This is a genomic window from Pseudoalteromonas sp. P1-9 (genome assembly GCF_001399975.1).
Taxonomy (GTDB): Bacteria; Pseudomonadota; Gammaproteobacteria; order Enterobacterales; family Alteromonadaceae; genus Pseudoalteromonas.
The window spans coordinates 1-57,671 of sequence record NZ_LKBD01000001.1 but is presented as its reverse complement, the minus strand read 5'-3'; the positions used below and the strand labels follow the sequence as shown (position 1 = coordinate 57,671).

Annotated in this window: 55 protein-coding genes (1 of these 55 running past the window's edge); 9 read left to right on the top strand and 46 right to left on the bottom strand. The window is 40.9% G+C overall.

Annotated features, from left to right (window positions below):
* Both AN214_RS00275 and AN214_RS00270 read left to right on the top strand, forming a co-directional pair.
* A protein-coding gene (locus tag AN214_RS00275) for an FAD-dependent monooxygenase (RefSeq protein ID WP_054977898.1) crosses the window boundary here: on the top strand, window positions 1-214 show its 3' end. The gene continues 908 nt to the left of window position 1, outside the view; only the last 214 of its 1,122 coding nucleotides appear in the window; its start codon lies off the left edge, out of view; its stop codon occupies window positions 212-214.
* On the top strand, window positions 214-912 hold the full coding sequence (locus tag AN214_RS00270) for a hypothetical protein (RefSeq protein WP_054977897.1): 699 nt from the start codon (window positions 214-216) through the stop codon (window positions 910-912). Before AN214_RS00275 ends, AN214_RS00270 begins: the two co-directional genes overlap by 1 nt.
* Window positions 913-1,002: 90 nt before the next feature.
* Here the strand turns inward: AN214_RS00270 and AN214_RS00265 are convergent, their stop codons facing one another.
* The 4 genes from AN214_RS00265 to AN214_RS00255 form a co-directional block, all read right to left on the bottom strand.
* Window positions 1,003-1,194, bottom strand: a complete 192-nt coding sequence (locus tag AN214_RS00265; RefSeq protein ID WP_054977896.1) for a hypothetical protein — start codon at window positions 1,192-1,194, stop codon at window positions 1,003-1,005.
* A gap of 50 nt (window positions 1,195-1,244) precedes the next feature.
* Window positions 1,245-1,415, bottom strand: coding sequence for a DUF1328 domain-containing protein (locus tag AN214_RS22160; protein ID WP_082428442.1), 171 nt, complete (start codon window positions 1,413-1,415; stop codon window positions 1,245-1,247).
* A gap of 33 nt (window positions 1,416-1,448) precedes the next feature.
* Window positions 1,449-1,895 carry a PA2169 family four-helix-bundle protein gene (locus AN214_RS00260; protein ID WP_054977895.1) on the bottom strand — a complete coding sequence of 149 codons (447 nt, stop codon included), beginning with the start codon at window positions 1,893-1,895 and terminating at the stop codon, window positions 1,449-1,451.
* Window positions 1,896-2,034: 139 nt separating this feature from the next.
* A complete protein-coding gene (locus AN214_RS00255; RefSeq protein ID WP_235576684.1) occupies window positions 2,035-2,928 on the bottom strand; it encodes a mechanosensitive ion channel family protein in 894 nt (297 codons plus the stop codon).
* A 273-nt stretch (window positions 2,929-3,201) separates the two neighbouring features.
* On the opposite strand from AN214_RS00255, the gene AN214_RS00250 reads away from it, so the two are divergent.
* The 3 genes from AN214_RS00250 to AN214_RS00240 all read left to right on the top strand — a co-directional run bounded on the left by AN214_RS00250 (window position 3,202) and on the right by AN214_RS00240 (window position 5,706).
* The gene (locus tag AN214_RS00250; RefSeq protein WP_054977894.1) at window positions 3,202-3,771 is read left to right on the top strand and encodes a BON domain-containing protein; all 570 of its coding nucleotides are present in this window, start codon (window positions 3,202-3,204) and stop codon (window positions 3,769-3,771) included.
* A gap of 151 nt (window positions 3,772-3,922) precedes the next feature.
* Complete coding sequence (locus tag AN214_RS00245) at window positions 3,923-5,029, top strand: EAL domain-containing protein (protein ID WP_054977893.1); 1,107 nt, start codon at window positions 3,923-3,925, stop codon at window positions 5,027-5,029.
* A gap of 239 nt (window positions 5,030-5,268) precedes the next feature.
* Window positions 5,269-5,706: a GNAT family N-acetyltransferase gene (locus AN214_RS00240; RefSeq protein ID WP_054977892.1), complete on the top strand. Its 438-nt coding sequence runs from the start codon at window positions 5,269-5,271 to the stop codon at window positions 5,704-5,706.
* Between the two features lie 123 nt (window positions 5,707-5,829).
* Here the strand turns inward: AN214_RS00240 and AN214_RS00235 are convergent, their stop codons facing one another.
* Genes AN214_RS00235 through AN214_RS00210 form a run of 6 tightly spaced genes read right to left on the bottom strand, consistent with a single transcriptional unit; the run spans window position 5,830 to window position 12,982 of the window.
* Window positions 5,830-7,779: a response regulator gene (locus tag AN214_RS00235; RefSeq protein ID WP_054977891.1), complete on the bottom strand. Its 1,950-nt coding sequence runs from the start codon at window positions 7,777-7,779 to the stop codon at window positions 5,830-5,832.
* A gap of 8 nt (window positions 7,780-7,787) precedes the next feature.
* The gene (locus AN214_RS00230; protein WP_054977890.1) at window positions 7,788-8,234 is read right to left on the bottom strand and encodes a response regulator; all 447 of its coding nucleotides are present in this window, start codon (window positions 8,232-8,234) and stop codon (window positions 7,788-7,790) included.
* A complete protein-coding gene (locus AN214_RS00225; protein WP_054977889.1) occupies window positions 8,221-9,717 on the bottom strand; it encodes an ATP-binding protein in 1,497 nt (498 codons plus the stop codon). Before AN214_RS00225 ends, AN214_RS00230 begins: the two co-directional genes overlap by 14 nt.
* A gap of 5 nt (window positions 9,718-9,722) precedes the next feature.
* Window positions 9,723-9,929: a hypothetical protein gene (locus AN214_RS00220; RefSeq protein WP_010558585.1), complete on the bottom strand. Its 207-nt coding sequence runs from the start codon at window positions 9,927-9,929 to the stop codon at window positions 9,723-9,725.
* 20 nt (window positions 9,930-9,949) lie between these two features.
* Window positions 9,950-11,332 carry a sigma-54 dependent transcriptional regulator gene (locus AN214_RS00215; RefSeq protein ID WP_054977888.1) on the bottom strand — a complete coding sequence of 461 codons (1,383 nt, stop codon included), beginning with the start codon at window positions 11,330-11,332 and terminating at the stop codon, window positions 9,950-9,952.
* 36 nt (window positions 11,333-11,368) lie between these two features.
* A complete protein-coding gene (locus AN214_RS00210; RefSeq protein WP_054977887.1) occupies window positions 11,369-12,982 on the bottom strand; it encodes a diacylglycerol kinase family protein in 1,614 nt (537 codons plus the stop codon).
* 215 nt (window positions 12,983-13,197) lie between these two features.
* Between AN214_RS00210 and AN214_RS00205 the strand changes: the two genes are divergently transcribed.
* Window positions 13,198-13,917, top strand: a complete 720-nt coding sequence (locus tag AN214_RS00205) for a hypothetical protein (RefSeq protein WP_054977886.1) — start codon at window positions 13,198-13,200, stop codon at window positions 13,915-13,917.
* 120 nt (window positions 13,918-14,037) lie between these two features.
* Here AN214_RS00205 and AN214_RS00200 read toward each other — a convergent pair whose 3' ends face one another.
* The 10 genes from AN214_RS00200 to AN214_RS00155 all read right to left on the bottom strand — a co-directional run bounded on the left by AN214_RS00200 (window position 14,038) and on the right by AN214_RS00155 (window position 23,018).
* Complete coding sequence (locus tag AN214_RS00200) at window positions 14,038-16,221, bottom strand: OsmC domain/YcaO domain-containing protein (RefSeq protein WP_054977885.1); 2,184 nt, start codon at window positions 16,219-16,221, stop codon at window positions 14,038-14,040.
* A 285-nt stretch (window positions 16,222-16,506) separates the two neighbouring features.
* The gene (locus AN214_RS00195; RefSeq protein ID WP_054977884.1) at window positions 16,507-17,124 is read right to left on the bottom strand and encodes a class I SAM-dependent methyltransferase; all 618 of its coding nucleotides are present in this window, start codon (window positions 17,122-17,124) and stop codon (window positions 16,507-16,509) included.
* Between the two features lie 119 nt (window positions 17,125-17,243).
* Entirely contained in the window at window positions 17,244-17,522 is a 279-nt protein-coding gene (locus AN214_RS00190; RefSeq protein ID WP_054977883.1) for a hypothetical protein, read from the bottom strand.
* A 475-nt stretch (window positions 17,523-17,997) separates the two neighbouring features.
* Entirely contained in the window at window positions 17,998-18,456 is a 459-nt protein-coding gene (locus tag AN214_RS00185; RefSeq protein WP_054977882.1) for a hypothetical protein, read from the bottom strand.
* A gap of 111 nt (window positions 18,457-18,567) precedes the next feature.
* Entirely contained in the window at window positions 18,568-18,900 is a 333-nt protein-coding gene (locus AN214_RS00180) for a hypothetical protein (protein ID WP_054977881.1), read from the bottom strand.
* Window positions 18,901-18,978: 78 nt separating this feature from the next.
* Complete coding sequence (locus AN214_RS00175) at window positions 18,979-19,410, bottom strand: RDD family protein (RefSeq protein WP_054977880.1); 432 nt, start codon at window positions 19,408-19,410, stop codon at window positions 18,979-18,981.
* A 157-nt stretch (window positions 19,411-19,567) separates the two neighbouring features.
* Window positions 19,568-21,004 (bottom strand): ankyrin repeat domain-containing protein, encoded by a 1,437-nt coding sequence (locus AN214_RS00170; RefSeq protein WP_082428441.1) that lies wholly within the window; start codon window positions 21,002-21,004, stop codon window positions 19,568-19,570.
* Window positions 21,005-21,069: 65 nt separating this feature from the next.
* Window positions 21,070-21,495 carry a VOC family protein gene (locus AN214_RS00165; protein ID WP_054977878.1) on the bottom strand — a complete coding sequence of 142 codons (426 nt, stop codon included), beginning with the start codon at window positions 21,493-21,495 and terminating at the stop codon, window positions 21,070-21,072.
* A 454-nt stretch (window positions 21,496-21,949) separates the two neighbouring features.
* The gene (locus AN214_RS00160; protein ID WP_054977877.1) at window positions 21,950-22,408 is read right to left on the bottom strand and encodes a GNAT family N-acetyltransferase; all 459 of its coding nucleotides are present in this window, start codon (window positions 22,406-22,408) and stop codon (window positions 21,950-21,952) included.
* Between the two features lie 22 nt (window positions 22,409-22,430).
* Window positions 22,431-23,018, bottom strand: coding sequence for a MarR family winged helix-turn-helix transcriptional regulator (locus AN214_RS00155; RefSeq protein WP_054977876.1), 588 nt, complete (start codon window positions 23,016-23,018; stop codon window positions 22,431-22,433).
* 196 nt (window positions 23,019-23,214) lie between these two features.
* Between AN214_RS00155 and AN214_RS00150 the strand changes: the two genes are divergently transcribed.
* Window positions 23,215-24,420 (top strand): hypothetical protein, encoded by a 1,206-nt coding sequence (locus tag AN214_RS00150; RefSeq protein WP_054977875.1) that lies wholly within the window; start codon window positions 23,215-23,217, stop codon window positions 24,418-24,420.
* 46 nt (window positions 24,421-24,466) lie between these two features.
* Here AN214_RS00150 and AN214_RS00145 read toward each other — a convergent pair whose 3' ends face one another.
* The gene (locus AN214_RS00145) at window positions 24,467-26,101 is read right to left on the bottom strand and encodes a trypsin-like serine protease (RefSeq protein WP_054977874.1); all 1,635 of its coding nucleotides are present in this window, start codon (window positions 26,099-26,101) and stop codon (window positions 24,467-24,469) included.
* A gap of 396 nt (window positions 26,102-26,497) precedes the next feature.
* Here AN214_RS00145 and AN214_RS00140 point away from each other — a divergent pair, with 396 nt between their 5' ends.
* Window positions 26,498-27,088: a carboxymuconolactone decarboxylase family protein gene (locus AN214_RS00140; RefSeq protein ID WP_054977873.1), complete on the top strand. Its 591-nt coding sequence runs from the start codon at window positions 26,498-26,500 to the stop codon at window positions 27,086-27,088.
* Between the two features lie 36 nt (window positions 27,089-27,124).
* Here the strand turns inward: AN214_RS00140 and AN214_RS00135 are convergent, their stop codons facing one another.
* The 13 genes from AN214_RS00135 to AN214_RS00070 form a co-directional block, all read right to left on the bottom strand.
* The gene (locus AN214_RS00135) at window positions 27,125-27,820 is read right to left on the bottom strand and encodes an aspartate/glutamate racemase family protein (RefSeq protein ID WP_054977872.1); all 696 of its coding nucleotides are present in this window, start codon (window positions 27,818-27,820) and stop codon (window positions 27,125-27,127) included.
* A gap of 3 nt (window positions 27,821-27,823) precedes the next feature.
* Complete coding sequence (locus AN214_RS00130) at window positions 27,824-28,366, bottom strand: GNAT family N-acetyltransferase (RefSeq protein ID WP_054977871.1); 543 nt, start codon at window positions 28,364-28,366, stop codon at window positions 27,824-27,826.
* 1 nt (window position 28,367) lies between these two features.
* A complete protein-coding gene (locus AN214_RS00125; RefSeq protein ID WP_054977870.1) occupies window positions 28,368-28,841 on the bottom strand; it encodes a hypothetical protein in 474 nt (157 codons plus the stop codon).
* Between the two features lie 27 nt (window positions 28,842-28,868).
* Complete coding sequence (locus AN214_RS00120) at window positions 28,869-29,990, bottom strand: alkene reductase (protein ID WP_054977869.1); 1,122 nt, start codon at window positions 29,988-29,990, stop codon at window positions 28,869-28,871.
* Entirely contained in the window at window positions 29,987-30,421 is a 435-nt protein-coding gene (locus AN214_RS00115) for a YtoQ family protein (protein ID WP_054977868.1), read from the bottom strand. Before AN214_RS00115 ends, AN214_RS00120 begins: the two co-directional genes overlap by 4 nt.
* 70 nt (window positions 30,422-30,491) lie before the next feature.
* Window positions 30,492-30,953 (bottom strand): hypothetical protein, encoded by a 462-nt coding sequence (locus AN214_RS00110; RefSeq protein WP_054977867.1) that lies wholly within the window; start codon window positions 30,951-30,953, stop codon window positions 30,492-30,494.
* A gap of 1 nt (window position 30,954) precedes the next feature.
* Entirely contained in the window at window positions 30,955-33,651 is a 2,697-nt protein-coding gene (locus AN214_RS00105; RefSeq protein WP_082428439.1) for an Ig-like domain-containing protein, read from the bottom strand.
* Window positions 33,652-33,771: 120 nt separating this feature from the next.
* The gene (locus AN214_RS00100; RefSeq protein WP_054977866.1) at window positions 33,772-33,999 is read right to left on the bottom strand and encodes a DUF2798 domain-containing protein; all 228 of its coding nucleotides are present in this window, start codon (window positions 33,997-33,999) and stop codon (window positions 33,772-33,774) included.
* 118 nt (window positions 34,000-34,117) lie between these two features.
* Window positions 34,118-34,657, bottom strand: a complete 540-nt coding sequence (locus AN214_RS00095) for an isochorismatase family protein (protein WP_054977865.1) — start codon at window positions 34,655-34,657, stop codon at window positions 34,118-34,120.
* A gap of 29 nt (window positions 34,658-34,686) precedes the next feature.
* The gene (locus AN214_RS00090; protein ID WP_054977864.1) at window positions 34,687-35,088 is read right to left on the bottom strand and encodes a hypothetical protein; all 402 of its coding nucleotides are present in this window, start codon (window positions 35,086-35,088) and stop codon (window positions 34,687-34,689) included.
* A 469-nt stretch (window positions 35,089-35,557) separates the two neighbouring features.
* Entirely contained in the window at window positions 35,558-36,286 is a 729-nt protein-coding gene (locus AN214_RS00080) for an SIMPL domain-containing protein (RefSeq protein ID WP_054977862.1), read from the bottom strand.
* A 79-nt stretch (window positions 36,287-36,365) separates the two neighbouring features.
* Window positions 36,366-37,886, bottom strand: coding sequence for a carotenoid oxygenase family protein (locus AN214_RS00075; RefSeq protein WP_054977861.1), 1,521 nt, complete (start codon window positions 37,884-37,886; stop codon window positions 36,366-36,368).
* A gap of 11 nt (window positions 37,887-37,897) precedes the next feature.
* Entirely contained in the window at window positions 37,898-38,317 is a 420-nt protein-coding gene (locus AN214_RS00070; protein WP_054977860.1) for a DUF2141 domain-containing protein, read from the bottom strand.
* Window positions 38,318-38,462: 145 nt separating this feature from the next.
* Here AN214_RS00070 and AN214_RS00065 point away from each other — a divergent pair, with 145 nt between their 5' ends.
* Window positions 38,463-39,308 carry a LytTR family DNA-binding domain-containing protein gene (locus AN214_RS00065; protein ID WP_152960677.1) on the top strand — a complete coding sequence of 282 codons (846 nt, stop codon included), beginning with the start codon at window positions 38,463-38,465 and terminating at the stop codon, window positions 39,306-39,308.
* A 1-nt stretch (window position 39,309) separates the two neighbouring features.
* Here AN214_RS00065 and AN214_RS00060 read toward each other — a convergent pair whose 3' ends face one another.
* From AN214_RS00060 to AN214_RS22620, 12 genes are all read right to left on the bottom strand, one after another.
* Window positions 39,310-40,401 carry a heparan-alpha-glucosaminide N-acetyltransferase domain-containing protein gene (locus tag AN214_RS00060; protein WP_054977858.1) on the bottom strand — a complete coding sequence of 364 codons (1,092 nt, stop codon included), beginning with the start codon at window positions 40,399-40,401 and terminating at the stop codon, window positions 39,310-39,312.
* A complete protein-coding gene (locus AN214_RS00055; protein WP_054977857.1) occupies window positions 40,391-41,089 on the bottom strand; it encodes a hypothetical protein in 699 nt (232 codons plus the stop codon). The genes AN214_RS00060 and AN214_RS00055 overlap by 11 nt, the downstream gene beginning before the upstream one ends.
* On the bottom strand, window positions 41,090-43,477 hold the full coding sequence (locus AN214_RS00050; protein WP_054977856.1) for a GNAT family N-acetyltransferase: 2,388 nt from the start codon (window positions 43,475-43,477) through the stop codon (window positions 41,090-41,092). It abuts the gene before it with no gap.
* 1 nt (window position 43,478) lies between these two features.
* Complete coding sequence (locus tag AN214_RS00045; RefSeq protein WP_152960676.1) at window positions 43,479-44,699, bottom strand: MFS transporter; 1,221 nt, start codon at window positions 44,697-44,699, stop codon at window positions 43,479-43,481.
* The gene (locus tag AN214_RS00040; protein ID WP_054977855.1) at window positions 44,699-45,994 is read right to left on the bottom strand and encodes a lysine N(6)-hydroxylase/L-ornithine N(5)-oxygenase family protein; all 1,296 of its coding nucleotides are present in this window, start codon (window positions 45,992-45,994) and stop codon (window positions 44,699-44,701) included. Before AN214_RS00040 ends, AN214_RS00045 begins: the two co-directional genes overlap by 1 nt.
* Before the next feature lie 4 nt (window positions 45,995-45,998).
* On the bottom strand, window positions 45,999-47,540 hold the full coding sequence (locus tag AN214_RS00035) for an aspartate aminotransferase family protein (protein ID WP_161805642.1): 1,542 nt from the start codon (window positions 47,538-47,540) through the stop codon (window positions 45,999-46,001).
* Between the two features lie 248 nt (window positions 47,541-47,788).
* Entirely contained in the window at window positions 47,789-49,054 is a 1,266-nt protein-coding gene (locus tag AN214_RS00030) for a PAS domain-containing sensor histidine kinase (RefSeq protein WP_054977854.1), read from the bottom strand.
* Window positions 49,054-50,379, bottom strand: a complete 1,326-nt coding sequence (locus AN214_RS00025; RefSeq protein ID WP_054977853.1) for a sigma-54 dependent transcriptional regulator — start codon at window positions 50,377-50,379, stop codon at window positions 49,054-49,056. The genes AN214_RS00030 and AN214_RS00025 overlap by 1 nt, the downstream gene beginning before the upstream one ends.
* 246 nt (window positions 50,380-50,625) lie before the next feature.
* Window positions 50,626-53,058 carry an ABC transporter permease gene (locus AN214_RS00020; protein ID WP_054977852.1) on the bottom strand — a complete coding sequence of 811 codons (2,433 nt, stop codon included), beginning with the start codon at window positions 53,056-53,058 and terminating at the stop codon, window positions 50,626-50,628.
* Window positions 53,055-53,795: an ABC transporter ATP-binding protein gene (locus tag AN214_RS00015; protein WP_054977851.1), complete on the bottom strand. Its 741-nt coding sequence runs from the start codon at window positions 53,793-53,795 to the stop codon at window positions 53,055-53,057. Before AN214_RS00015 ends, AN214_RS00020 begins: the two co-directional genes overlap by 4 nt.
* Window positions 53,796-53,805: 10 nt before the next feature.
* A complete protein-coding gene (locus tag AN214_RS00010; RefSeq protein WP_054977850.1) occupies window positions 53,806-55,062 on the bottom strand; it encodes an efflux RND transporter periplasmic adaptor subunit in 1,257 nt (418 codons plus the stop codon).
* A 260-nt stretch (window positions 55,063-55,322) separates the two neighbouring features.
* On the bottom strand, window positions 55,323-57,671 hold a 2,349-nt coding region (locus AN214_RS22620), incomplete at its 5' end, for a hypothetical protein (RefSeq protein ID WP_161805641.1).

The window sequence follows — 57,671 nt, the reverse complement described above, 5'->3', positions numbered from 1 at the left end:
TGCTTACAGCATCGATATGGCATTAGCTGACTTTAAATCGATAAGGCTTAAAGAAGTAAGTTGGATAGTCAATGAGTCCAACAAAATAATTCGATTAGCACAACTAGGCAGTTCACGCTTTGGGCGTTTTATTCGCAATGTATTGATTCGCTTGCAAGGTCCACAAAATGTGAGAGCCTGGCGTAAATTAATGGCAGACCAAGAGGTAAAGTAATGCAGCTTCAAACTATGCTAAACACGTATCAGGGTGAATTGCTAAGTTCGCATGATCTGTCTTTTTACGAACGCTGGGCAATGGATTATTTCCATGATGACCAACATGTAAGTGATCCCTACTTGTCTATTACACTTGATTTACCGCTGGGCGCGGCTCGTGATAATTATCAAAATCATTATCAAAGTGCTGAAGGTGCATCATTTCAAGGCTTTTTGATTTGGTGTTTAGCGCGGGCGCTTAAGAGTGAGTGGATTTTTTCGACCCGTAACATTAACGGCAAATGGTATCGATTTGATAACCTTCCTATTTTTTGTCCAATTGCGGTAGGGGGAGATCTGCGTTTTAAAGATGTGATCTTAGAAAATGTTACGGCACTTTCTTGGCCAAAGTTTGCGGAGTATTATCGCAAATCTGTGGATTGTAATGACGCAAAACTAGAAGTATTGCCACAGGAAGTGTGGGCGCTGTGTCCGTTTATTGGCAATTTACCTAATATGGCATTTTCGTCATTTCAAATACATCGCAATAAATTAAAAACAGGACGCCCCTTATTTTATTTTGGTCAGCGCAAAACAATTAATGGAGAACCGAGCGTTCCTCTGAGTATTAGTTTTGACCACGCTAATAGTGATCCGTTTGTGTTGGATAAATTGCTTGCCACGTTTAATGAGCTAACCACTCAAAGCGCGGATTAAAAAAAGCGACTATCTGGGGATATTGATAGTCGCTTAGGCCTACTCGTTGGGGTTTAAATCAGATTAATAAACTCTGTGGTTGCAAAGCTATTAGCAGTTTTGTTCTTCAGTGCCAATCTCTTCTTTCGCTTTTTCACACAGATCTTCTGCTTTGTTTTGCGCGTCAGTGATGGCTTCGTCAATACGCTCGCCGGCATCTTCTGCTGGGCCTTCAGAACAACCCGTTAATGTAAATACGGCACCAAGTGCAATTACTTTTGTCATTGTCATTAATGTTTTCATGATATTTTTCCTTATAAAATTAATTGAGTAATAGCGGTTTTACGGCCCGCTTAGGCCTTGGGCGCCCTTATTTTGGGTAAAATCAGCGACAGTACCAATAGAGCGACAAATACAAAGAACAAAATCTTCGCGATACTCGCTGCGGCGCCTGCAATGCCACCAAATCCTAAAAGAGCGGCAACAATGGCTAAAACAATAAATGTTAGTGACCAACCAAGCATACATCCTCCTTAATTATCGGTTTCGGTTAACTATTAAGCGGTTACTTCTTGCAATGCTTTCATCTCGTCGTGACACGCTTGCATGCTGTTTTGAATCAGCTTAAGCGTACTGAAGTAAGGCGCTGGCAATGGCTCTTCAAGCGCTGCTTCAATTTTATCAAGTACGCGGTCTTCAACTTCTTCAAGTTGGGCAATGTAAGTATGCTCTTTATCAGTACTTACTACCGACAACACCTTAGTGTATGTTTCGCGCATTGATACAACTAAGTCGCTGTCCGTTTCGACTTCACCTTCATCAAGCACTACTAAAGGTTGTAATTCAGCCGCGGCACGCTCTTTCTCAGAAATCATGCGCTCGAAGATGATTTCAAGACTTTGGCTAGAAACTTTTGATTTGGCTTCTTTATAAAATTCGATACCGCCATTTAAAACTTTCACAAGCTCTTTTACCGGGGTTAAGTTGTAATTTGAGTTTGACATAAATGCTCCTTTTCAATTTTCTTAACGGTTCAATCTATTAGTGCATGGCGCGTGCCAAAAATAAAATTAATTTAAATCAAGTGCTTGGCGGTTTTTGTGGAAAAGTGCCTGCGACACATTTACAGGCACTATGAAGTTTTTACTTATCTTGACTCTGTATATCTTGCAAAGAGTGGCCACCCTTTGCGTTAAAGTCTAACGTACGGATTGGGAACGGAATAAGGATGTCGTTTTGCTCAAGTGTTTTATGAATAGTAGCAACCGCTTTGTGGCGCATTTCCATAAAGCCAACCTCGCCTGGGTAGTCTATCCAAAACCATACAAGCAGGTTTACTGAGCTGTCAGCAAACTCGCTGGCATACACTGCAGTTTCAGATTGTTTAATTACGCCATCAAGATCATTAATAGCATCGGTAAGCACGTCTCGTGCTTTATCTACATCGTCTGCGTAAGAAATCCCCACAGGTATTTCAATACGACGTTTGCGTAGGCGCGAGTAATTTAATAGCTCGTTCTTAAACAGGATTTTGTTGGGCACTATGGCCATTTGTCCATAAAAGTTCTCTATTAAGGTATTGCGCAGGTTAATACGCTCAACCGTGCCAAAGGTATCGCCGGCTTCTATTATGTCGCCAACGCGAAAGGGTTTACGAATACCCATTACAATGCCGGCAATTAGGTTCTCCGTCATATCTTGAAAAGCAAAGCCAATAGCAAGGCCAATAATACCTGCACCTGCAAGTAATGATGCTACCGCTTTTGAGAGCCCCATAATGTCGAGCGCGAAAAAGAAACCAATAACAATTATCACCATGCGACAAATACCTGTAATAAGGCCAGCAATTTGCGATGATTCAAAAATACGGTTAAGTAACTTCTTTACCCAGCCCGATATCCATTTGGATAACATTAAAAATACGATAAAGATAACGAGCGCAATCACCATGTTGGGCAAATTCTTTATGGTTATTTCAAGCCAGTGGGTGAGCTTTTCATTTATAAGAGACCAAAACTTCTCCAATGTAATCGACATAACAGCTCCTTTAATAATGTAATGACGTTACTTTGGGTTACGCAGTTTATATGCCAGCGTAGCTAAATTGAGTAAGGCTAAGGTGTTGTGAGGTGTTTGTAATAATGGCACTGTGTATTTGTGTAAAACGTACATGGATTTTTTTCACACTGGTTATGTAAATGCTACATTGGCAAATGTCTGAGTTTTATTAAGTTATTGATATTTAATGTTAAAAATTCTGGCATGTGAAGTGCATTAAGTAAATCGAACTCAGCAAAAAGGAAATTTATTATGAATCGTACATTTAATACACTTGCACTAGTTACTGTTTTATCTACAACTGCTCTTTCAGTTAATGCGAAAGACAACCAGTGGGAAAAAGAAGCAAGCGACGCTTGGATTGATGGTAAAGCTGAAGCAACCTTACTTTTCAATACACAGCTAAATTCGTTTGATATTAACACCGATGTAGATAAAGGTGTGGTAACACTTACAGGTAAAGTAAATCACGATGTTGATAAAAAGCTGGCACAAGAGTTAGTTATTGGTATCGACGGCGTTAAAGAAGTTGAAAACCGTTTAACAGTGCTACCAGATAGCAAAAACAAGTCAGAAAAAGACGACAGTCAAATTGAGTCTGACTTTGTAGACGCAAAAATTGCAACGGTAATCAAAACACGCTTATTGTTCGATACAGATATTAGCGGTACGAGCATTGACGTTGATGTTGAAGGCCAAAACGTTACCTTAACGGGTGAAGTTGAATCAGAAGCTGAAAAGCAACTAGCAATCACAATTGCTAAAAACGCAGACGACGTTGAAAACGTAGAAGATAACCTTCGTGTTGTAAAACAGTCTTAATCCTGTCCCAATTACTGCACTACAAAAAAGCACCGAAAGGTGCTTTTTTTATGCCTGTATTAAATTCATGTAATTTTTGTTTTAAACACAATATTAAACTAAACCTCTATTTTGCCCGTATTACAGTGAAACTCCAGATAGGTATCCGGTTATGTTTTGTGCTGATTGTGAAAGAATTGATAATTACTTATTCCCCCAAACAACGTTTTGGTTGTTTTTACCAACCTTCGAAAGTGTAAACAAAGCCATTTTGTTTTGTGGCAACGGCAATTACCCAGCTCTTCAAGTCGATTCGCATTGCATTCGTGTGGAGGTAGAAGCGAGCCAAGTGAATCGATTTTTGCTCGGCTTATTTGGTGAGTTTGAACCAAACGAGTTAAATGCGTCAAAAATAACAACGACTGATGGAGGCGAGCCTAGTTTAAGTGATATCGGACGCTTGGTGCCTGCAAGTGTACTGATTAATCGATTAAATAGTGAATGGGTAATTAACGCTATTGAAAACGACAATTATGAGACGCACTTCCAACCTATTTTCGCAATAAACCAACAAGGCGAGACTACACCGTTTGCCTACGAAGGTCTCTTTAGAATCCGTGATGAATTTAACAATATTGTGCCGCCAGCTCACGCTTTTAAGTTGGCAGAAGGCTCAGATCTATTATTTTCACTCGATTTAATCGCTCGCCGCTCAGCGGTTGGTCATTTCAAAAAATCTGCACTTAAAGGCAAGTTATTCATAAACTTTAATCCATCGAGTATTTACGATCCGTCTTATTGCTTAAGGGCAACAGCTGCTGCAATTAATGCGCTGGGCATTCAACCTCAAGACGTGGTATTTGAAATTACTGAAACGACATCTGCAACGGATGAATCGGTAATGCGTGGCATTTTAAACTTTTATCGTAATGCCGGTTTTGGCGTAGCGCTTGATGATATTGGCTCCGGTTTCTCTGGGTTAAATATGCTGCACAAATACCGCCCTGATTATGTAAAGATAGATATGGATTTAGTACGCGGATTACATGACGATCCTTACAAGCAAACGATCGTGAAGCACCTTGTCCAGATAGCACATGACAATGGTAGTAAAGTGATTGCAGAGGGGATTGAAAGCCAGCAAGAACTAGCGATACTGCAGCAATTCAAAGCGGATTACTATCAGGGCTTTTTGTTAGGAAAACCAATGCTGCAACAATCAGAATTAAGTGATGAAGAAAAAATTCGAATAGACAATACGCTCAAAGGCATTAATTAATTTTATAAGCCTGTCAAAAACCAGCGAAAGTACATAACGCCAGCAACCAACATTTTAGTTACTGGCACATCATTAATGTTTAAAGCACTTAACATGTGTCGTTTAGCAGTTGTTTTGAACTCTTTATTAATCTGTGTGGTCTACTAACTTCTTGTTTTATTTAACCTGAACCCGCGTTCAGGCTATTTTTAAATTTACCTAGAGTTCATTTTTCTCTAGGTATATCAGTTAGAGAGTATATGGACGTAGTACTTAAAAAAATAACCAGTTCAAATTATGAGTTAGTGTGTGATTTAGATGTAACAGAAGAGCAGCAAGATTACGTGGCGTGTAATATGTGGTCGCTGGTTGAATCGCATTACAATTCTGGCTATACCTGCAAAGCAATTTATTGTGATAACCAAGCTGTTGGCTTTTTTATGTGGGTGCAAGAATCGCCAGAAAAAGTGTCGATTTGGCGCTTTATGATTGATCACAAATATCAAAATAAAGGCATTGGCAGAATCGCGTTAAATCAAGCGCTTGACGCGATTAAGTTAACGCCGAGGCTGTGTGAGATTGAAATATGTTATAACCCTAAAAATCCTGTAGCGAAAGACTTTTACTCAAGCTTTGGCTTTCAAGAAGTGGGTATGGATGAAGACAACGAAGATATGCTTGCAATATTATCGCTTTAGTTTGCAATAATATAAAAAAGGGGCGGTTTTTAGTGAAAACTTGCCCCATTTTAATAAAACCGCTGTTTTACTGACTACTTGCCGACTTTCTTTAGCGCATTGCGAATTTATATTTATATATTGTTAAATCACTTGTTTTAAGTCTGCTAACGACACGGGTTTTAAGATCACATGCTCAATTTGGTGTTTGGCAAGCGCTTCAGCGGGTGGTTCGCTACCGCTAACAATAACTAGATTGGCATCACACTCTCTTGCTTTTATTTCACTTGCAAGGGTTAACCCTGAGCCATCAGCCAGGTTTAAATCGAGGCAAATCGTATCAAATGCGGTGTCGTTGTCTAACAATGTACAGCATTCGCTAAAACCGCTTACGCTGTGGCTCTCACAGCCAAGAGAATCAAACAGCAAACACATTAAGTCACGGGTGTTTTTATCATCTTCTACCACTAAAATACGCTGTTTAGTTGCGTTTTCATTAGCGGAAGAAGCGGGTTTTTCGCTGGTGCATGGTTTTGCTTGCAAATGCGCTTCAAGAGACTCGTAAAGCAATTCGGTATTAATTGGCTTGGTAATAATGCCATCAAAACCAAGCGCTAACAGAGTATCGATATTGTCTTTTTGCGCTGCTGCGGTGAGGGCAATAATCGGTGTGTTAATACCTTGCTTTCTGAGCGTCACAATAGCTTCTCTACCGCCCATTTCAGGCATATGCAAATCCATAAAAATAAGATCAAACGCCTGCTCGTCTGAGCACACTAAGTTAACGGCATCGAGCCCGTTATTTGCACAGGCAACCTTTGCACCTGTATTACTAATTAGGTTTTTTAATAGGGTTTGGATCTCGGGCAGATCTTCAACAATTAATACATCGCCTTTAAGTGATAATGGGCAAACGTGGCTTTCATCACTTTTACTTGCCGCTAAGCTCAGGGGCTGACATTCACCAATGTCAGTGCCTAAATCAATATCAAAACAAAAGGTGCTACCAACACCTACTTCGGATTCGAGCGCAATTTTTCCGCCAAACAGCTCAACTAAAGCGGCACTAATTGCCAACCCTAAACCGGCACCTTCTGAGGTGCGGGTAATGGTGTCTTGTAATTGCTCAAACGGCTTAAATATTTGCTTTTGTTTTTCTTTAGCAATGCCAACACCGGTATCTTGTACAGCCACATTCAAGTAATAGTTCTGGCTTTGCTGCACCAGCTTAAACACTACTTCAACCTTGCCTTCGGGGGTAAACTTTATAGCGTTGTAAACAAGGTTAATTAAGATCTGCTTTAGCCTTTTGGCATCGGTCATAATCGCTTTCGGCAGGTCGCCTTTTGCTACTATGCTAAGCGCAATGCCTTTTTTCTTTGTTTCCATTGAAAACAAACTTTGCAGATCGGCAACTAACGGGCCAAGCTCGGTTGGTGATTTTTCTATATTTAAACTGCTGGCATTAATTTTTGATAAATCCAGTACGTCGTTCAGCAAATTAAGTAAATGCTGACTGTTGTTATGAATAATGTCTAATTCGGTCTTAATGTCGCCAAGTTGATGGTTGTCGCGCAGCAGCTCAGTGTAACCAATAATTGAGGTAAGCGGTGTGCGTAACTCATGGCTTAAATGCGCCATAAAACGGTCTTTTGCGCGGCTATCTGCCTCGGCTTTGTAACGCTCTAGGCGCTCATTTTCCAAGTCGCGTCGTGATAGTGCATACAAAATTGCGCGATTAAAGCGTGGGCTGCTTATTTCAGATTTTAATAAAAAGTCATCTGCGCCGTGAGCAAGCGCTTCTTTATCAAGCCGTTCGTCTGATTGCCCAGTAAGCATAATAAACGTAGTACTGAGCTTAAGTGATTTGGCGGCCTCTAAAATAGATAACCCTGTATGAGCGCCTAAGTGATAGTCTAAAAAGCATAAATCGACAGGTTGCTGCTTTAATTCATTGAGCACACCTTGATAGTCACTTAACCAAGTGACATCAAATTGATAATTAGGAATTTGCTCAAGGTAATCGACCGTAAGCAAATAATCGTCTTCATCATCCTCTACCAGTAATACACGTACGCGCTCAATACTTGTCATATTAATCCCTATGGCAGTTCAACAATTTCAATCCAATATTTACCAAGCTGTTTCATCAGTTCAACTAAGCCTTCAAAAGTAACCGGTTTAGTTATGTATGATGCTGCGCCAAGATCATAACCACGCAATTTGTCTTCTTCTTGCTTTGAAGTAGTCAAAATAACCACGGGAATTGAACGCAATTCGGCATTTTCTTTTATCAGTTTCAGCGCTTCGCGGCCATCCATACGTGGCATATTTAAATCGAGCAAAATGATGTTAGGGCGCGGGTATTTTTGTTTATCTTCAAACGGCGCTTGATTGTTCAAATACGCCATTAGCTCAACTCCGTCATTTACAAAATATAAATTGTTGATGACTCGGCTTTCTTCAAGTGCGTCTTGGGTAAGCAAACGATCATCTTCGTCATCGTCGGCCATTAAAATATTAATTCGTTTTACTTCAGCTTCCAGCATTACTATTTTCCTCTAAATGAAATGATGATGCTGCAATCGGCAGTATCATGGTAAATGTTGTACCTTGGCCAACTTCGCTGTGCGCAGTAATCTGGCCGCCATGGCGCTCTACAATGCGTCTGCAAACCGACAAGCCAATGCCTGTGCCTTTGTAAGCGGTGCGACTGTGTAAACGCTGAAATGGGGTGAAAATTTTATCGCTGTAATCTTGTTCAAAGCCTATGCCGTTATCGCACACATCGATTTGTATCCATTCGCTGGTAATCTCATCTAAATGCTGTGCTGGAGCGTCGGCCTCTGACACGGTTACTTTGATTTCGGGCGCTTTGTCGGCTTGCCTGAATTTAAGCGCATTCGACAACAGATTTAAAAATAACTGTTGTAGCTGGCTTTCGTCGCCCTCAATTTTTGGCATGCTTGCCAGCGTAATGGTGGCGTTTGATTCGTTAATGGCGATTTCAAGGTCGTCCAGCACGCCTTCAAGTACAGCGTTTAGGTCTACTTCAACAAAGGCTTTGCCTTTTGTAGTTACCCGCGATAATGCTAATAAGTCTGATATTAACAACGACATACGCGCAGCAGCATTATCCATGCGCGATAAGTAGTCTTTGCCTTTATCGTCAATTGCGTTGGCATAAAGCTCAGTAATACGCGCTGAAAACGCACGAATTTTACGCAGCGGCTCTTGTAAGTCGTGTGATGCAATAAACGCAAAATCTTCTAGCTCGCGGTTACTGCGGCCAAGTTCTTCGGCGTAAAGCTCTAGCGCTTGGGTACGTTCTTGTACTTTTTCTTCAAGTAATTCGTTGTTTTTTTCAAGCTCTAATGCATTTTGCTTTACATTGCGCAGGTGTTTAATGAGTAATATTAAAAGCAGGCTGCTCATGATAATACTAATGGCAGCAAACCAAATTAGGTTTGCCTCAGAGGTTTTACGTGCCTTACTTAAGCGGGTAAGTAAGTGATTGCGAATAACCGTTTCGTTTTCAATGATCTCTTGATAAATCGTGCGTAAGTCTAAATCAGATATTTGCACATCTTTTAACAGGCGCTTTGGTGAGCGCTCAGAGTTTGTTTGAACGTGGCGAATACCAGCGCCCACTAAGGCAAACTTAGCTTCGGCATAACGCACAAAGTTGTCGATACGTTTTTGCTGAATATCGCTTTCAGAGCGCATTTCACGGGCTTGCGTAATACTTTCGGAAAATTGATCTAACGCTTTTTTGTAAGGCGCTAAATCGTCTTCTTGTAGCGTAATTAAATAAGCGCGCTGGCTTGATTCTGCATTGAGTAAGTCAATGTGCAAACGGTCAATGGCGAGCATTACCTTTGAAGTATTTTGAAAGCTTTGCTGAATTTGCGCAATGCTTTGGGTGTTTTGTAACCCAACAAAGGTAATTGAGATGATAGCCAATACAATAATGACAAATGCGCACCATGCAAAGCCGATGCTGTGAATGGCGCGATCGAAAAATGCTTTCATTATATTCACTTAGCGTTTTCAGCGATTTGTTGTAACAGCTCGCTGCAGGCTTTGCTTGCGGCGATTATTTTATTCGCCGCATCGCTAATTTCGCTGTTTTTCGCCGCATCTTCGCTTAAAATTTTAATAATTTCAGCATGCATTGAAATATGATTTAGTGGCTTTCGTGCATCGTGAACTAAGGTATTAAGTTGTTCATTGTTGTCAGTCATGTTTCCTCGCAAATCATGTTTTACAGTGATTCTTCGTAAGCGTTTAATCGGTTATAGAGTGTTTTAGTGCTTATACCAAGTAACTTAGCGGCCAGTGTTTTATTGCCCGAAACCGACTCAAGGGTTTTATAAATAAGCTCTTTTTCAACCGCTTCAATGGTTTTTCCAACATCAACTTCTGGTGCATCATAGGTCGCCGCAGGCGCGTTAGGTGTAACCGCTTGCTGAACAGCTGCAGCTTGATTGCGTGCTGGTGGCTGTGCAAAAGGTGATGGCTCTATTTGTTCAATATCGATTGTTTGACTATTTGGATCAGCCATAATAAACGCGCGGTGAATACTGTGCTTTAACTCGCGGATATTCCCTGGCCAATGATGGGCAAATAGCACTTGTTTACTCGTCGGTGAAAATTGATACTGAGTTTTATATTCACGGTTCAAATCATCTAAAAAGTACTCGCTTAATAGTTCGATATCTTCTTTTCGTTCACGCAATGGCGGTATTTCAATTGGAAAAACCGCAAGGCGAAAATAAATATCTTCACGCAGTACTTTCTTTTCGGCAATCTCGTTCATGGTGCGGTTAGTGGCTGAAACAACGCGGCAATTTACCGGAATTTGTTTGTTACCGCCAACGCGAGTGACATGTTGGGTTTCTAATACGCGCAATAAATTAGGCTGCATGTCTATCGGCATTTCGGTTACTTCGTCTAAAAACAAAGTGCCGTTTTCAGCTTGTTCAAACACACCTTGCTTTTGTGCAACCGCGCCAGTAAAAGCGCCTTTTTCATGGCCAAATAATTCGCTGCCGATTAAATCTTTGGTGATAGCGCCGCAGTTAACCGACACTTGCTCGCCTTGGCATTTGCTGGCGTTATGAATGGCCTTTGCCACAACTTCTTTACCAACACCACTTTCACCAATTAATAATACATTTGCGTTGGTTTTTGCCACGCGCTCAATCATGGTGATTAGGTGCTGCGCCGCTTTTGATTTACCAATTAAACAGCCAAAGTGACGCTCTATTTTCGTTGTACTTTTGCTAGTAACCGCGGGTTCTTTAAAGAGTACACGCTTTACGTCGTCGGCTTGAATTGGCTTGGTTAAGTAGTCGATTTGATCATCACAAAGCGATGCAATAGCGGTTTTTACCGAAGGATGACCTGTAATTAGGGTGATATTTACATTAATGCCTTGTGCGCGAATAAAATCGATTAGGTGAATACCGCTGCCATCGGGCAACATAAAATCTAAAAAAACATGGTCGAAGCGCGTATTTGCGAGCCACTCTTTGGCCTCTGCAATGCTTTCGGCGGTGTACACTTCGCAACCGATATATTCAAAAATACGCGCGCCTAATTCGTTAAATTCCGAGTCGTCATCGACTAATAACACTGTTTTCATAATGTCCTCAAAATACTGCACTACAAAGTAAACAAATTACTTTGTCATAATCCATAATGATTTTTCTTTTATTTCAATGGTTAGTGTTTCGCACGTTTTTATTTCGCCATCAATACTATACCTTACTGTGTCACCGTGTTGGTGTAAACAAACACGCTTACAAAGTGCATGATTTACGTTGTTTTCGCTGTGTTTTTGCTTACCTTCTATGCCGTTAAACACAAGTTGCGCAAGACTAAACGCTGCGCTGTTGTTCTCGTCGTGCTCGATGAGCGTGATATCGAGCTGGCCATCTTGATAATTTGGCTCGCCACCACCTTGCGCTAACACGGTAGAAAATGGTGCTGCATTGGCAACAACTAAACTGTTTACGTTCAATTCTTTAGGGTTTTGTTCATCAACCGCAATACACACGTTTTGTGATTTGCTTTCAGACACGGCATTAATAAAGCCGCTAATGTAAGCAAATTGGCCACCCTGGTTTTTCTCTTCGCGATTAGCAAAGCTGATCATTTGCTCCTCAAAGCCAAACGCAACCAACAACAAAGCAGTGTGTTCATTACATTGAATGGTGTCAATTTGCTGCGTTTTACCTTTAACGATTGCCTCGCATGCAAGTGTTATGGGTTCTAACTTAGTTTGCACACCAAGTAATACGTGTGCGAGCGCATTGGCAGTACCCAGCGGAATAAAACCTAAATGGCAATCGCTGTTAACAAGCGCATGGGCCACGGCCGTTACGGTGCCATCGCCACCACAGGCAATCACTTTGTTATGGTTACGTTTTAAACGCAGGGCGAGCGCACTTACATTGGTATCTTTTTCGGTAAAGTGAAATTCAAGCAAAAAGCGCTGTGTTAAATAACCAATCACTTGGTTATCGTATTGATACCATTTACCGCTACCCGAAACAGGGTTGATCACCATCGGTAGGGTTTCTGTTTTTGCGAGTAAATCAACGTGTGCAATGGCATTTAGGCGTTTTTTTTGCGAACGATTTAAACGCGCGGTTTGGCGCAATTCTTTTACCCTATCAAGCGCACCTTGAGTACTGAGCTTATGTTTATAAAGTAAATAAGCACATAATAAAAATACCGAACGACCACGGCCAAGGGCACAGTGGATCACCACTTTTTTGTTAAGCGAGTGCATTGCCTCAATCCAACGTAACGCATGAACAATTTGCGCGCGAGTAGGCGATTGATGATCAAGCACCGGTAAATTTAAGTAGTACAACCCCTCTTGCTCAGCCGACCAATTTAAGCCGTCAAATTCTGCAGTTACATCTAAAATTGCGTCAATTTTATTGGCTTTTAACATAGGAATATCGCTTGGGAATAAACGACATGCGATAAACATTTGGTCTTCAACTTGTTGCAGCGCAGGCACTGAGTCTTTGTAGCGCTGCCACGCGTTGTAAAGCTGCGCGCACAGTAAATAAGGTAACAGTACCAATTTAATAACTACTGGAATTTGCCCTGTTGCGCGTTTGCGAAGGAAATTTGGTTTTTCAAATAGGTAAGCGCTAAACACAATTAACACTGAAAGCAGAATCCAACAGCTAGCAAAAATAAATAACGGGTGTTTAGACACATAAACAAGACCGGATGCCGCAACAACCAGCAATAAATAAATGAAAGTTACATTCATACTATCAACACCTCAAAGCTAAATAACATACGGTTACAAGAATCGTACCTATGAATTTTTGTATGTATTTCAACGTGATAGTGGTTTTTTGATTGTGTAATAACTACCCGTTTGAAAAAGTTACAAAGGGTTTAAAGTAAAAGTGTGTAAAAATTACATACCTGTATAAATATGCTAGCCTAGCATTATTTTATTAAGCAAATTAAAGGGATGTTATGCGTTTTTCCCGCTATTTTAATGTAAGTGTTTTAGTACTTATGTTGATCATCGTTGGTTGCGGTGAGAGTTATCAAGCGTTACGTGATCGCGAAGCAAAGGAGCAGCAAAGCTGGCCTAAATGGCCTGAGTTTGAAGCCGCTGTGCCAAAACCCGATTGGTGGCATTCAGTACCAATTAAGTACATTGATCCTATGAATTTTACATCGGAAGAGATGACAGCCTATTACGAGAAAAATACAGGCGATGATAAATATAAACGTGATTTCAAAGTAATTTATGCGCGTATGCTTAAGCATAAAAACAATGCCCGAGAGATTGCAGGCTTTTTAGGTCGTGGCACGGTTAGCGAATTTAAACCGTTTTATGAGTTCTATATCACACACTTTTTAGATGAGACATGGCAAAGTGAGTATTGCGAACAATGTAACGATGCAAACTCGGCCATTAATATAGGAACCCAATGGCTTTATTATTTAACAGAGGGCGGCGAGTATGAGCGGGCGCAAAAAATTATCGACCAGTTATTAGAATTGAAATACCCTCGGGCGATCCCGATGCAGCGTTTTTATTTAATTCGCTCTTACCGACACTTACTAGCCAAAACGGTTACCGAAAAAGAAATATACAACCAATTAGAACCGTACATTGTCGAAAATTATAAATTGGCTGAACAAAAGCAAGACTACAAATTAATGCAGCGATGGTTAGATTTATAACGCGGTTTGCCACGGTGCAAATTTAGCGAGCAAGGATCGGTCAGTTGCGAGCCAGCAATCCTTGAAACGAACACATTAAAAAAGCCCGAATTAATCGGGCTTTTTAGATTTTATAACGCTTTATTTACCCGCTAATTTTGCGCGAGCACTGTGCAGCTTTTTGTAGCTTTCGATTAAGCGCAGGTGCTTATCTAGGCCTTCTAGCTGTGAGTTAGTTGGTGTTAAGCCATAAAAACGCACATCACCATTAATTGAACCAATAATCGCGTTCATTACTTCCTCGCCAAACATGCGGGTAAAGTTATGCTGGTAGTCTTCAAACTCAAGTTCGTCATCAAGTGCTACTTGCAGCGTTGCGTGCAGTGCTTGGTAGAATAGACCACGTTCAACAGTGTTATCGTTATATTGTAAGAAGCTTTCAACCAAGTTATTCACTTCTTCTAAATCTCCTAATGCTAAATAAATTAATAGCTTAAGTTCTAGAATAGTAAGCTGACCCCATACTGTGTTTTCATCAAACTCAATACCAATTAGGGTGATGATGTCGATGTAGTTATCAAGCTCGCTCTCTTCTAAACGATTAACTAAATCAGCTAGTTCCTCGTCAGACAGTGAATGTAGGTTTAAAATATCGTCGCGGTATAAAAGTGCTTTATTGGTGTTATCCCAAATTAAGTCTTCTGCTGGGTAAACTTCAGAATAACCCGGTACTAAAATACGGCACGCCGTACCAAGGCCTGTAAATTCAGCTACATAGGCTTCTTTACCGATGTCTTCTAAAATACCAAATAGGGCATCGCACTCTTCTTGGTTAGTGCCAGAGAAATCCCATTCAACAAACTCGTAATCGTGCTTAGCACTAAAGAAACGCCAAGAAATAGTACCCGTTGAATCAATAAAGTGTTCAACAAAGTTTTCTGGCTCTTGTACTGCCATTGAGTTAAAGGTTGGCTTAGGTACATCGTTTAAGCCTTCAAAACTGCGGCCTTGTAATAGCTCAGTAAGGCTTCGCTCAAGCGCCACTTCAAAACTTGGATGCGCACCAAATGAGGCAAACACACCGCCCGTTTTCGGGTTCATTAAGGTAACACACATTACTGGGAACTGACCGCCAAGCGAGGCATCTTTAATGACGACTGGGAAGCCTTGCTCTTCAAGCCCTTTAATACCCGCAACTATGCTTGGGTATTTATTCAGTACGTCTTCTGGTACATCTGGCAATACAATTTCTTGCTCGATGATTTGGCGTTTTACCGCGCGCTCGAAAATCTCCGATAAACACTGTACTTTGGCTTCTGCAAGGTTGTTACCCGCGCTCATACCGTTACTTAAAAATAAGTTTTCAATCAGGTTAGACGGGAAATAAACCGTTTCACCATCTGAATGACGGGTGTACGGAATTGAACAAATACCGCGCTCAACATTACCTGAGTTAGTGTCGATTAGGTTTGAACCACGCAGTTCTTGTTCTGGGTCGTAAATATCCAGCGTGTAGTCGTCTAAAATCTCGTTTGGTAGCTCGTCTTCTGGGCCTGGTTTAAACCATTTTTCATTTGGGTAATGGACAAACTCGCTATTGGCAATTTCGTTACCAAAGAACTGATCGTTATAGAAAAAGTTACAGTTTAAACGCTCAATAAATTCGCCAAGTGCCGAGCACAATGCGCTTTCTTTGCTTGCGCCTTTACCATTAGTGAAACACATCGGTGATGCTGCATCGCGAATATGAAGCGACCATACGTTTGGCACAATGTTACGCCACGATGAGATTTCAATTTTCATGCCCAAGTCTTCTAAAATCTTGGTCATGTTTTGAATGGTTTGCTCAAGCGGTAAGTCTTTACCTAAAATCATGGTATTGGCGTCGCCCTCAGGCTGACCCATTAACATGGCTTGCGCGTCTTCATCAAGGTTTTCAACTGCTTCTACAACAAACTCAGGGCCTGTTTGAATCACCTTTTTAACGGTACAACGGTCGATTGAACGCAAAATACCTTCACGGTCTTTGTCTGAAATGCTCTCTGGCAGCTCTACCTGAATTTTAAAGATTTGGTTGTAACGGTTTTCTGGGTCAACAATGTTGTTTTGCGATAGGCGAATATCGTTCGTTGGAATATCGCGCGCGTTACAGTACACCTTTACAAAATACGCTGCACACAGCGCAGATGAGGCAAGAAAATAATCGAATGGGCCAGGTGCACTGCCATCGCCTTTATAGCGAATAGGCTGATCGGCAATAACGTTAAAGTCGTCAAACAGCGCTTCTAAGCGCAAGTTATCAAGATAATTTACTTTGATTTCCATGAATTAGGTTCCAAGTGTGTCGCCGCGAATAGGTGGTTGCAGCAAGGCAAACATAATGGGTGTAATTATCCGCTTTTTTAGCGCTTAATTCACTAAAATCGGAAAATAAATACGTTTTCCCAAGTTCAGCTTATCTATTGCCACATTTGGTGACTTATTTAAGGCAGTAAATTAAGGCAGTGAATTAAGCGAGTGAAAATGTGTTTGCTGCTAAAAGCAAAGACGAAGCAAAGTAAAAAGGGCGAGAGGGAGAGGGAGAGAACGCGATATGTGCCTACATCCTTGCTAGCCCTTTTTTACAAAGTGACAAAACACAAACTCTTGTGTTGTACCAAAGGGCGTTTTATGAGTTTCATGGCGTTGATCTTTAAGCACAAAATGATCACCAAATTCTCCGTGTAAGCTTTCTGCACTGTAGCGCACAATAGGCAAACCGCTGCACTTCTCTGGGCCATCTTCTGAAAATGTGGCAATAATTATGTGGCCATGTGGTTTTAGCGCATGCAGCACGTTTTTAATATAAGCGCGGCGTTCTTCAGGCGTTGTTAAAAAGTGAAACACCGCGCGATCATGCCATACATCAAATTGTTGTTTTGGCAGTGTTACGCCTGTTATATCCGCTTCAATCCATTTTACATTTGCCGAACTTTCACCAATGCGCTTTTTAGCTGTTTCAAGCGCAGCCCCAGATAGATCAAGCACCGATACATTTGTATGCCCATTTAACAGCAAATCATCAACCAATGTTGACGCACCACCACCCACATCAATAATGGCGGCACTTTTTTCACAATTTAAACGGTTTATAAATTCTATTGAGGTCACCGCATGCGGCTGAAACCAACTCACCGCATTTGATTCTTTTGTTGTGTAAACCGTTTCCCAATGTGATTTTTTGTGCATGGTGTTTCCTGAGTTGGTTTGAAATCATGAAGCCAAAATTAAGACTCTGGCTCCATTGGTTTTATTGTCAGCGGTGCACAATGCAAGATCTGACCCCAATGGTTGGTTAAGTTTAAATTTTATCTATTTAAATTATTCCAATTTTCTAATGCTTCTTCCATAAATAATGCCAATTCATCAATTGGTTCAGCTCGTCCTGCTTCTTTATTCATAATTTCTTCCGTATCAAAATTAGTCCCATGAATTTGATTGAATTGGTATATAGCGTCATCTAAATATTTACCAAATAAATCAAAATCACTGTTATCGTTAAGCTTTCCATTATCTTTTTCAAATTGCTTAAAGGCTGAATCTAAAGCTTCTGATGCTTTTTCTTCTAATTCTCTCTCATTTGGCATATTACTTTTGATCCTTAAAAGTTTGATGAAACTGACTTTAAACCTAACAATTTAATATCGACCCAATGGGTCGTTTCCATAACTATAGGAGCAAGTTACTAGTTAAAATGCATAAATTCAACGTATGTTATTCGCTCCATTGACTCCTTGAAGGCTGTTGCTGAGAAAAACTTCCCCCTTTAATCAAACCTGAAAACAAAATTTAAATGAATAATGCGAGACAGGGAGCGAAGCGGTCGAGTAAGCCATGCTGAGGCATGGATGCCGATTTATGGCGTTTATGTTCACATTTAAATTATGTTTGAAGAGTTAGTTTGATTTCTGGGGTGGCTTTTTCTTGGTTCGTTATTTTTGGCCGTTTAAAAAGAATGAACGAGCGCATCATGGATGATGCGAGATAACAATCAAGGATGTGTACTGTTTGGCACCGCCTACCCGAACAGAGGGGGCAGAACCCACTGGTTTAAAGCTTTTTTTATTTATTTTCCATAACAGTTGCGACTACAGAAGGGATGTCCGCATTATCAAATGAATACGAATAAGTAATCGTCACACCTTTAATATTAATGAATGGTTTAAAGTATGCATTTGCTGCATTTTTGGCAATACCATCAAAAACTGACTGCATGGTATTTAAACCATCTTGTGTTTGTAAAAAAGATACGTTTTGTTCTTTAGTTTGATTATTAGTCTGCATCATTTCATTTAAAAAAGATTCAGAGTTAATAGTGTAATTGTAGTTGAGTAAACAACGATTAACTGCGTAAATTGCCTGAACGCCAATTAACTTAGTCATGTAGTCAACATCGATAGGGGATTGCTTTTGCAAATCCATCACGACAGGCTTTAACTCATTACAAACCTGCTTTGCATCCTGTGCAAATACATTACACGACAAAAAAACGAATAAAGTTGAAATAAAATATCTTTTCATGGGGTTCCTTAAAATTTAACGCCTTCTAATAGGCGGGTTTAATTTGACTAACATGGGCATAAAACAAGCTTTAGTTTAACGTTTTATCTATATTTCGATGAGCTTGTTAGATTAGGGTTTATCAACTGGTTTACCATTCTTATCTTTCCATCCTTCAATTTCAGGTGTGGAAAGTAAATAACCGTGAAAGTTGATAATTCCATGTGTTTTCCTTTCTTTTTCGGCCCAAAAGATGCCAAAAATGAAGCCTAAAAATGATGATGCGTAAACTATATACAGAGCGTGTTCAATTTCTAAAAATGAAAAGCTTACACAACTTATCATTGCAAAAATTGCAGTCGAAGAAAAAATTATCTGAATATATAGCCATGTATGAACTAAATAAGCAGAGCCATAAAGGTATGCTTCAAACGGCATATATAGAATTTTTTTAAGTGCTTTCACCTTGACTCCGTTTGGTAATAAAATGCCTGTTAAGAGGCAGATTTAGCTGGTAATCAATAAGGTCACAGTCGTTGATTTCTATCGACGAACGATTACTGTGCCTGCGATTTTGTCATGCCAGCCTTGTTTTTTTGCATCAAAAGCGACCCAAAAATAACCTAAGCCTAGAGGTAATAAAGAAATGTAGTAACCAACATAACGAATAATTGATTGTTGAGTGGATGGCGCATTGCCTGTTTTAGCATCTACTACTTTTGCTTTTAACGCCATTTTGCCTGGCGTTGCCGATTTATAAACCCAAAAAAGAACAGTCGCAGCGATTGGGAAAACCCAGCTAATCAGAAAATCGGGCATCCCCATTATGAATTGATCTGTTTCCCAAAACTCATTGCCATAGATTGAATAGAGCAAAGGGTAAGTAATCATTATGACTAAGATTGTGTCAATAATTGAGGCGCCAAAACGTGGCCAAAAGCCGACATATTGGTGTTGTGATTCGGAAGTTTCCATTTCAGTACTGCTCACTTTTATCTCCATTGATTGGCAAATTTTTCTAAATGCCAAAAGTTTTTATTTAATAATTTCAGTAGATTACCATCATGTTGTTACGTGAACAATGTAAAGTAAGGCTTAAGCATTTTCGCTTGCTTATATAAAATGCGTTTTATTATTGCGGCAACTCAGCACTTAATAATGCAATAGCTAATTTATTATTTTTACGTTTAGCAACGTCTAACGCGGTGTTGCCGCGCTTATTTTTGCGTGATGTATCAGCACCGTTTTTAAGTAAATAACGCAAATTTTCAATTTTGCCTAAGTACGTGGCATCAATGGTGGGTGTGTCGCCGTTATTATTCGCGATATTTAAATCGGCACCGTTTGATACCAGTAATTTGACTAATTCAAAATTGTTGGTGCTCCAGCCAGCAAGTATTAATGCGGTATCGCCAGCCTTTGTTTGGGCATTTAGGTTTGCGCCTTGTTGTATTAGTAGCTTTGCTCCTGCCAATAAATAAGGGTCTTTACGAAAGCTTGAAATAAATAATGGCAGAACGTTGCTGTTTGAATTATGCAGCTGGGTTTTGTTGCCTGCGGCATTTTGTAGCATGCGAAAATAGTCGTGCTTGTTGTTTGTTAACGCAAATGCAAACAATGAATCTTTATTGATGATGACATTTTCAAATTTGGCGCCATGTTCTATTAAAGCTTTTGCCATTTGAACATGGTTTAGTATTACCGATTGATAAAAAGCCTCGGTGATTACGGCGTGTTGATTGAGTGTAGATTCAGTAACTGTTTTATTTAGTGCGCTTAAATCATTATTTACCACCGCATCTATCAGCGGGTGATTTGGTACTAAAGCGGGTTCTGTATTTTCGATAACGCTTTGTAGCCAAGGGTAAATAGACGACACTCTGGTGTAATATTCGCCAACGCCATAGTGCCCCTCAGGGATGCCATTGCTAACCTGATATGAGCTTATGCCAATCACAATTGGCGTGTTATCAACTATAACAAAAGCAGGGCCGCCGCTGTCACCGCGTGAGCTTATGCCTTCAAACTGGGTCGCCGTTTCGGGTTTATTAAAAGTAAAACCAATTACATGCTCATTGGCACTTGCTACCGTATTTGTTGCGCCTCGCTGCTTAGCATCATCTCGAATAAGGCCATCTTGCCCGTTGCCAAAGGTGCCTCTGCCAACAAAAATAACCTGTTGGCCAACTTCATTTTTTTGCTGATTTAAGGTCGCTGGTTTTGCGTTTTTGAGGGGATCTTTTAATTGAACCAGCGCCGCATCGTAAAATTCGTCATTCGCGCGTTTAAATTTAGGGTGGGTAATAACTTTTTCGACGCGGTATTGGCTGTTGATATGCCGCGCAGTAAAAATGTCACTTTCTTTACCTGCTACGCAGTGCGCTGCGGTTAACAGCCAGTTGTTATTAATTACGGTTGCGGCGCAACCAGCAACATAAGCTACAGACGGTGAATACTGCTCGCCAAGTGCTAGGTACTTTTTATCGTCTACATCGTGCCTGATCACGATGGCATTAACCGCAGTTGTAGCAAAAAGTAGTGTGAGCGAAATAACGGTATTCAATGTCAAAACGTATATCCCTATGTTGAGTTTGCAGCGCGGTAGCAGTAAAGCAACAGCCTTTGTTATGTTTTTTACACTACGGATCTATCGTAACACACTAATTCTACAACGTTATTTTCAGGGTCTTTTACGTAAATTGATCGCCACTGACACCATTGATGTTCGGCGGTTATTACTTCGCAACCGGCATTTTCTAGCCTTGTTTTCTCGCTTAAGTAATCTTCAGATGAAATTTCTAATGCAAAATGATGCAGGCTTGAACAAGCTGGTTCAATGGTTGAGGTATTGTCATTGACAAATGCTCTAGGCAGCTCTTCGGCAAATAAGCCGATTACTTGTGTATGGCCACCAAAGCCCTCTGCAATTTTAAAAAATGCGACTTTGGGAAATTCTTTAAGCAGTTCAAGTCCAATAATGTTGGCGTAGAACGCTTTCATACTTTCTAGGTCGCGCACTCTGAGTACTGTTTCGCCTAATCCTTTAATTGCAGGGTTCATCTCTTTCTCCTTAAAACAAAATACCAATTCACTTAAGTAGCTAATCATCCTAGCGGACTAAATATCATGCTAACTGCGTTAGAATCTATCAATGTAGAACAACTACATAAGAAAAATTCCGCCTTGTTACCATTTCATTTATCCAGCGCTATCCCTGAGCACAAACTTAACAGAATTGGTATAACAGCGAATTAGTGTGCATAACGATTTAAGCGTGTTATCTGCAGACTAATAATTTTTTATTTAATTATTTCAGTAGATTATCAGTATAGCTTTGCGCTTACAACGTTAAGTTTGGCAAGTGGATTAACGGGCATTACTTAGTGGCGCGAAACGTTGGATTACGTAAGTCAGCGGTTTTGTTTAAATACGAAAGAAGCCTAAAAATTTGCTTGATGCAGCGTGTTTACAGCTAAGCAAAGGGTTTAAACTGTGATCTTGATTAAAGAGCTGATTAATTATTTTGCGCTGCAATATCGGGTGCTTTAATAACAAAACCGCGTTCTCTGTCGCCGTTGAATCCGACTGCGCTATACACTTTATGGGCACCATTTAGCTTTGCGCCAGACAGCAGCATGACTTTGTAGCAGTTTAACTGCCATGCTAAATCAATTGCATAACTGAGTACTTGCTGGCTCAACCCTTGGCGGCGAAAATCGCGGCGCGTTACAACATGTTCAATTAAACCAAACGGGCGCGCGCCAACGGCAATACTTAAATTAATACTGAGCGCACATGTAGCTGCAAGCGTGCCATTAATATCAGCAACCACTATATGGGTTCTGTCGTCACTAATTATTTGTTGCCAGCGCTCAATGGCAAGTGAATCGGGCAACGCAGGGTCGCTTGGTCGCAATTCGTTATAGAGCGTTAATACACCTGCCAAATCATCCTTGGTAGCGAGTCTTATCATGGTATTTCCTTATTGAGTTAGTTTATTTTGATTGCTTTTGTGTGCGTTTAAACCAACGAATTTGTTCACTTTGATCGCGTGTTGGGATGCCGCCGTTGTCTTTTAGTGTTTGCGCGTTTTGTGCCAGCATGCGCTCGGTGTTGAGTTCAATTTTCTCAAGTACTGTCATCAGTAGTGTTTGCTCTTCATCACTAATGCCACCGAGCACATCTTCGCAACGTTTGGCCATGTAGTTAGCAATATTTTGATAAATGGGTGTGCCAGCTTCGCTTAATTCAACAAATTTACTGCGGCTGGTGGCATGGTCGTTGGCGGCTTGAATAAGCCCTTCTTTTAACAGGCCATTGATTGCGCGCGTAACTGAGTAAGGGTCGAGCCGTGTTTGGTAAGCAATATCAGCCGCATTTATTGGACCATACGAGCCAATATTTAATAGTACGCGAATGGCGCGTGTATCTAGGTGAGTGATGTGTTTTACGTTGGCGTCTCTATCGAGCGCGAGCAAGTTACTTGCGGTGGCAATTCGGTAGGGCACTTGGTTGTATAGATCGAGACAGCCAGATACCTTGCTGTTTAAATTAAATGCCGTTTTACGCGAATTGCTTGTCATGCTTTTTCCCAAAATAAAAGTGCATTGGCACTTTTGTTCAGACTTCTTTGCAGCAGCATAGCTAAATGTTTTGCAATTTGCGACAAAGTGGCTGCTGCTTGCTTTATTTTTAATCGCTACGGTTTTAATGATTAAGGGTGAATGGTCACAAAGCTCGTGATAGATTATTGGGGTAATTACTTTTTTATTAATAATAATGACATTAGAAAAAGAAGATCTGATTTTATTAAATCGAACAGGCGATAATTTAAAAAGCGTACTTAGGCAGGTGGTGCAGCATTTTCCGCAATCGGCAGGCTCTATTAATGGCATGTCGCGTTGGCTTGATTTTAACCGCTCAAACTGCCAGCGCATATTAGAAGGCATTAATAAAAGTAAAGATGGCAAAGACGCCTTGTGCTTATTCCCAGGCATTGCTGGCTTAGAAGAGTTTTTACAAAAAGCGGCGCAGCAAAATATTGAAAATAGCTTGCTGTTAGAGGCGCAAAAAGCCGTTGAAGTGTTTGCTAAGGTACTTAAAAAATACGCGCGCAGCCACGCTGAATTAAAGCGTTTGTTGGGAAACAGTGTTGTTAAAAACAAAGCAAATCACGGGGCGCTCACATCAAATGAAAAACGCGAGCAACACTTCTTGGCGTCAAAGCAGTTACTAGGTAGCTCAATAGATAGTTTATTTGCCTGTTACATTTTGCGCGAGAACGAGCTTAACACCCAATATTTACATGAAGTTGCTTTGATTTCGAAAAAAGGGATTTCACGCGCCATTGAAGCGCAGCCATTTATTCAATTTTATTCTCATCCGCAACCTGAAAACTTTACATCGCCAGAGTCAATTTGCGGTGACTCTCGGGTTCAAAAAGGGGCATTTCAGGTGGGTGTAGTAGAAGAGTTTTCGACCGAAGGTTTACTTGACGCGTATTCGAGCTATTCTGCGAGTAATTCGGGTATTGTGTTTAATAACCTACCCGAAAGCACACAGTTTGATGCCACTTTTTTATTTAGTAACCCAGATGAACTGTCGAACCCGCTTAACTCAACAAGCAACTGTAGTTCAACCAGTATCTCTATTAAAACACCAACGAAAAAGCTGTTTATGCTGGTGTTTTTAGAAAAGAAATTGGCAATGCAGAGTTTAGTAAATGTGGGCTGTTATGCAGGCAATCAAAAGGTAGAAGAAGGTAAATTACGCGCCGATGATATGTGGACCGAAAAACTGCCGGAATTCCCTGAGTTAAAAATTGTGCCCAATGGCACACCACTGCAAGGTGATATGCAAGCGATGACAGATTACTTGTTTAATTTTGCTGAGTTAGATGCCAATGACTTTTGCTGTTATTTACTGGAAGTGGAGCACCCAATTTGGTCGTCAACCTACCGTGTGTACTTTGAACACCAGTTATAACCGCAGGTTTAAAAATGAAAAAAGGCGCCAATTGGCGCCTTTTAGTTTATTGGCACTGACCAACTAATGACCATGCGCCCCATTGACCCGATTGCTCAGGGTTTTCACCTTGAGTCCACCAGTTTGCTTGGTATACCTTGTTGTTAAGCGATACCTGATCGCCCGCAAAATACACCTGTAACGCGTCCCATGTTGGGGCTTGGCAGTTATTCTGGTTGCCGTCTGTAATTGTAAGCGTTTTTGCAATGCTGTCAGTTTGACCGCTGTTATCAACTACTGTCAACGTCACAGTGAAATTACCCGCTGAAGCGTAGCTGTGAGATGGGCTTGTCGCTTGTGATGTATTGCCATCACCAAAGCGCCAATCGACACTTGTAATGCCGTTGTCATCTGACGAAAGGTTGCTAAATTGCACAGTAGAGCCACTCACACTAAAGCTATAATCAGCATTAGGTGCTTGGTCGCCACCTGTAGTGCCACAGGTACCAGAGTCTCGCCATACATTGCTGTAAACATCGGGTTGTGCGCCTGTAGACCACCAAGTTGCTTCGTATTTACGGCCATTAAAGCTTACCTTATCACCAAGGGCATACGATTGCGTTGATGACCAAGCAGTTAGACCATCACAGCCAGATTGATTACCCTCTGATACAGTAACCGACTTAGTTAAGCTGTTGCTTTGATTTGCTGTATCAACCACGGTTAATTTTACGGTGTAGGTACCTGCCTGCTGATATTGGTGGCTTGGGTTTTGCTGCTGGCTTGAGCTGCCATCACCAAAGTCCCATTGATAGCTGTTTATGCCATTATCATCACTTGATGAATCGCTAAACTGTGCAGTTAAGCCATTAATTGTGAAGCTAAAATTGGCAGTTGGTGCGTTGTCGGTTGTGTCATCACCTATGCCTGTTTTTTGTTTGATCCAATCAAGGTAACTGGTAGTGCGAGTAAATGCCGTTGCGCCACTACATGCAATGCCCCAACTTACCGTACCAATGCTGTAAAAATCATTACCTACTTTTACCGCATATGGGCCACCACTGTCGCCATTACATGCTGAAACGCCACCTGTGCCACCGCCACAAATTACCGAATTTGGTATGTTGTAGTTGAGCTGGCTAGAGCAACTGCTATTCGATATTACTGGCAATTGTACCTCACGAAGTACATCACTCGGTGAGCCTTGGTTGTAGGTAAGCCCCCAGCCAGAAACCGTTACGCGGTCACCAACATCGGCATAAGTTTGTTCAATTTGCTGTGTTGGCAGTTTGGCAGGGGTATATTCGCTGCTTGCAGGTGATGCAAGGCGCAGTAGGCCAATATCATAACCACTGCGAATGCCATTAGCACCACGCCAATATTCATGATTTATTATCTGAGATACAGCAATGATTTGCCCATCGTTACGGCTTATGCTGTGTGCGCCAACACGTACTTTCAATGAGCTTGTTGAGGCGTTATCTAAACAGTGCGCTGCAGTTAACACCCAGTCTTTACTTATCAATGTACCGCCACAACCTTGGCGACCATTCATGATAAGTGCTACTTGATATGGTCTGGAATAAGGTGTTGATTCTGAACCACCCACAATGTTTGGTTTTACTTCAATAAAAGCGTTTGCATTGTAACTTGACGCAAGCAAAGTTGAGAATAAGGACAGCGAAAGAAGTTTAATCTTCATGGTATTTCCTTTGTTGTTATTGTTGTATACAAATAAATCTCAGATACACCTCAGAATCAATTTTTGGTTTAATTTATGAGCTGGTCATTCCAGTTTGAATTTTTGCTTTATTTTTATACAGGCAAGAGAGTGCCTAAAGATTGTGTGTAACAATTTATTTACATTGTATATTTTGAACTCACGTTCAAACAGATTGTTTAACGCGTTATTAGCAAGGTGAAAGCAAAAACTAATCTTAAAAAATATAAAAATTTGGTTAGATCTTTCAGTAATTCATACTTGGTTAGTAATTTTGGTTATAAAAAACTAAGTTTTTAAAATGATAGACAGTGGCCACTGGCTTGATTATATTTATGTTGCATATGCAACATAAATATAATCAACAGGAGAAATAGCATGGCGTTAGTAACCCCTTTATCACCCGATCACGATAGCGAAGTGGCAGAACTTGCAAAGTTCTTTAACGAAACCTTAGGGTTTTGCCCAAATAGTGTATTAACCATGCAAATTCGCCCAGAAATAGCCCGCGCATTTATTAATTTAAACAAAGCAGTAATGGCAAATGATGGGCGCGTAACAGCAGAGCAAAAGCGTTTAATTGGTTACATCACCAGCGCAAATACCGGTTGCCGTTACTGCGAAGCACATACAATTTTAGCGGCTGAGCGTTATGACGGTAGCGAAGAACGTTTAAAGCATATTTGGCAATTTAGATCATACGATTTATACAGTGATGCTGAAAAAGCGGCGTTTGAATTTGCCTTAGCAGCCTCAAGCGTGCCTAACGCGGTTGATGATGCGATTTCGGCAAATTTAAAAGAACATTGGGATGATGGCGAAGTGGTTGAAATTTTGGGTGTTATATCACTATTTGGTTATTTAAACCGCTGGAACGATAGCATGGGCACAACCATGGAAGCAGGCGCTATTGCCGCAGGAAAAGAACACCTAACACACAATGGGTGGCAGGTTGGTAAACACCAATAAGTGAATTATTGAAAAACTGAGTATTGCACTTAAAAGTTATTTTTTAAGTGCAAACTTCACGGCGGCATCAGCATGAATGCCTGTGGTGTCGTAAAGGGGAATCTCCGTATCGTTTTGTGATACTAATAATGCGATTTCAGTACAGCCAAGAATTATCGCTTGCGCACCTTGGCGGTGAAGTTTATTGATGATTGAAAGATAACGTTCTTTTGACTCTAGATTGATTTCGCCAAGGCATAGCTCGTTGTAAATAACGTTATGTACACAGTCGCGATCTTCTTGGTTGGGTACAATAACATCAATACCAAACTTTTCTGTTAGGCGGTTTTTATAAAAGCCTTGTTCCATGGTAAATGCGGTGCCAAGTAAACCAACGCGCGATATATCATCTTGTATCAATTGTGCTGCGGTGGCGTCGGCAATATGCAGCAGCGGAATCGAAATATTCTCTTCAATTTGGTGCGCTACTTTATGCATGGTGTTGGTGCAAATAAGTAGGCAGTGCGCACCTGCTGCTTCTAAATCTTGCGCGGATTTTGCTAGCATGTCGCCCATTTTTTGCCATTCGCCTGCCCGTTGCAGTTTTTCAATATGATCAAAGTTAATGCTGTAAAGTAAAATTTCTGCGCTATTAAGCCCGCCAAGCGCGGCTTTTACACCTTGGTTAATGGCTTTGTAGTAATTGAGCGTAGACTCCCAACTCATGCCACCTAAAAGACCGATTGTTTTCATAAATTACCAATAACACGCCTGATTAAGAGGCAATACGCAACGTACTTCGCCAGTTAATTCGCTAAGTGGTTTATCGTCAAGCGCAACCGCTTGCCAACCATGTGGATACGACAGTGAAAAGGGTGGAATTAACTGAGTATCAGCCACCGCTTGAAACCCCGTTTTACTATAAAAATTAGGGTCGCCATAGGTAACAACAAAATCCACGTTGTGTGTTTTAAAATACGTAAGCGCGTGGTTTATGAGTGCTTGCCCGATGCCTTTACCTTGTTGCGAAGATGCCACCGCCATTGGCGAGAGGATCACCGCGGTAAGATTTGGCTGGTTGCTAATCCATAATTTACTAAACAGTACAGCGGCAAAAAGCGTATCGTGCTCTTTAGCAACAAAGCCAATCAGTTCATCGCTTGTGCAGTCATTAAGCATGCGTTCGGTGAGTTCGCCGATTTGTAACCCTGCTTTTGCGCCATCAGCGTCGCTAAAAACATGGGTAAAGAGCGCAGTGATATCGGCCGTTGCATGATGAGAAATGGATTCAAATTGCATGTTAAACAGTTCCTTGCTTACATTGATTAATAAGTTTAGTGCTGTTTGCAATATTGTTGCGAGTTAATTTAGCAGTAATCACTTCAGATTTTGCGCTAAGTGTATTGATGTCTTGCAACCAAATTGAAATCGACTCATCGTGAATGGTGTGTGCGAGTTGATAGTTTCCGCCAGCTGGCAATGTGAGGTTGAAATTGGCAAATGCAACTTGGTACGAGTTGTGGTTATTTGCCTCTTGGTACGTCGCTTTTACCCAAATATTGTGTTTACCCGCAGGGTATTGCCTTGCCGTAACCCAAGTGGCGGGTTTGTGCTTATGGCACATTAGGTAAACATATTCTTTTCTACCTTGGTTATTATCGTAGCTGGTATTTTCAATACGAAAATGCCCTTGTTTAATGTCGTTGTTAAAAGGCGACATGGCACAGGCAAACAGGTTACATAATAAGAGTAAAGTAATGAGGTGTTTAGTCATCATAATTCCATTTTGATGAGAGACGCGCTAGCGTACGGATTTTTGTGCAAAACTGCAACTGGTTGGGTAGTCGGTATAGCCTTTTTCACCGCCACCATAAAATGTACTGTGCGCATCATTGGCTAATTGCGTTACTGGCATATTGCGCTGCATGCGCTCAACTAAATCGGGGTTACAAATATAGGCTGTACCAAAGGCAAATAAGTCTGCCGTACCGTTATTTAAAAAGCAGTTAGCAGTCTCTTGCGTTAAACCGCCCGCCAACATTATTGGATGTGGGTAAAGCGAGCGTATTTTTTTGCGATACGTATCGGTGATTGGCTGATAATTACCAATATTTTCAGATAGGTGCAAATAAGCGAGCTTGATTGGTGCGAGCGCCTTTAAAAGTGCTAGGGTTAAGGTTGGCATGTCGCGGTCATGCTGTTGAAAGCTGCTTGTGACAAATGGCGAAATACGTAGTCCCACTTTGTCGCTGCCAATTGCATTAGCCACGGCTTGGCACACATCAACTGTTAATCGAATACGGTTTTCAATTGAGCCACCGTATTTATCATCGCGTGTATTGGCATAACGGCGCATAAATTGATCTAGCAAGTAACCGTGTGCACCGTGAATTTCTACCCCATCGAACCCCGCTTGCATGGCATTTTTCGCAGCAATAACAAAGTCATTCACCGTATTTTGAATATTGTTTAAATCCATGGCTTTTGGCATTGTGGTGTCTATCATGCCAAGTTCGCCATTTTGTAGCGGGCCGTAAACTTTATCAGGTTCTTTTATCGCCGATGGCGCCAGTGGTTGTAATCCTTCAATAGCAGTACTTGAACGCCTGCCAACGTGCCACAACTGAACAAAAATCTTGCCGCCACGCTCGTGTACTGCATGTGTAACTTTTCGCCAACCAGCGATTTGCTGTTCAGTGTAAATACCTGGCGTAAGTGAATAGCCGCGCGCTACCGCTGAAATAGGCGTTCCTTCACTAATAATTAAGCCCGCAGTTGCACGCTGTGCATAATAGGTTGCCATTAGGTCGTTAGGAATGTTGCCCGGTTGCGACGCCCGCGAACGCGTCATAGGCGCCATAACAATGCGATTTTTAAGTGTTACTGATCCTAATTGGATTGGATCAAACAGGCTTAAATTCATGAATTAAGCGTGTACGCTAAAATTTCGACAATTTGTGATGGTGATGTAGCCCACGCTTGCGCGCTACCGTCTACTTCTTTTAATGCATGAACAATTTCTTCGCTATGCAGCGTAATGTAGTGCTTGCCAAGGGCGGCACAATAACCCGCATCAAATGCGGCATTCCATTGTTTGTATTTGTCACCAAAGCGAATAATCGCTAAATCACATGATTTAATGGCATTTTGAATACGTATTGCATTTACTTTTGCCGATTTGTGGTCACGCCAAAATGGGTTAGTTTCTTCGCCTAGGCAATCGCCTGCAGCGTCGCTAGATTCGTGATCTGTGTTTGGTGAGACAAACTGAATATCGAGATTTTTAGCTTGGCAGCCAGCAGTAATTTGCTCGCGCCAATCACTGTGGATTTCACCTGATAAATAAACTTTCATAAAATGCCCCTTACTTATATGTTGTGCGTTGTTGGCTAATTTCATACTAACTAGCCAACTCAACCCTAACCTATTGCTTTAGCCAAATATAGTTTATGCGTTGCTTAGAGAGTTTCAGCGGTAAAATAACGTAATTAGTACCATACATGGTAACATTCGTCACTTCACCTTCGCTCAAAACATAGCTGTTGCTTTCGCTTTCTAATTGCCACGCGTTGTTTTTAGCCAACACCTTAAACACGGTTCGCCCAGCATCGTTTGGAATTTTAACCTCTAATTGCGCGTTTTCTCCGTAAGCGGCAACTAACGCATCTTTTTGGTAGAGGCCGGTAAATTTAACAGGGCCTTGAGGCGAGTGTTGAGATGTATTTTTTAATCTGCAATCACGGCAATTTGCCAGTGTTTGCGCGTTAAAATTTACCGCAACGTTTTGATAACTTAAGCCGGTGTTAGTCAATTGCCAATCTGGCGAGCTGCTATCAAAGCAGCCCACCAAGAGTAACAATAAGATTGTAATCGTTACTCTTTTCATCTTATTTACCAGCAGTAGAAATCATTTTTAACAGCTCCTTAGACGGCGCTTGCTCAACAATAACTTCTTGTAGATCAGAGTCCATAACATTTTGTGGTTTTTGTTGCTCATTTGATGAAACCGTAGCGCCACCATTTGCGCCACTCCAATAACGAGTAAAGTTAAGTACTAAGTTATCCCATTCGTTAAAGTCGTTAAGCTCGGCACTTAATTGGCCATCAAAGTTTAAGTCGTAATTAGTTAATACGTCACTGCTGTTACCGTTACAATCAAAATCAACCGCAACAGAATTCGCATTAACTAAACCAAGCGACTCATCGATTTGAGCTTCGTTAATTGTGCCATTAACACCGTGTGAGTAGCTGATTTTGAAATCTTCTGGTGCAGAGGTAAAACCATCAATTAATTGTGCGTCTTCTGGGAAACAGTTGTTGTTACCAGAGAAGAAACGACGGTGGTAACGGTCACCTTCGCTTTCACCGATAGTTGATAAACCACTTAATTGATATAAGTAGTTCATTACGCTGTGGTGATTAGGTTTATTATTGGTGTTGTTGTTACCGCCATGGCGAAGACCTAGGTTGTGACCTAGCTCATGCATAATCGTGCCGGCTTGCATGTTGTACACAATATTACGGCCTACTTCGGTTTCTAAGCTAAAGCCCCAGTTACCCATAGAAATAATAAAGTCATTACCGTTGATTTCAGCAAGGCCAGAAGAACCTGCTGAGCCGTCTTCTTCTTGGCTATTTGCCATTAACATATAGTGGAAAATAGGACGACGTTTGATGTCGAAATTTTTCACTTTATGGTCAAGTATACTTGGTGCTTCTGCAGAACCTGCAAAGTTAGTTTGCGCGTAAAAATCAACTTGGTTACCACCGCCTAAATCATAGTCGGCTGGCGAAATACCTTCAGCTTGGTGGTATAAGTCACCGGCATCAAAATGCATTGCAATATTTTGCGCTGCAAACGCCGCTTTAACTGAATCTAATGCTTGGCGATGCAATTGAATACCAGGGTCATTACTTTCCATGTAGTCGACTTCGATAAAGATGTCTCTTACACCTGCGCGAGCACCCCACTCATAAAGTGGCAGGCCTGCAAAGGTTGCGCCTTCTTGTTCGGCACAATCTGGAATGCCGTCGTTGTCGTCATCGGTATTACAGGTTACGTTATTTTGTCCGCCCGGCGTCATGTAATAGCTTACTTGCCAATCTTGCGCTGAGTTTGTATCGCTATCAAGCGCTGCACGAACAACACTCATACCTAGGTTTTCTTCCATTGGCGCGGCATTGTTACCTGCTTGCCATTGGCTTGCGTCAGTTGGCAGATAGGTATTTTCGCCAAAGCTAACAAAATCTACCGTTGTACCAGACACCGTTTGTAATTCAACAAAACCACCTGAGTAGTACCATTCAGGGTGAATATTTGATTCGTCTGAAATTAACATTAGCTGATTTGATTCAGCGACACTTTGTTGCCAGTAGCCATTACCGTGCTTTGCTTGCAGCACAATAAATTCACCCGGTGCGAGAGTTTTGTCTGACAGTGCAAAAGCTCTTACGCCGGTATCACTCCAATCGGTATAGTTAATGCTTTCGGCAACAATTTGATAGTCTGCAAGTGAAACAGGGCTGGCGGTACCGTTATAAACTTCTACCCAACGGTTATCATCCCACCATTTTGATGACGACACTTCTGAAATAAGCAAATCGCTGTTTTCAGTTTTAAATGTAAAGCTTTGTTCAACAAGCGACGTGCCGTGGAAGTTAGCAACATCACCCGTTATTTTTATAACGTAATCAGTTGATGCAGAAAGGCTTTGAGCTGGGTTTAAGGTTAAAACAGTTGGCGTAGCATCAGTTGTTGCTGAGCTTACGTCAAGCGCAACACAAGTGGAAAAGTTATCGTTACTTAGCTGAATGCTGCCGCTACATTGTGCATCTGAATTAGTGGTAACGCTGGTTGCGTCTAATACATCATCGAATGAAATTGTAATGTTGCTATCAACTGCGACTAAACGTGCGTTTGATTCGGGTGTTTTGGTAACAATGACAGGAGCACTTGTATCAACTAATTTAATGCTGACTAGCTGCGATGTTTCAAGGTCGCCATCGCTTAAGGTGATTTCAAACTCTTGGTCTTCAGCGCTGTTTAGGCTCGGAGTATAAGAAAATACGTTGTTTTCAAGTAATGTTAACTCACCTTGTTGCGGCGCAGTTTTAATTGCAACTTGTACCGTGTCGCCATCAGGATCTGAAATGCCTAAATCAAACTCTCGTGCTTGGTTAAATTCAACTTGTACTTGAGATGCGTCGGCAATTGGTGCGCGGTTTACATCGGTAATGGTGGTGCTGATGTTAAGCGTTGATTGGGCACCGTCGTTGTCGCTTGCGGTTACGGTAAAACCGACAGCGCTATCGCTAGTCACTTCTGGTGCAGTAAAGCTTAAATTTCCATTAGCATATGTGAACTCGACCGTTGGGCCGCTACTTTGCACGACATTTGACGACTTAATGCTACCGTCAGTATCTGAAAGTGTGATGGCAATAGCAACATCACCACGCTCTGGGTAAGCACTGGCAATATTGCTTGAAATAGTTGGTGCTTTATTGGGTTTGTCGTCAGAGCCACATGCTGTGAGTAAGAGAATGCTCGATGCAATTAGGCTCGCTTTAAATACTGGCGCTTGCATTTTAGTCCTTTATTTTTATTGTTAAGAATTTGAAATAATGGCGTAAATGAAAGCGCAAGTCTAGCGATTGTGATGGATTGTAATATTATGTTTTTAAATGACTTAATTAAATTTTGTTTATCAATCTTGTGTAACAAAAAGACGGGTGAGTTTATTTACAACAGGTGCAACTAAGGTAACTGTTGGAAATGCAACAACAAATGCAAAGCCCCAGGCTTTTAGCCAGAGTGAGATTAAATTATCAACAAAGCCAACATTGAATAAGGTAATAACAAACGACATTAAAAATGACATTAACAGTGCCATAAAAAAAGAAAAGACAAAACGTTGATATTTACTCGGGATCATTTCAGGGGACAACTTCACTTATAAAACACGCGTCAAGTTTACCATAGTAGCGCGTGTTTCAGGTAAGTCATGCGATTAAACAACACGAAACATTGATATTATTTAACTTAAGCTCAGCTTATTTAATTAAATTTAATATCGCTTTAAAGTGCTCGTCGCGACAATCTTTTACTAATTCAAACAGGCTCATTTCAAGCCCCGTAATATGTGCACCTAATTGCTGTAGTTTAGTGATGGCAAGCTGTTTGTTTTCTGCTTTACGGGATGCAATACAGTCGCCCACCAAGTGTACTTGGTAATTATTGAGCAGCAAACTTGAGCAAGTTTGATAAACACAAATATGTGCTTCAATACCACAGACCAGCCAATGAGCCTTACTTTCGTGCTCAATTGTTTGCATAAACACGGGCTCGCGAAAGGCATCAAAGGTGTATTTTGTGATGGGCGTAATGTCGGCCAGTAAGTTTGCTATTTTAGGGTGTGTTGCACCTAATTTTTCAGGGTTTTGTTCAAGCCAAATGATCGGAAGATTAAGAATTTTCGCGCCTGAGATAAGCGCGCAACAATGTTCAATATAGGCATCACCGCCCGCCATTAGGCTTGCTAGTTTTCCTTGAATATCAACAACAATTAAGCCTGCATTATTACGTGTAATCATGTTATTTGCCTCGATTGTTCGCCTTGAGTTTAGCCTTTAGTGCGAGAATAAACGGTTAATAATGGAAAATTACTTTCACCAAATTGAATGGTAAGCGATAAGGTTTCATCGTCTTTAAACATTTGCTCAAATGCTAATGGGCGAATACGCGCGCCATTGCTAACTTGTGCCATTAAATGTTTATGGTTGAGGGTACGCGAGCCATTGGCAAGGTTTTGAATGGTCACTACGGCGAAACGCTCACCATTTTCGTTGCTCATTAACACAAAGTTTTTTACATGGAAGTCGCTTAATTCAGGTTCGATATTGCGCTCGTTTGGAAATGCCAGTTCAAAACTATGGGGTACTACGCGATCAACACTAATCACATTTTGATTAGCAAATAAGGTAATTGGCGAAAATGCTATAATGCAAAGTAATAATCTAATCATAAAAACTCCATTTTATAGGTGTAAACAGGCACTAAGGTGCATCCTGTTTGGTTACGAAAGTAACACACTCTTTGATAGCAGCAGTATTAATATTTAGTTGTTTAAGCGTTTGTTCTATTTGAGAGCGGATTGAGTGCAAGTGCTCGCTACTAGTAAAATTGGATAAGGCATGTGTGTCTTCAAAAACGCATGTGACTTGCAAGCTTTTCGGAAATTTTTGAAAGTTAACTGTGTGCGTAACCCAGCAAAACCCCGCTAAGTCTTTAAGGGTTTCTTCGCAAAGTGTAGTAAGCGCGATGCGGATTTGGTTATCTAATTTTTTATCGGATTTACGCATGTAATTTAAAAACCTTGGGCAGCGATTATTCGCTGCCCACTATAACTAACCTAAGCGTTAGATAACACATTATTTTCTAGCAATTATTGCTGTATTAGATGTGTTCACAATAGGTTGTTATTAACCCTCTAATTAGTTTTTACCTTTTAAATCAAACACGACATTGATTGTGGCCTTAAAGGTTAGATCATCTTGTAAATAGGTACCGGGCGAAACCGATCCCATGTCAGCACTCATCATGCGTGCATTACCCATTTTTTCCATTGTTCCGTAATGCTTAATTTGATCGTAATTTTGCGCGTTAATACTGTAAACCTTGCCAAGTGCTGCGCCAAATGAATTGGCGAGGGCTGCACCATTGGTTTTCGCATTTTCAATGGCAAGTTCCACCGCTTTTTGCTGAAGCTGTTCTTCTTTTGACGAAGCCATTTCAACACGTTGAATTTGGTTTACTTCAACGCTTAACGCTAAATCCATCACATCACTAAGCATGGTTAAATCGTTCACAGTTACTTGAATTGAGCGATTTGCAGAGTAGCCAACATGCAGTTGTTTGCGCTCTTGCTGCGAATACTCGTATCGCGGTGATACAGCAATGCGTGATGCAATAATGTCTTTTTCGCTAATATTGTATTTTTTAAGACCTTTTAACAGGGTATTAAAGCGTTTATCGACTTCAGCTTTGGCCTCTGCGCTTCTTTTATCTATATGCTCTACCGAAAAATGTAAAACGGCGATATCTGGCTTAACTGTGGTTTCACCGTAGCCGGTAATTGCAATATGGCGGTGGTTAGGTAAATGGCTGTTTGCAGATGCTAAACTTGAAAGCGCTAACAGTGATAAATAAAACAATGGCTTCATGGTGCGTCCTTTTTAAATAAGTCTCTGTTTTGAGTTGTGAATTATAGATAAGTTCACCATAAAGCATTGTCAAGAATTGTTAAACCGCAACAAAATTACCATGAAAGCCAAGCGGTAATGTTTGCCCCAACCAAGCGCGGCAAATGGGTCCATCACTAATATGACCTATTTTAAAAATATTAACGCAGGTGCGCTTTGACGGCACATGCAGTGCTGTGCCGACTAAATAGCCATTACCTTCTTGTTGTGTGTTATCAACAATCACATGCTCTTCAACTAAAAAGTCTTCGCCATACACAAAGGTATCTTGCTTTCCATTATTAACATTAACAATGCGCACACTGTCGCTCCACACATCACTTTGTATCGATGTTAACGTCACCAATAACTCATTTTTTAGCCCAGTTAAGTGACTGTAAATACGAGGGAACTCGCTGATGCCATCGACAGTTTGTTTATCTGATGTGCCATTTTGATTTAAGGTGAATAAAACCGCTTTTGCCGGTGCTGCTTCGGGTGTATTGCCACGCATTAACTCACTCATGTAATGCAGCGTTTCAATATTCGGGTAAAGGCTAGCATCAAAACGGATTGTGCCTTGTGCATCTTCCCACGCATTGCCAAAATGAAAGGCAAAGCCCGCATCTAGCTGGTATTCACGTTTTAAAGTAAGGGTGTTTTTATCAACCACCAATACCCGCATCGGTAATTCATCTTTAAAGCGAATAGCGCCAAAAAAGCGTTCGTCGGTTTTGTCTCGGTCTAAAGACGGTAAAATAATTAATAAATGGTTTTGTGTAATCAGAAAGTCGTGCAGCAAGCCACCGCGATAGTCAGTTTTGAGCAAGTTTACTTTTTGCGTGATACCAAATTTATTTAGCTGATAGAGCACAATGTCGCCGGTAATGGTACTGCCAAAATTCCAAATAGTGCCATCGGCTTCAACCTTAGGGTGGGCTGAAAATGCCAGCCCTTTTAAGCTGTTCCCATAACGGGAGTTGTTTCCTAAGTTTACAAAATCTTTGGTATTCAGTGACGTTGCATCTAATGCGGTTGCAGAGCCTGCTTCCCACAACGCCCAAAGCTCACCATTGACCGGTATCACATTGGTATTTGCGGTATTTATAGCGTCGGGGTTATTTACCGACAGGCTATTTTGTAACTGACTATCAGGCCCTGAAAATAAAAACCTGTTGGCACTTTGCTCCTGCTGATATTTCGGTGTTTGTATAAACTTTGCCTGATGTGTAATGCCTTTGTTTGTAAAGTTAAAATGCTGGATCATGCCATCACCTTCAAACAAATGCAGGTATCGTTGCTCGCCGCGTTGATGCACAGCAGGGCCATTGCGATAAAATGCGCCTCTAAAATCGCTTGGCAGATTACCTTCAAGGGTAAGCTGTTGTAGCGGTAAATCATTTTCAAGGCCTTCAAAGCCAATTAAATTTGGGTTGCTGGCTTTTGCTTTGGCAAACAGTTTGGCATTTAGTACTAAAGGGTCTGATTGCTTGCTCGCTAAGTTTGCAAAGGTGGGCAGCGGAGAGCATGCGGCCACCACAGACAAACCAAATAAGCTTTTAATCGCATCTCTTCGCTGCATTTTATACGCTCCTAGTAATTTACTTTTGATGAATTAGAAACGGGTGCTTCAGCGACGTTAAAGGCCATTTCACGATAGCTTGGAGGACCAAAGTTGATTACCGCATTGTTCGAAAAGCCATACCCTTCAACAGGAATGCTGAACATATTGGTATCGAGGCTGCCGTTATCATTTTCATCATGAAAAAAGCGAATGGCGTATTCACCGGGTTCAACATCATTAAACGTCACCATTACATCGCCTGCTTTAGCCCTTACAATAGCTGCGTTATATGCCTTGCCCTTTTTGTAATTGTCTTCACCTTTAAACAGCTGTACATAAAGTTTGCCTGTATCATGTTTTACGGCCTCAATATTAAATTGCACCGTTTGCGCGTATATAGGTAGAATAAAAAGGTTTAAAGCAATTACGCATAGTTTTAAAAGTTTCATTGTTTGTCCTTATATTTGAGTTAATTATTCGAGCAGTTATTTGCTCGTGAGGTAAACGTTAAAGTGAATTTTTTAATGCAACAATGGCGCCTTCGTCAGTGCTGCTGAAAACTTCGTAAAATAAGTCGAATGTGGTGGTGTTAAATTGGCGAATCGTGAAATAAACCAACAAAATCAGTCTTTAACCGAATTATGGCGAGCGAAAGATATGCTTAGCGATTCGCTGGTGGTTGCGGTTTTTGTGGTGTTTTTAACGTTTTTAAGACCCTTTGGTATGCATCAAATTGATATGCTGTATGCAGGGACTTTTTGGACTGTGATTTGCTTTACAGGGTATGCTGTTTATTCACCGACTATGCACTTTTTTTCGAAATGGTTGATGACGGTGCTTCCTGAGCCCTTGAATAACTCGCCGGTGCGGTTGGTTATTTCTATGCTAGTAGCAAGCATTATTATGGGGTTTTTAGCGCCCTATATTATTGAACGTTTTTTTGATGCGTTTGAAAACTACTGGCAATCACTGCCGCTGTCTTTTCTCGCAAGTTTATTCATCGGCGGTATTATTGCCGGTGTGAGCTCAATTAAAACACTTATGATGCAACAACATCAGCAACTAAAAGAAAGTGCTGAAGAATTGGCATTAGAATCTAAAAAAGTCGATACCATTCAAAACCAAGCCGTTGATGAATTAATTAATGAGCTACCCATTGCCAAACGCGGTAAGTTAATTTGTTTGCAAATGGACGATCATTACTTAAATGTAAAAACAGATAAAGGCGAGCATCTGTTATTAATGCGTTTTAAAGATGCACTCGCGAAGCTTGAGCATTATGACGGTTTTCAAACTCACCGCTCATGGTGGGTAGCCAAAGACGCCGTGGTAGATACTAAAAAAGACGGGCGCAAGCTCATTCTTGTTTTGCAAAACGGCACCGAAGTGCCAGTATCGCAAACTTATTTAGCAAATGTAAAAGCGGTTTTAAATCTCTAAATCACTCAACTTGCGGTGCTCGTTTCAATGCATGTTTGTTAAGACTTAGGTTCGTTCTAGCTGTTACATAGCCATAATGGCAAAGCAGCGTTAGGGAAATTGTTAAGGGCATTAACATGATTGTTTGTAACGAGTTCATGGTTTGGTATCCAACAATCGCCATGCCCCAACAAATTAACACCCATTGGGTTACATAAAGGCTAGTAACATGCTGCGAACAGTAACTAAATAGACCATGTAATCGTTCGAATATAACGCTTTTTAGTAGTTTATTGAGGCACCATAAAGCGATTAAGTTAACGCCAATTAAATAGGCGATACCACCAAATCCAGTATGGAAAAAATTGCCAAAATGATAATTAAAATCCCATGCCATCAACCCGCCACCAAGTAAGGTCAAAGATATGCCCACTTTCAAGCAGTCGCTGTGTAACGCGACACTGTTTTGACTGTGGACAAAGCGTTTTCCGATAAACATGCCCACTAAAATGCAGCTTAACCACGGGAAAAGTGGAAAATAGATTTGATAGGTATTGCCCCACAGTACTTTGGCTAAATAATCTAATCCGTCAATGCCAGGCGTCCAACCGCTTAATGGCTTAGCGCTCACAGCTATTGCCAAGGCAACGATAAGATACCCCCACTCACTCTTAATAAACTGTGTAATGGCACTGAGAAAAATCAACGAGAAGCCCGCCATTTGAAGAATGTCACCGGTTAAGATGAGGTATTGATATTGAAAGAAACTTAAAGGTGTTTGCCACTCGTAAGCCGCAACAAATGACTCCGGCATGACACCCAGCATAATGGGCAGTACGAATTTTAGAAAATTCATACTGTAACCAATTGCGAGAATTGTTAGGCCACGAAAAAGTAAATCACGACTAGATTGACGTCTTGATAGCATCAATGAGATTCCCATAGCAACAAGAAATGACGCGGTGCCTTTACCGAGAAAGTGAATAATATCACCCAGTAAAGAGCTCGATTGGGTGTCTTTATCTGCATACATCCACAATGTATGCACACAGATCATAATAATGACACTCATTCCACGAGCGATATCAATGGAAACCAAGCGATTAGTTGGCATGTGTTGTTCTCCTAATGGAATTTTTGGGGCAATTTTCACACGGGTTATTGGGCTCGATTTGAATATGTAAGCAGCAGGTTGCTAGCTTGACTTTTTGTGAATTGCTTTGCCTATCTAAAAAAGTATGTTGTTTATTAAAAAGGGCGTGTTGCCACTCACTCAGTGCAGCGGTTAATACATCGCTTTGCGCGATACCTGACACTCGGACAAAGGCGTTTGCCAGAATATCGCAAACGATTTTTACACTCTGTCCATACGAGAGATGACAGACTTGCTTCATGGTATTAAAGGCGTGATCCAAACACCTTCTTAATGAATGGATATTGGCATTAATTGCATGTTGCAGTGAGTGGTGAGTCACAATGTTTGTCACCTGCAAACCATACAATGTGTTTTCTGTTCGCACTTGTTTTAGCGCGTGAAGGTTTGTGCTTATTTTGGCGCGGTAGCAACTAGCCACAGATAAATAGATGGGTTGCCAAATAAGTTGTCGCCATAAATTCACAATGTGGTATGCACGTGTTGTATGACTGAACTTTTCTTGCAAGGTGCGATAGAGTGAAGAGATAGCACAGGGGTGATAGTGAAAATTAATGTCACTATCACCCACTAGTTTAACCTCGGGCACTGTACTTAGTGAAGTTGCCAACACAGCTTTAGGGCACCCTTTATTGGTTTGAATGGCCATTTAGTCTTTAAACAATGCTATGGGGTTGGCTAACTTTCCGGCAAATTGCAGGCTATTTGCTGGGTCCGTTAAGTCGACCATTTGTTTGTTGTTTTTAAGCTGTAGGCGATTTAAGCATGATAATTCGAATTCCTCGCAGAATATGTCGTACTCTGCAAAGCGCTCACTTAGTTCAGGGTGGGCTGCTTGATATTGTTTAATTTCAGTTGCAACTAATTGCCAAAATTGCTTTGGTGTAAGGCAATTTTCTTGCGCGAGTAATGGCACCATGTATCTGAAAATACAGTCAAAGACATCCGTGAAAATAGACAATAGTTCAAGCTCTTTTGGCATAGTGATAGCAATGCGTGCGATTTCTTCGGGTAATTCATCTTTTGAATTAAGTACACACACCTCCTCACCAATATCCTTCATAAAGACACCTACTGGCACATGATCTTTAAACTTTAAAATCAAATTTTCACCGTGCGGCATAAACACCAATTTGTACTTATAAAAGCAGTGCAGCAGAGGGATTAAATACGCTTTTAAATACGCTTTTAGCCATGCCTCAGGTGATCGCTTTGATGCGTTTATTTTGGCCACTATGTAGGCATTGCCATTATTGTCTTGATGCAGCAAGCTGGCCATGGTTGCAAGTTGCTCTGAATTGTCGATTAAATTAGTGGGGTTATCACGCCAAAGGGCTGCGATCATTTTTTTATAAGGTGTATCCCCTAATTGACTATCTTCGTAATGACTGCCGCTAAAGCCCAGTGTGGCAAGCTCGCGCAGCGGTACGAAATTAAGAGAAGATAGGGTGGTATCGTTCAGCACTAAATCATAGACCCACTGATTAATTGCCGGAGTCACCGCCATATATTTGGCCGACAAACCGCGCATAAAGCCCATATTTAAAATTGATAATGCTACTTTCACATAGTAGTTATTAGGCTTTGATAAGTTAAACAAGGTACGGATAGATTGTTGTGGTAAGTATTTATCAAATCCAACACCTAAACAGACTAGCGTATTATTTGCTAATTCACGGGTATATAAGTGAACAAGTTTATTTTCCCACTGCCAAGGGTGAACTGGGATTAAGTAGTAGTCACCCAGTAGCAAGCCTTTTTCAGCAAGCCGTTTTTCAAAGAGTAACTGCTCACTTAAATCCAGTTGGCTATCGATTAATGACTGATAACTGATATCACTTATTGCATTAAATGCTGTATGCGTTTTAGCACCTGCTAGCCAGATAATCTGTATTGGAGATGCGGCTTCAGGTGCGTATTGATGAAAATCTGTTGCATCAAAACCAATGCGTCCGTTATTGGCAATAAAACTGGGGTGGCCATGGGTCATTTCAGACTCTACCGTTTGAAATGACTGATGCACTAACTCGGGGGCGGTGAATGATCGTTTTGCGTATTTATAGCAGGCTGAACTTAAAGTGCTAGATACTTCTTCTAAGTAGGTAGCCAGTTGCTGATCTGCTAATCCGAGCTTTGAGGCAAATTCCAATAGAAACGCCAGGGCATCCAAAGCTTGCTGCTCCCCTTGGTTATTTGTTTTTACTAGGCTCGAAACATCGATCATAAGATGATCAAGGGGTAATTGCTTTGCAGAAAAGTGATAAGTCACTAGCTCATTATTGTTGGTTAGCAAATAACTACCTGTACTTAACTCAAACGGTGTAATTAGCCGCTCATGAGAAAACTCGGTGATCATTTTAACGATAAGCTGTCGGTTTGCTTTTTGCCAATGTGTTGTTTTTATGTGCGATGCGAATTGTGTCGCATCGGGCGAACTGTGATTTATCTGAATTGAGCTATTTAAATGATTAGCATACTGTTTACTGTGATTAAACGCGGTTTTAGTTAGTTCGCCCAGCAAAGCCTGTTTTTGTTTTAAGCGAACGGTTTTAAGGTGACGAAAACCAACACTTAAATTAAGGGCGTGGACTTTGTGATTATGACAATCTGGCTCGACTAAAATTCGCGTTGCATGGTATTCATCAAATATAAATTGCATACAGTGTTGCATTACAGCATGGCTAAAACCACGAATAGGGTGCGTGTTGGGTGCTAATAAAATATGAAAGCCAATATCGCCTGCTGTGATATCAATATGAGAGGCGATTTCGTGTTGTGAAACATCATATATTTCTATCAAAAACTGGGCAGTGCCATTGATATAGCCTAAATATGCTGTTTCATGTCCACTGTTTATCAGCGTTGAATAAAAGGCTTTGACCTCGTCAATTGAAGCATTTTCCATTCCCCAAAATTTTGCATAGGGTTGGGTTAGCCAACTGTGTAATAAGCTACTGTCGTGGTTTGGTAAAAATGGCTTAAAGCTAATTTGACCCAAAAGTGGGCTTTGCAAAGTAACATGATCTATCTGTTTCATTTCAAGATTTCTCTGATTCTAAAGTAGGCTGATTTTGGGGCAATGGTTGAGAATGTGTGGCGCTATGCGTAAATACTTTAAATAGGCCAATAAAGACGAAAAACGTCAGTGCCATTGTCCCTGATGCAACTAAAAATGGTGTATCGTAGGCGTTGGGTTGTACGAGAGAACCAACTAAAAATGATGCGCCAATGACCCCTAGGTTTTGCATAAAATGGATTTTGGCAAAGTCTTCGCCATAGTGATCGGGTTGGCTAAGCGAAAACAATAACACCTCAAGTTTCACCGTGATGACAAACATTGCGTAGCCGAGTAAAATACGACCAGCAATAACACTCTGCCAATCAGGTGATGCTTGTAGCCACAAACCAATACTTGCAAACCCTAAACCAACAAGAATGTGTTGCTGGCTGGTCCAGTTAAGTGAGCGGCGACTTTTGCTGAGAATAAGTCCAAGCAATGCCATCCAAGCTGGGATTGCATACATTAATCCGGCAATGAAGGTACTACTGATGCCACTGATATGTTGCCAGTACAGTGTGAAATAAGGACGTGCAAGAAACCCGGCAAAATACACGAACAATGACACCAGACCTACGGTGTAAATAAAATTTGGTATTTTTTTACGTAATACAGGCGAAGAAACCTTTGGATGCAGTGCCCACTTCAGCTTGAGTTGCTTACTTAGGTATAAACACACACCTACTTGTACAATATCGCCCAGTGCCATAATCAAATAAATGGTTTGGATATCGGTTAAATCAATTACCCAACCACCGAGTAATGCGCCACCAATACCACCAAAATGCATCAATACGCTAAACAGGCCAACAATACCTAAATGGGATTGTTGATCTTCTAAACGTAATACAAATGGATATATCAGTAGGTAGCTGGCTTTAAATACCAGCATCGCAAGTGAAATAACCCAGAACCAAACAATGTCAGTACTAAAAAAACACGCAATACCTAAGCAGGCTGCTATGAGTTGGGTTACGACCCAAATATGTACCTCATGAACGCGTTTGGCGAGTTTTGCCCAGTAGGGAAAAGCACACATAACGGTAAAGCACACAGCAGCAATATAAGCACCTACATGATGACTATTATCTATGCCAAAACGATCAGCAAAGAAAGTAGGATAAAAAGGCAAAATCATGGTGTCGCAGATTACTGAGATGAGTGTCAGTAAAATCAAACTGGTTTTAAGCAAAATACGCATTACACATTTTCCCCTTCAGAGCAGGGTGTTGCTTCAGGCGCTAAAAACTCTTGAAATGTGGTATGCGTTTCAACCTGATAGTGTGCATAGCCCAAAATCTGGTTGATTATTTGGCTATTGCGATAACATGCCATGCCAAGATCTGGGGTGACAAAGCCATGGGTGTGTAACTCTGCATTTTGCACAAAAATACGTTGTTGCTTGTCGATAGAATAATCTCGTGATACAGCAAAACGCCCTGTGTTATCGCGGTTTATCTGACACTCAATACCGCTTAAGAAGGCTGGGTCTTGGTAGCTAAAACCTGTGGCCATGACTAATTTATCGAATTCAAGTGTGAAACTGTGCTCGGCCTCGGTTTGTTGAAACGCTATGCTGTGGCCTGATTGGGATTTTAATTCGCTGTTAGTGAGTAACCGCGTTGGTACATCGCCATCGAGCTTTAACTGATACAAGAGGTCATAAATTTCATTGATAAGAGAGCTATTTATGCCTTTGTATAAGTGTTTTTGATTTGCAATTAATGCGTCTTTTTTTACTTGTGGCAGATCATAGTAATAGTCCACATAATTAGGCGACGTCATTTCTAGGGTTAACTTCGAATACTCAAGTGGGAAAAAGCGAGGTGCCCGTGTTACCCAAGTGAGTTCATAATTATGTGAACGAATATCTGTTAGCAGATCATAATAGATTTCAGCCGCGCTTTGGCCAGAGCCAACAATCACCAATTTTTTAGCCTGCGTGAGCGCGTCTTTATTAGCTAAATATTGCCCTGAGTGGATAATATCGTCTGCGTTTTTATCAACCGCAGCGGTATAATTTGGCACTGGCCCAGTGCCTAAAACAAGGTGTTTGGCAAAGTATTGATGTGTATTACCCGTACTGTCTTTAGCAAATATACAATAAAGGCTCTCAGATTCATTGAAATCTACCTGAACGACTTGTCGCTCAAATTGCACATTACTAAGTGATTTTGACGCCCATTGGCAGTATTGGTTGTACTCTTTACGCAGTAAGAAAAAGTCTTCACGAATATAAAACTGATATAAGTTCCCTGTTTGTTTTGCATAATTTAAATAACTATACGGGTTAGTTGGATCGGCCAGGGTCACTAAATCAGACATAAAGGGAGTTTGCAGGTGAACACCGTCGATCATTAATCCCGGGTGCCAATTAAATTCGCTACGTTGTTCAAGGAATAAACCGTTTAAATCGTTGATTGACTCTGTTAAACAAGCAAGGCTAAGGTTAAAGGGGCCTAGGCCAATCGCAATAAAATCATAGGTTGGTTGCATGGTATTAGTCCGTTACCTGTTGTGAGAGTTCAAGATATGCATGGGCTTTGATTTCAGATAAAATTTCAGAAATATGCTTAATGCTGGTGGTTGGATTAAGTAGGGTAAATTTAAGGTATTGCACGCCTTTTACTTTCGTGCGGGCAATTGCGCATTCTCCAGCTTTGAAGCATTTTTCCTTTATTTGATTGTTGATGGTATTTAGTAGCTCATTTGGTAAGTTTTTTTGGTAAAAACGAAATACCAAGGTGCTGATCTCAGGTTGATGGATCACTTCAAACTCATCATCTTGATTTAATATCGCGTGTGTTTGTTTAGCGAGCTTAATCACTTTATCGAACACGTTGCCAATTTGCTCAGCGCCCATAACACGTAAGGTAAGCCACAATTTTAGAGCATCAAAGCGACGTGTGGTTTGCAGACTTTTATCAACAAGGTTCGGTGTTTTTTCAGTATCGGTGTTTAATGGGTTGAGGTAATCTGCATGGTGTGTAAGTAACGAAAAATGTTGACCATTTTGCATAAAGAACGCGCTACTGCTGACTGGCTGTAAGAACGATTTGTGATAATCCACGGTAACGGAATTCGCGTTTTCAATGCCGTTTAACTTTGTTTTATGTTGCTTACTGACCAGCAACCCGCAGCCGTAAGCAGCATCAACATGCATCCACATATTGTGTGCTTTACATAATTGAGAAATTGCATGTAGTGGGTCGATACTGCCAAAATCAGTTGTACCTGCGGTGGCAACGACGCAAATAGGGGTGTCACCCTCTTCAATGGTTTTTTCGATGGCGTGCTTTAGTGCATGGGTGTCCATTTTAAATGCGTTATCGACTGGTATTGATACAACAGCGTCATAACCAAGTCCCAAAATGGCTGCGGATTTTTGCACACTAAAATGGCTGACTTCAGAGGTAAAAATTTTATAGCGAGTCGCTTGCTCAGTTAATCCAGAATCACGTAGCGAGGTATTTTGAAATGTTTGAGCGTAGTAGTCTCTTGCGATTAACAACGCCATTAAATTAGACTGACTACCACCACTTGTGAAAATACCATCTGCTTCGCTATTAAATCCTATTTGCTTGCAAGTCCAGTCAATGAGCTTTTGTTCCATTAATGTGCCAGCACCACTTTGGTCGTAAGTATCGAGTGATGAGTTAATGGCGCTAAGAATTTGTTCGGCAATCACACTGGGATACGCTACAGGGCAATTTAAATGGGCGACATATTTTGGGTTGTGGAAATACACAGCATTGTTTAAATAAATGTGTTTAAGTTCTTCTAATGCTTGTCGTGTATTGCCTACGGGTGAATCTAAGTTTACTTTGCTGACAAGATCTTTGAGTTCATTAGCGAGCTTGCCATTAAACACTTTTTGATTACTACTAATTGCTTGATGTACATAGGATAATGCTTGAATGGAACCAGATTCATAATCAACAAGGTTTTGTTTATTGAAAATAAAAGTTGATTCGCTTTTAGGGTTTGTAAATGCAGTCACATTGTCACTGGCGAAAATCATTTGTTCAGATACGTTTTCCATAATATTTTTCTGACACTGAAAAAGGAACATGGATCGTAATGCGAATGATTTGTGTTGGCGATAAGGGTTATGTATTAGATTCTTAGAATTTTGTGTTATAAGAGGTTTTATTCTGTTTATATTACAGGAACAAAAAAGACTTAGGATCGTCGACAAGATCTACTTATTATTACTCCCCTTTTATCTCATCAGGCAGCAAAAGAAATAAAAGGGGTACTTAACAAGCTAATTTAGCTGATTGTGCTTTATTAATTGGCGAAGGTAATCGAGGCAATCGCACCTTGCTTTTTAGTTTTGTTTGTAAGTGTTAACTCACCATTTTGATTACGTATTAATTCGCGGCTTAATACTAAACCAATGCCAGAGCCCTCAGGTTTGGTTGAATAAAACGGCACAAATAAGTTGTCGTTTAAATCAACGCCGATACCGTTATCTTCAATGGCAATTTGCCAGTTATCTGCTTTATTAATTCGAATAGTCACGCCAGACGAGTTTGCAGTTAAATTTGCCTCATTAGCGTTTTTAACAAGGTTGAGTAAAGCCTGTTCTAGTTGCTCAATATCACATTTAATTTCACCATTGTGTTCAATTTTGATATCGACATCGGGGAAAAGTGCTTCACAGCGTTTAGCAATTTCATCTGTGGTAACGTTGGCAAGTTTTGCGTTAGGAATTTGCGACAGTTTGGAATAGCTTGCAACAAACTCAAGCAGATGCTCAGCACGTTTTTCAATCACGTTAAGCATGGTGGTTTGTAAGTCTGACTGCGTTAGTTTTGGCAATTCTTGCAGTGATTGTGCCATTGAATAAATCGGCGTAAGTGAGTTACGCACTTCGTGATTAAGTACTCTTACTAGTTTTTGCCAGGCTTCTTTTTCGTTATGTCTTAAAGATTGCTCAATCGATACAAATACCAATAAACGATAATGACGATTACCGCGGTTGAGTGCATGTGCAACGACTTTGTGGCGTTGATTATTTTGCGCGAGTTGCCATTTGTCGGCATCGACACTCAATCCTAAACTTGTTAAATCATTACCCAGTAAATTGGGTTTTTGATAATAATTGGATGCCGCTAGGTTATGATGATAAACCTGTGATTGGCTATCAATCACAATAATGGGTAGTTCAAGTTCGTTAATAAAATCAAAGATAAAGCTTTCGTTTTGCGCATATTCATGGCGTTTATTTTGAATGCGTTTGGCAATAGTGTGTAAATCGCGTTTTAGCCCAGCAACGCGACCTGCTGAGTACTTAGCAAGGTGCCATACTGTAAACTCTTCATTGGCTAAACCATCGAGCTGCACTGCAACGCTGTCGAGGGTATTAAAAAATCGGCGATACAGTGCAGTAAATACCACAACACTTGGGGCGAGTAGGGCAATAATCAGTGTTGTGCCTTCAAGAAAATCGAGCTGAAAATGCACAATTAAAAAAACTAACAGCCCTAATAAAATCAAACAAGGTAGCGTAAAAAGTGTAATGACTGTGCGTTCTAACGAGTGCTTTTGCATTAGTTGCTCTCTTTAACGCTAATATTGAATTTTTCGATGCGGCGATAAATAGCTGATTTACTGAGCCCTAAAAATTCGCCCGCAGCAATGACATTGCCATCAAAGTGCTTGAGCGCATTATTGATCATCAGCTTTTCAGCTTGTTCTAGGTTCATAAGTGGTACGCTTTCATGTTGTGTACTGAGCTCGAGTTGCAAATGTGTTGCATCAATACTGTCGCCATCGGTCATGATCACCGCGCGCTCTAATACGTGTGATAACTCACGTACATTACCCGGCCAACTGTGCGCTTTGAGTTTTTCTAATGCAGTATTTGTAAGTAGTAAAGGCTCAAAACCATAGCGCTTACAGTGTTTTTCAATAAAGTGATTAGCGAGTAAGGCAATTTCGTCTTGGCGGTCGCGAAGTGGCGGAATAGTCAGTACTAAGGTGTTGAGCCTAAATAATAAATCGCGTCTAAACTCGCCATTGTTTATGGCTTTTTCAAGGTCGGCATTGGTGGCCGAGATAATTCGTGCGTTACTGGTTTGGGTTTTTGAGCTGCCGAGTATTTCAAACTCGCCGGTTTCTAAAACGCGCAGCATTTTGGCTTGCAGTGACATTGGCAAAGTGCCAATTTCATCTAAAAATAAGGTGCTATCGTTGGCGAGCGAAAAGCGCCCTTCGCGATTTTCTTTAGCGTCGGTAAATGCGCCTTTTTTATGTCCAAATAATTCACTTTCAAATAAGTTATCGGGAATAGCCGCCATATTGACACTGACCATATTGTGGTGTGCGCGAGGGCTGTTATCGTGAATGTACTGTGCAAGTAGGCTTTTACCTGAGCCATTTTCGCCGGTGATCAGCACATTTGCGTCCGTTTTTGCAATGCGGCTTGCGGCTTTAGCGAGCGTTTTAGATTGTTCGCCTAATGCTAAAAATCCGCTGCTAGGTTGGCTGTCGCTGGTATTTTCTGGCGCTAATTGGTTTTCGATGGATTCGAGTAATTTGGCGTTTTTCCAAGGCTTTTCAACAAAGTCGGATGCGCCAAGTTGCATTGCTTTAACCGCTAAGTCGACTTTTGCCCATGCGGTGATGACAATCACGGGAATAGTTAGTTGCTGGCGTTTCAGCTCTTTTAAAAAGCCAAGGCCTTCTTCGCCAGATGTGGTGTCTTTGGTGAAGTTCATATCAAGCAAAATTAAATCGATTTGCTGATTTTTTAAAAGGGCTAAGCCGACACTTGGATGGTCTGCTTCAGTGCACGTGTAACCATGGCTTTCAAGTACAATGCGCGCCGATAAACGCACATCTATATGATCATCAATAATCAGGATTTTTTTCATAATTTTATTTTATAGCTTTAAAACTATACCAATTGCATTAAATTGCTGGTCATTTATTGCGACAGAGAAATGGTTCAGAAACAAGGCTTATAATTCGACATGTAGTTGTTCTACTTTAGAATTTTAAAACGCAGTTTATGGGCCATTTAACTCGCTAGAATGATCAAATAATTAATAAAATTGGTATTAGCCCGCTAAGGTATTGCAAAGCAGGCTAAGGACAGAGGTATTAACCCCAAATTTCGGTTAATTATCTCTTAGTGCTGCCATTGGTTTTGCGTTTATTAGTTTGCTCATTGGGAATAATGTGGCAAACAGTGCAAATAACACAATGCTAGCTGCGGTTATAGTGAGCCATAGCCAATTGAGAAGCAACCAATTTGCTAACTCAACTTTAAACATTGTGTAACCACCTACCATCACCACCAATGCGGCAATAAAAGCAAATGCTAAAGGCAGTAAGGTGTCTGACAATAGCTGTTGATACAAGCGCTTGCGTTTTGCACCAAGTGCCATTCGCATACCGTATTCGTAGCGGCGAAGACCTAGGTTATAGCTGAGTACGCCATAAATACCAATACCCGCCAGAACTAGGGTAAAGAGTGCTAACACAATGCTTAAGCTTAATGTAATACGCTCCATATGCACCATCTTGGCGTATTCGTCTTCCAGAAAATCGAATTTCCAAAGGCCTATGCGGCTATCAACTGTACGTGCTGCTTGTAACAGCTGCTCTCGGTTTAAGGTTTTTCCTTGCTCCATTTGGATGATTAAGCCAAATGCATACGGCTGAGCAGCCCACCAAAAGTGTCGTCCTTGGTGTTTGTCGAAGAATTTAGGGTGGTTAAAGTTTTCAGTAATACCAACCACTTCCACTGGGTTATCAGGATCAAAACTTAAGAATTTCTCGCCAACTAAACTGCCACCAGGTTTGAGCATATCGTTAACTGCTTTGGTGACCAAAAACTCGTGTTTTTCACCGCGAATAGCGGCTTCGCTAAAGGTGCGCCCTTCAATAACTTTAAGGCCAGTAATATCAAAGTAATCAGGGCCTACCCATGCTTGTGGAATAAAGACGGTTTCTTTACCTGACATATCTTTTACTGTGCTTGAGCGAAGTCCGTCGTTTACTGGGCTGTCGCCGTGGCCTACCTTAACAACACCATCGATGTTTGCCACTGCAGCGCGAATTTTTTGTAAGTCATTATATTTTTGCTCTAACGTACGCTCTCTATCGTTGATAAATAACATGGTGCTATAGCGATTATCTACTTCACTGCCAAGCGGTCGTAATAGCGTTTCTAAGGTTTTGTTTAATGCCATTGTGGCACCAATGACAAGAGCGGTTGCTAAGAATAGTTGCAGGGCAATCAATAGTTTTACAGTACTGCCTTTAATTTGGCTTACACCGCCTTTACCGGAGCTTTGAATTTGCGTTCTAAGCTGACCAAAGTTGATTAATCGGCTGGTGATAAAAGCAAATAACCAAGCAAATACCACACAGCAAATTACGGCAGAAGATACTACGGTAAGGTCTAGATTAATGGCGCTAACCAGCGGTAAATGCCCTTCACTTAAAAATTTAAATAGTTTGATGCCCCACGCCGCAAAAAATAAACCAGCCAGTGCCGATATCACCATCAGCAGGCTTGATTCCACTAAAATACTGGTGAAAATAACGCTGCGTTTTGCCCCTAAAACCGCTTGCAGTGCGAGTTGTTTATGTTTAACAACGGCGCGAGAAATAAATAAGTTACTAACATTCAATAAGGCAATCAGCACTAAGCTTACTACGCCCACTAACATAAAGATTGCTAACGTATCGTTACCGTTAAGCTCTTTTTCGCGAAACGGTGTAACGATAGGCACAATGTCGTCTACTTCATCAAATACTGCTTTCCAATCACTTTTAATTTCTAAGATACGTGCATGCAAGTAGGCTTTGGTTGATTCTGGGGTTTCACCCGCTTTAAGTGTACCGATAAGTTTTAGGCTACCAAATAAGTTCCACCATGGGCTTGGACGCTCTTCATTATAAAAACGCGAATCACCGCTAAAGTGAAACCATAGGTCACTTCTACTGCGGTTAAACATAAATGGGTTTGCGTAGTCTTTGGCCACAACACCAACGATTTTATATTGGCCATGGACGAGTTCAATTGTTTGCCCGATTGCATTTTTGCTGCCATCAAAATAGGTTTGCCAAATAGAATAGCTGATCAGTACTTCGGTACTTTTATCATCAAGGCGTTTTTGTGGTGATAAATGTTGACCAGCAGCAAGTTGCATATTGGTAATGTCGTAATAGTCGTCGCTGGCAAAGGTCATATTCAGTTTAGGCTGACCCGGCAAGTTCATTATTACGTCTTCGCCAATGTTAATTGCGGCGACTTTGTCAAAATTGTCGTGGTTGTTATACCAGTGAATAATCGACTGGAAGCTTTGAAACCCTGGGCTGTTTTTATCGGAATAGACGTTATCTTGTTCAACCACCACAAGGCGCGCTTCATTATCGACATTAAGTGGTTTAATAAAGTAGCTACTAAATAAGCTCATTACTACAAAAAAGCAGGCAAGCGTGAGCGACAGAGTGAGCACAATGGCGCTGGTAAATCCAGGCGCTTGCAGCAGCGAACTGCTGGCATGTTTAATTTGTTTGGTTAGGCGTTGGACACTCATGCATGCGCCTCCAACTGAGTTTCGGTCGTTACTGCAGGCGCTTTATCATTTACTGAATTTAGCACCTTACCATCGAGTAGTTTTACTTGTTTTTTAGCGTAGCCGGCATAGCGCGGATCGTGGGTTACCATGCAAATAGTGGTGCCTTGTTCATTTAGTTCGGCTAGTAAGGCCATTACCGCATCACCATTTTTTGAATCGAGGTTACCCGTTGGCTCATCCACTAATAAAATGCTTGGGCTGCCCGCTAATGCACGGGCAATGGCAACTCGCTGTTGTTGACCACCGGATAACTGATTTGGTTTATGTTTAGCGCGATGATCAATCTCTACTTGTTTAAGAGCAGTATTCACGCGCGTATCAATATCAGCTTTGCTTAAAGCGGGTTCGCGATACAACAGCGGCAGCGCGACGTTATCGTAAACACTAAGCTCATCAATTAAGTTAAACGATTGGAAAATAAAGCCAATATGTAAGTTGCGCAGCTCTGCAAGGGTATCCATATTAAGGCTACTGGTATCAACTCCCTCAATTTTATAGATGCCGCTGGTAACGTCATCAAGCAATCCCATCACACTTAATAAAGTAGATTTACCACAGCCTGATGGGCCGCTAATGGCGATGTAATCGCCTTTATGAATTTGTAAGTTGATGTCGCTTAGGGCATGTGTTTCAACATCGTCGCTAAAGTATATTTTTGACACATTGGTGAGTTCAATTACCGGTGTATTGTCCATGATTGCTTCCTTAATTATTTGTAATCGTTATTGTTTGCAAGTGTTTAAAATCAGAGCTGTCTGAAATTACAAGGGTGTCACCGGCATTTGCACCAGAATTGATAACAATGTTATCGCCGGCTAGTTTACCAAACTCAACTTGGGTTTTAACCAATTGATTTTCGTCTGGGTTTAAAATGAAAATATGGTTTTGTGTATCGCCACTTACAAAACTAGGGCGACGTACATAAAGGGTGTGATTAAGCTCGTCGGTGACAATATCACCTTCAATGGTGAGCTGTGGACGGGCGTTGCTTGGTAAGGTGCCTGTAAGCTCAAGCTCTACAGTAATGCGGCCATCGCTGACGATTGGATTAATACGATTCACCACCGCTGAAACCGTACCTGCGAAGGTGTTTACCGTTGCTTTTTGACCGACTTCAATGCGGCTTGCTTCACGTTCTGGCACATTTAAATCGGCAAGTAGTTGATGCTCACTGCCAACTACCGCAAGTGGTGCGCCCATTTGCACAGATTGGCCTTGCTCTACATTGACCGCTTGCAACATGCCATTGATGCCTGCGGTGACATTAAGTTTATCGACATCTTGTTGTGCTGCATTGAAGCTAAGCTCAAATTCGCGCATTAATTCGCGTTCAACTTGTAAACGCTGGTTGTGTAAATCACTCGCTTGGCTGAGCTGCTGTTTGGCAAGCGAAACACGTTTACTCAGTTGTGATACTGCTAGTTGCGAGCGCTTATAATCTAGAGTAGAAACAATGCCTTGCTCAATCAGTTTTTGCTCAGCTTCGGCGCGCAAGTTCGCATTTGCAAGCTCACTTTCAAGCAAGGTAAGATTGGCCTCTAAATTAAGTTTTTCACTTTTTTGGCTGAGTTTTAATGCTTCAAAATTCGCTTTTTGGCGAGCGAGCGTTAAACGAGCACGATTAAGTTGCTGCTCAAGCGTGGGATTTGAAAGGCGCAAAATCACCGTATCTTTTTCTACTCGGCTACCCGGTAGGTGAAATACTTGTTCTACTTGGGCTTGGTAACGGGCAGTAATAAAGCGGCTGTATTTAGAGCGCAGTTGGCCAAACCCCGACACCGTTAACTTAAGAGGCCCACTATTTACGTCTGCAAGCAGCAACTCATTACGGTTTATGCTGGCATCTCCATCACTAAAGGTTGATGCAAACCCAACTACTAAACTGAGCGATAAAATAATCGCAAGCGGCATCGGCCAACGTTTCTTTTTATTTGTTCCTGCAAGGCTTTGTTTAATATCCATCTGACTAACTTCATAACTTTTGATAGTTTAGCTATAGCGAACGCTGTGCCATCAATTAATTTTAATAAAATCAGGTGCTTACTATTTGTGATTGAAGTTGATTTTTCCCTTGAACGGGAATGGGAATTAAAAGTGGGAAAAGTTTTATCTCACGTGCATGTATGAAAGATAGAATAGAAATAACTAATAAAGCACGTTTAAGTCTTAGTTAAACGTGCTTTAATAATTGATACTCTGATGTTTATACTTTATTTAAGGTGTTAAAAGCTCTCGTTATTTAGCAATGTTTGATATGTTTGCACTAAGGCTTTCTCCTCTAACGCTACTGACCGCATGTTAATCATTAAGTCCCTGTTGTATTTTGCGAGCCTTACCCAACCAACTACTGAGGCTGGTTTTGGGGCTGCATTATGGACACTGCAAAAATATTGCATCTTGTTGATGTCATCTAAACCTTCAAATGCTTTATGGTGAGCTAAATAATTTTCTGGCTGTTCATTTATTGGATTTTTTGTCTTACCCTTGCAATAGCCATTAAGAAAATAGTCAAATCGTCCCTTAGAATTAGCCTCGGGCTTGGCTTTAATCCAAGCTTTAGCATTCAGTTGTTCAGCCAAGAACCTCTTGTTAAAACAATTCTCTACACCGTTTTTAAATTCGCAGTACTTTAAAGCATCGCTTTGCGTAATTACCAGAATAGTTTCTTCACCATGATTCAAATCCATAGAGCCTGCTGTACCAAAAGGATAGTTGTAGGTTACAGATTTTTTTTCGCCTTTTTCATCTTTCCATGCTACCGGTTTTGGCCAATTACACTTAGTCTCATCTGTTGCACTGCATACAATATTAGATAGTTCACTATTCTCATCCTCACGAATTGAATCCTTGATAATGTGATTTCGGCTAATTTGGGTATAATTGTCATCTGTATGAATAAACAGATCTTCAATCATTTGAGTGCGGGCAATAAAATGTGGCATAGGAGTACCGTTAATTCTATATTGTTTTCTAGTTTCATAATTAGGATCCAGCCACTTGTCCCAAATGTGTTTTTTTAAGAGCCGTTTGACATTGTTAGCACGACATGCGTATTTTTGCTCCTCGCTGAGGAAACTTTGAGCCGCAACAATTTGTTTGTATTCACTTGGTAATTCAAGTTCTTCTGATGGGCAGCTACTAGTAAAATCAAAGCTATTGTCGGTTAAGTCAAAGAAAGGTTTGATTGCTTGCGCTACATTGCCGGCCGCTCGCCACTCCATATGCCAATGCTTTGAAGTTAGTTTTGATGGTTCCGCAGTTACTTGACCTTCTTTATCTTTTTTTCCTACTTCCTGAGCTACCGTAATGTATGGACTTCTCCATTGGAAATACCCTTGAGCCTTTTCCTTCAGTCGACATTGGGGGCGATATTCGTTCCCGTCGACATGTTTAATAGGAAGGTCATTATCAGGATGAGGACAAGTTTCAAAGAAAGCCTCACTTGTATTTATAAGGTATTCCGCGAGTTTATTCTTAATCCTAACTTTTTCAGGTTCACCTTCACACATATTAGGTTGACCTGAGAATTTGCATATATCGTTGAATACAAAGTCTAGATTCGCGTAAAGAAAAGCTTTATCCGTAAGGTTATGAAGCTGAGCGTAAGTGTTCCATAAACGATATTCTGCGTATTCGTCAGGGAATTCATTTTTCGGATAGTCGCCCTTTTTATCATCCAAAACGTGGTTTGCAAGTTTTTTCAGTATGTCATTATCAATAGATTTTAATACTATGTTTGCTATAGTCATGAACTGATTCGAAGACTGGTCGGCACATTTCAAGTCAAAACGTTCATTAAAATAAGCAGGTGTTATTTCGGTTGTGAATTCGCCTTGTGCATCGTAGTTTAAATCCTCTGAGAAGTGATTATCTGTATTGGTAAGTTTGCACTTAGCATTCGAATCATTGTTAATCTTGAACGAAAATTGTAGTGTAACGCCCATATTCAATTTAATCTGTTCATCAAACACCTCTATCGGATCCACCGGGTTTATGCTGAAAGCGCGCTCGAATAAAGAGGTGTGATTTAGCTTAATACTAACTTTCTTTAAACTTGGAGCAGGTGGTGGAGTCACTTCAAAACTTGCTGTGGTTTCAACTTGATAACCCAGTTCATTTTGGCAAGTAAAGGTATTAGTGAATTGGCCAGTTTGTTTTGGCTCAAATACATATGGCGCACTGATACTTATACTATTACCCGATTTATCGGTGCATGTAGCCGCATTCGTTGTAACCTTGTTTAATGTTATGCTCTCTCCCAAAGTCACTTTTTGTGGGGAATATGAGAAGTTAGCGGTTGGTTTCGAAATGACTTCATAGCTTGCCGTTGTTTCAACTTGATAACCCAGTTCATTTTGGCAAGTATAGGTATCGGTAAATTGGCCAGCTTGTTTTGGTTCAAATACATATGGGGTACTGGTACCGATATTTGTTCCCCACTTATTGATGCATTTAACCGCATTCGTTGTAACCTTATTTAACGTTACGCTCTCTCCCAAAGTCACTTTTTGTGGGGAATATGAGAAGTTAGCGGTTGGTTTCGAAATGACTTCATAGCTTGCCGTTGTTTC

Excerpts from the sequence above, each read along its gene's own strand:
- AN214_RS00270 (WP_054977897.1), top strand. The coding sequence starts at position 214 with ATGCAGCTTCAAACTATGCTAAACACGTATCAGGGTGAATTGCTAAGT.
- AN214_RS00265 (WP_054977896.1), bottom strand. The coding sequence starts at position 1,194 with ATGAAAACATTAATGACAATGACAAAAGTAATTGCACTTGGTGCCGTA.
- AN214_RS22160 (WP_082428442.1), bottom strand. The coding sequence starts at position 1,415 with ATGCTTGGTTGGTCACTAACATTTATTGTTTTAGCCATTGTTGCCGCT.
- AN214_RS00260 (WP_054977895.1), bottom strand. The coding sequence starts at position 1,895 with ATGTCAAACTCAAATTACAACTTAACCCCGGTAAAAGAGCTTGTGAAA.
- AN214_RS00255 (WP_235576684.1), bottom strand. The coding sequence starts at position 2,928 with ATGTCGATTACATTGGAGAAGTTTTGGTCTCTTATAAATGAAAAGCTC.
- AN214_RS00250 (WP_054977894.1), top strand. The coding sequence starts at position 3,202 with ATGAATCGTACATTTAATACACTTGCACTAGTTACTGTTTTATCTACA.
- AN214_RS00245 (WP_054977893.1), top strand. The coding sequence starts at position 3,923 with ATGTTTTGTGCTGATTGTGAAAGAATTGATAATTACTTATTCCCCCAA.
- AN214_RS00240 (WP_054977892.1), top strand. The coding sequence starts at position 5,269 with ATGGACGTAGTACTTAAAAAAATAACCAGTTCAAATTATGAGTTAGTG.
- AN214_RS00235 (WP_054977891.1), bottom strand. The coding sequence starts at position 7,779 with ATGACAAGTATTGAGCGCGTACGTGTATTACTGGTAGAGGATGATGAA.
- AN214_RS00230 (WP_054977890.1), bottom strand. The coding sequence starts at position 8,234 with ATGCTGGAAGCTGAAGTAAAACGAATTAATATTTTAATGGCCGACGAT.
- AN214_RS00225 (WP_054977889.1), bottom strand. The coding sequence starts at position 9,717 with ATGAAAGCATTTTTCGATCGCGCCATTCACAGCATCGGCTTTGCATGG.
- AN214_RS00220 (WP_010558585.1), bottom strand. The coding sequence starts at position 9,929 with ATGACTGACAACAATGAACAACTTAATACCTTAGTTCACGATGCACGA.
- AN214_RS00215 (WP_054977888.1), bottom strand. The coding sequence starts at position 11,332 with ATGAAAACAGTGTTATTAGTCGATGACGACTCGGAATTTAACGAATTA.
- AN214_RS00210 (WP_054977887.1), bottom strand. The coding sequence starts at position 12,982 with ATGAATGTAACTTTCATTTATTTATTGCTGGTTGTTGCGGCATCCGGT.
- AN214_RS00205 (WP_054977886.1), top strand. The coding sequence starts at position 13,198 with ATGCGTTTTTCCCGCTATTTTAATGTAAGTGTTTTAGTACTTATGTTG.
- AN214_RS00200 (WP_054977885.1), bottom strand. The coding sequence starts at position 16,221 with ATGGAAATCAAAGTAAATTATCTTGATAACTTGCGCTTAGAAGCGCTG.
- AN214_RS00195 (WP_054977884.1), bottom strand. The coding sequence starts at position 17,124 with ATGCACAAAAAATCACATTGGGAAACGGTTTACACAACAAAAGAATCA.
- AN214_RS00190 (WP_054977883.1), bottom strand. The coding sequence starts at position 17,522 with ATGCCAAATGAGAGAGAATTAGAAGAAAAAGCATCAGAAGCTTTAGAT.
- AN214_RS00185 (WP_054977882.1), bottom strand. The coding sequence starts at position 18,456 with ATGAAAAGATATTTTATTTCAACTTTATTCGTTTTTTTGTCGTGTAAT.
- AN214_RS00175 (WP_054977880.1), bottom strand. The coding sequence starts at position 19,410 with ATGGAAACTTCCGAATCACAACACCAATATGTCGGCTTTTGGCCACGT.
- AN214_RS00165 (WP_054977878.1), bottom strand. The coding sequence starts at position 21,495 with ATGAACCCTGCAATTAAAGGATTAGGCGAAACAGTACTCAGAGTGCGC.
- AN214_RS00160 (WP_054977877.1), bottom strand. The coding sequence starts at position 22,408 with ATGATAAGACTCGCTACCAAGGATGATTTGGCAGGTGTATTAACGCTC.
- AN214_RS00155 (WP_054977876.1), bottom strand. The coding sequence starts at position 23,018 with ATGACAAGCAATTCGCGTAAAACGGCATTTAATTTAAACAGCAAGGTA.
- AN214_RS00150 (WP_054977875.1), top strand. The coding sequence starts at position 23,215 with ATGACATTAGAAAAAGAAGATCTGATTTTATTAAATCGAACAGGCGAT.
- AN214_RS00145 (WP_054977874.1), bottom strand. The coding sequence starts at position 26,101 with ATGAAGATTAAACTTCTTTCGCTGTCCTTATTCTCAACTTTGCTTGCG.
- AN214_RS00140 (WP_054977873.1), top strand. The coding sequence starts at position 26,498 with ATGGCGTTAGTAACCCCTTTATCACCCGATCACGATAGCGAAGTGGCA.
- AN214_RS00135 (WP_054977872.1), bottom strand. The coding sequence starts at position 27,820 with ATGAAAACAATCGGTCTTTTAGGTGGCATGAGTTGGGAGTCTACGCTC.
- AN214_RS00130 (WP_054977871.1), bottom strand. The coding sequence starts at position 28,366 with ATGCAATTTGAATCCATTTCTCATCATGCAACGGCCGATATCACTGCG.
- AN214_RS00125 (WP_054977870.1), bottom strand. The coding sequence starts at position 28,841 with ATGACTAAACACCTCATTACTTTACTCTTATTATGTAACCTGTTTGCC.
- AN214_RS00120 (WP_054977869.1), bottom strand. The coding sequence starts at position 29,990 with ATGAATTTAAGCCTGTTTGATCCAATCCAATTAGGATCAGTAACACTT.
- AN214_RS00115 (WP_054977868.1), bottom strand. The coding sequence starts at position 30,421 with ATGAAAGTTTATTTATCAGGTGAAATCCACAGTGATTGGCGCGAGCAA.
- AN214_RS00110 (WP_054977867.1), bottom strand. The coding sequence starts at position 30,953 with ATGAAAAGAGTAACGATTACAATCTTATTGTTACTCTTGGTGGGCTGC.
- AN214_RS00105 (WP_082428439.1), bottom strand. The coding sequence starts at position 33,651 with ATGCAAGCGCCAGTATTTAAAGCGAGCCTAATTGCATCGAGCATTCTC.
- AN214_RS00100 (WP_054977866.1), bottom strand. The coding sequence starts at position 33,999 with ATGATCCCGAGTAAATATCAACGTTTTGTCTTTTCTTTTTTTATGGCA.
- AN214_RS00095 (WP_054977865.1), bottom strand. The coding sequence starts at position 34,657 with ATGATTACACGTAATAATGCAGGCTTAATTGTTGTTGATATTCAAGGA.
- AN214_RS00090 (WP_054977864.1), bottom strand. The coding sequence starts at position 35,088 with ATGATTAGATTATTACTTTGCATTATAGCATTTTCGCCAATTACCTTA.
- AN214_RS00080 (WP_054977862.1), bottom strand. The coding sequence starts at position 36,286 with ATGAAGCCATTGTTTTATTTATCACTGTTAGCGCTTTCAAGTTTAGCA.
- AN214_RS00075 (WP_054977861.1), bottom strand. The coding sequence starts at position 37,886 with ATGCAGCGAAGAGATGCGATTAAAAGCTTATTTGGTTTGTCTGTGGTG.
- AN214_RS00070 (WP_054977860.1), bottom strand. The coding sequence starts at position 38,317 with ATGAAACTTTTAAAACTATGCGTAATTGCTTTAAACCTTTTTATTCTA.
- AN214_RS00060 (WP_054977858.1), bottom strand. The coding sequence starts at position 40,401 with ATGCCAACTAATCGCTTGGTTTCCATTGATATCGCTCGTGGAATGAGT.
- AN214_RS00055 (WP_054977857.1), bottom strand. The coding sequence starts at position 41,089 with ATGGCCATTCAAACCAATAAAGGGTGCCCTAAAGCTGTGTTGGCAACT.
- AN214_RS00050 (WP_054977856.1), bottom strand. The coding sequence starts at position 43,477 with ATGAAACAGATAGATCATGTTACTTTGCAAAGCCCACTTTTGGGTCAA.
- AN214_RS00045 (WP_152960676.1), bottom strand. The coding sequence starts at position 44,699 with ATGCGTATTTTGCTTAAAACCAGTTTGATTTTACTGACACTCATCTCA.
- AN214_RS00040 (WP_054977855.1), bottom strand. The coding sequence starts at position 45,994 with ATGCAACCAACCTATGATTTTATTGCGATTGGCCTAGGCCCCTTTAAC.
- AN214_RS00035 (WP_161805642.1), bottom strand. The coding sequence starts at position 47,540 with ATGGAAAACGTATCTGAACAAATGATTTTCGCCAGTGACAATGTGACT.
- AN214_RS00030 (WP_054977854.1), bottom strand. The coding sequence starts at position 49,054 with ATGCAAAAGCACTCGTTAGAACGCACAGTCATTACACTTTTTACGCTA.
- AN214_RS00025 (WP_054977853.1), bottom strand. The coding sequence starts at position 50,379 with ATGAAAAAAATCCTGATTATTGATGATCATATAGATGTGCGTTTATCG.
- AN214_RS00020 (WP_054977852.1), bottom strand. The coding sequence starts at position 53,058 with ATGAGTGTCCAACGCCTAACCAAACAAATTAAACATGCCAGCAGTTCG.
- AN214_RS00015 (WP_054977851.1), bottom strand. The coding sequence starts at position 53,795 with ATGGACAATACACCGGTAATTGAACTCACCAATGTGTCAAAAATATAC.
- AN214_RS00010 (WP_054977850.1), bottom strand. The coding sequence starts at position 55,062 with ATGGATATTAAACAAAGCCTTGCAGGAACAAATAAAAAGAAACGTTGG.